At 39.4% G+C, this 57,671-nt stretch carries 33 protein-coding genes and 2 pseudogenes (1 of these 35 running past the window's edge); 26 read left to right on the top strand and 9 right to left on the bottom strand.

Going from position 1 to position 57,671, the window contains the following annotated elements; translation table 11 throughout:
* From HFE01_RS25015 to HFE01_RS24960, 12 genes and pseudogenes are all read left to right on the top strand, one after another.
* Window positions 1-973, top strand: partial view of a family 43 glycosylhydrolase gene (locus tag HFE01_RS25015; protein ID WP_107733610.1) — the 3' portion only. The gene continues 8 nt to the left of window position 1, outside the view; 973 of the gene's 981 nt are visible here — the last part of the coding sequence; the start codon falls outside the window, past its left edge; its stop codon occupies window positions 971-973.
* A 15-nt stretch (window positions 974-988) separates the two neighbouring features.
* On the top strand, window positions 989-2,371 hold the full coding sequence (locus tag HFE01_RS25010; RefSeq protein ID WP_107733609.1) for a PTS transporter subunit EIIC: 1,383 nt from the start codon (window positions 989-991) through the stop codon (window positions 2,369-2,371).
* Between the two features lie 16 nt (window positions 2,372-2,387).
* Window positions 2,388-4,811, top strand: coding sequence for a glycoside hydrolase family 3 N-terminal domain-containing protein (locus HFE01_RS25005; RefSeq protein WP_107733608.1), 2,424 nt, complete (start codon window positions 2,388-2,390; stop codon window positions 4,809-4,811).
* Between the two features lie 132 nt (window positions 4,812-4,943).
* Window positions 4,944-6,125, top strand: a complete 1,182-nt coding sequence (locus HFE01_RS25000) for a serine hydrolase domain-containing protein (protein ID WP_107733607.1) — start codon at window positions 4,944-4,946, stop codon at window positions 6,123-6,125.
* Between the two features lie 57 nt (window positions 6,126-6,182).
* Window positions 6,183-7,052 carry an SMP-30/gluconolactonase/LRE family protein gene (locus HFE01_RS24995; RefSeq protein ID WP_107733606.1) on the top strand — a complete coding sequence of 290 codons (870 nt, stop codon included), beginning with the start codon at window positions 6,183-6,185 and terminating at the stop codon, window positions 7,050-7,052.
* Window positions 7,053-7,684: 632 nt separating this feature from the next.
* Entirely contained in the window at window positions 7,685-10,351 is a 2,667-nt protein-coding gene (locus tag HFE01_RS24990) for a glycosyl hydrolase (RefSeq protein WP_107733605.1), read from the top strand.
* 86 nt (window positions 10,352-10,437) lie between these two features.
* The gene (locus HFE01_RS24985) at window positions 10,438-10,983 is read left to right on the top strand and encodes a PTS sugar transporter subunit IIA (protein ID WP_107733604.1); all 546 of its coding nucleotides are present in this window, start codon (window positions 10,438-10,440) and stop codon (window positions 10,981-10,983) included.
* 325 nt (window positions 10,984-11,308) lie between these two features.
* Entirely contained in the window at window positions 11,309-14,950 is a 3,642-nt protein-coding gene (locus HFE01_RS24980; RefSeq protein WP_107733603.1) for an S-layer homology domain-containing protein, read from the top strand.
* A 266-nt stretch (window positions 14,951-15,216) separates the two neighbouring features.
* Window positions 15,217-15,669, top strand: a complete 453-nt coding sequence (locus HFE01_RS24975) for an RrF2 family transcriptional regulator (protein WP_025364889.1) — start codon at window positions 15,217-15,219, stop codon at window positions 15,667-15,669.
* 331 nt (window positions 15,670-16,000) lie between these two features.
* A pseudogene (locus tag HFE01_RS24970) lies at window positions 16,001-16,891 on the top strand (NAD-dependent epimerase/dehydratase family protein); the annotation flags it as partial.
* 509 nt (window positions 16,892-17,400) lie between these two features.
* Window positions 17,401-18,102 carry an SDR family oxidoreductase gene (locus tag HFE01_RS24965; RefSeq protein ID WP_016820924.1) on the top strand — a complete coding sequence of 234 codons (702 nt, stop codon included), beginning with the start codon at window positions 17,401-17,403 and terminating at the stop codon, window positions 18,100-18,102.
* A 336-nt stretch (window positions 18,103-18,438) separates the two neighbouring features.
* Window positions 18,439-19,071, top strand: a complete 633-nt coding sequence (locus HFE01_RS24960; RefSeq protein WP_107733602.1) for a GNAT family N-acetyltransferase — start codon at window positions 18,439-18,441, stop codon at window positions 19,069-19,071.
* 22 nt (window positions 19,072-19,093) lie between these two features.
* Here HFE01_RS24960 and HFE01_RS24955 read toward each other — a convergent pair whose 3' ends face one another.
* Window positions 19,094-19,903: a MerR family transcriptional regulator gene (locus HFE01_RS24955; RefSeq protein ID WP_107733601.1), complete on the bottom strand. Its 810-nt coding sequence runs from the start codon at window positions 19,901-19,903 to the stop codon at window positions 19,094-19,096.
* 341 nt (window positions 19,904-20,244) lie between these two features.
* On the opposite strand from HFE01_RS24955, the gene HFE01_RS24950 reads away from it, so the two are divergent.
* The 6 genes from HFE01_RS24950 (at window position 20,245) to HFE01_RS24925 (ending at window position 28,912) form a co-directional block, all read left to right on the top strand.
* On the top strand, window positions 20,245-20,985 hold the full coding sequence (locus HFE01_RS24950) for a LytR/AlgR family response regulator transcription factor (protein WP_017426931.1): 741 nt from the start codon (window positions 20,245-20,247) through the stop codon (window positions 20,983-20,985).
* Between the two features lies 1 nt (window position 20,986).
* Entirely contained in the window at window positions 20,987-22,288 is a 1,302-nt protein-coding gene (locus HFE01_RS24945; protein WP_167438746.1) for an ATP-binding protein, read from the top strand.
* A gap of 123 nt (window positions 22,289-22,411) precedes the next feature.
* Window positions 22,412-24,454 carry a serine hydrolase domain-containing protein gene (locus tag HFE01_RS24940; protein ID WP_019687283.1) on the top strand — a complete coding sequence of 681 codons (2,043 nt, stop codon included), beginning with the start codon at window positions 22,412-22,414 and terminating at the stop codon, window positions 24,452-24,454.
* Window positions 24,455-25,000: 546 nt separating this feature from the next.
* Complete coding sequence (locus HFE01_RS24935) at window positions 25,001-25,984, top strand: LacI family DNA-binding transcriptional regulator (protein WP_029515032.1); 984 nt, start codon at window positions 25,001-25,003, stop codon at window positions 25,982-25,984.
* A 202-nt stretch (window positions 25,985-26,186) separates the two neighbouring features.
* Complete coding sequence (locus HFE01_RS24930) at window positions 26,187-27,422, top strand: MFS transporter (protein ID WP_025364897.1); 1,236 nt, start codon at window positions 26,187-26,189, stop codon at window positions 27,420-27,422.
* Window positions 27,423-27,433: 11 nt separating this feature from the next.
* Window positions 27,434-28,912, top strand: coding sequence for a glycoside hydrolase family 32 protein (locus tag HFE01_RS24925; protein ID WP_025364898.1), 1,479 nt, complete (start codon window positions 27,434-27,436; stop codon window positions 28,910-28,912).
* 312 nt (window positions 28,913-29,224) lie between these two features.
* Here the strand turns inward: HFE01_RS24925 and HFE01_RS24920 are convergent, their stop codons facing one another.
* On the bottom strand, window positions 29,225-30,238 hold the full coding sequence (locus HFE01_RS24920; RefSeq protein WP_107733598.1) for a LacI family DNA-binding transcriptional regulator: 1,014 nt from the start codon (window positions 30,236-30,238) through the stop codon (window positions 29,225-29,227).
* 318 nt (window positions 30,239-30,556) lie between these two features.
* Here HFE01_RS24920 and HFE01_RS24915 point away from each other — a divergent pair, with 318 nt between their 5' ends.
* Window positions 30,557-31,945 carry an MFS transporter gene (locus HFE01_RS24915; protein ID WP_107733597.1) on the top strand — a complete coding sequence of 463 codons (1,389 nt, stop codon included), beginning with the start codon at window positions 30,557-30,559 and terminating at the stop codon, window positions 31,943-31,945.
* 760 nt (window positions 31,946-32,705) lie between these two features.
* On the opposite strand, the gene HFE01_RS24910 is transcribed toward HFE01_RS24915, so the two are convergent.
* The 3 genes from HFE01_RS24910 to HFE01_RS27665 all read right to left on the bottom strand — a co-directional run bounded on the left by HFE01_RS24910 (window position 32,706) and on the right by HFE01_RS27665 (window position 35,172).
* The gene (locus HFE01_RS24910) at window positions 32,706-33,638 is read right to left on the bottom strand and encodes a poly(ethylene terephthalate) hydrolase family protein (RefSeq protein ID WP_207714786.1); all 933 of its coding nucleotides are present in this window, start codon (window positions 33,636-33,638) and stop codon (window positions 32,706-32,708) included.
* 431 nt (window positions 33,639-34,069) lie between these two features.
* Window positions 34,070-35,041, bottom strand: coding sequence for an alpha/beta hydrolase (locus tag HFE01_RS24905; RefSeq protein ID WP_107733596.1), 972 nt, complete (start codon window positions 35,039-35,041; stop codon window positions 34,070-34,072).
* Window positions 35,038-35,172, bottom strand: coding sequence for a hypothetical protein (locus tag HFE01_RS27665; protein WP_258196266.1), 135 nt, complete (start codon window positions 35,170-35,172; stop codon window positions 35,038-35,040). Before HFE01_RS27665 ends, HFE01_RS24905 begins: the two co-directional genes overlap by 4 nt.
* Window positions 35,173-35,511: 339 nt before the next feature.
* Here HFE01_RS27665 and HFE01_RS24900 point away from each other — a divergent pair, with 339 nt between their 5' ends.
* Window positions 35,512-36,027, top strand: coding sequence for a TetR/AcrR family transcriptional regulator (locus HFE01_RS24900; protein WP_016820902.1), 516 nt, complete (start codon window positions 35,512-35,514; stop codon window positions 36,025-36,027).
* A gap of 87 nt (window positions 36,028-36,114) precedes the next feature.
* Here the strand turns inward: HFE01_RS24900 and HFE01_RS24895 are convergent, their stop codons facing one another.
* The 3 genes from HFE01_RS24895 to HFE01_RS27660 form a co-directional block, all read right to left on the bottom strand.
* Window positions 36,115-37,002, bottom strand: a complete 888-nt coding sequence (locus HFE01_RS24895) for a HAMP domain-containing sensor histidine kinase (protein ID WP_243208256.1) — start codon at window positions 37,000-37,002, stop codon at window positions 36,115-36,117.
* A 187-nt stretch (window positions 37,003-37,189) separates the two neighbouring features.
* Window positions 37,190-37,867, bottom strand: a complete 678-nt coding sequence (locus HFE01_RS24890) for a response regulator transcription factor (RefSeq protein ID WP_016820900.1) — start codon at window positions 37,865-37,867, stop codon at window positions 37,190-37,192.
* Window positions 37,868-38,047: 180 nt separating this feature from the next.
* Complete coding sequence (locus HFE01_RS27660; protein WP_257127120.1) at window positions 38,048-38,179, bottom strand: hypothetical protein; 132 nt, start codon at window positions 38,177-38,179, stop codon at window positions 38,048-38,050.
* On the opposite strand from HFE01_RS27660, the gene HFE01_RS24885 reads away from it, so the two are divergent.
* The 3 genes from HFE01_RS24885 (at window position 38,136) to HFE01_RS24875 (ending at window position 41,682) form a co-directional block, all read left to right on the top strand.
* Entirely contained in the window at window positions 38,136-38,495 is a 360-nt protein-coding gene (locus tag HFE01_RS24885; protein ID WP_107733594.1) for a glycoside hydrolase family 3 N-terminal domain-containing protein, read from the top strand. The genes HFE01_RS27660 and HFE01_RS24885 overlap by 44 nt on opposite strands.
* Before the next feature lie 452 nt (window positions 38,496-38,947).
* Window positions 38,948-39,913 (top strand): poly(ethylene terephthalate) hydrolase family protein, encoded by a 966-nt coding sequence (locus HFE01_RS24880; protein ID WP_026065422.1) that lies wholly within the window; start codon window positions 38,948-38,950, stop codon window positions 39,911-39,913.
* Window positions 39,914-40,173: 260 nt separating this feature from the next.
* Window positions 40,174-41,682 (top strand): alpha/beta hydrolase family protein, encoded by a 1,509-nt coding sequence (locus HFE01_RS24875; protein WP_113050721.1) that lies wholly within the window; start codon window positions 40,174-40,176, stop codon window positions 41,680-41,682.
* 241 nt (window positions 41,683-41,923) lie between these two features.
* Here the strand turns inward: HFE01_RS24875 and HFE01_RS24870 are convergent, their stop codons facing one another.
* On the bottom strand, window positions 41,924-42,517 hold the full coding sequence (locus tag HFE01_RS24870) for an SDR family NAD(P)-dependent oxidoreductase (RefSeq protein ID WP_243208259.1): 594 nt from the start codon (window positions 42,515-42,517) through the stop codon (window positions 41,924-41,926).
* Window positions 42,518-42,524: 7 nt separating this feature from the next.
* Between HFE01_RS24870 and HFE01_RS24865 the strand changes: the two are divergent.
* The 3 genes and pseudogenes from HFE01_RS24865 to HFE01_RS24855 all read left to right on the top strand — a co-directional run.
* Window positions 42,525-42,803 (top strand): annotated as a pseudogene (locus tag HFE01_RS24865) (tyrosine-type recombinase/integrase); the annotation flags it as partial.
* A 790-nt stretch (window positions 42,804-43,593) separates the two neighbouring features.
* Window positions 43,594-52,233, top strand: a complete 8,640-nt coding sequence (locus HFE01_RS24860; RefSeq protein WP_167438745.1) for a non-ribosomal peptide synthetase/type I polyketide synthase — start codon at window positions 43,594-43,596, stop codon at window positions 52,231-52,233.
* A 42-nt stretch (window positions 52,234-52,275) separates the two neighbouring features.
* A partial coding sequence (locus tag HFE01_RS24855; protein ID WP_167442878.1) for a non-ribosomal peptide synthetase occupies window positions 52,276-57,671 on the top strand: 5,396 nt, incomplete at its 3' end.

Here is a 57,671-nt window from a genome sequence, read left to right as displayed (position 1 = left end):
TTCTATTCGACCAGGTCAGGTTTGGCTTGATACAAAAGGTAAGCGTATACAAGCTCATGGTAGTTCTGTAATGTATGTAGATGGTGTCTATTACTGGTATGGGGAAAATAAGGAAAATACAATTCCGGGTAGTGGCGTTTGGCATAATGGTGTTAATTGTTATTCATCTGAGGATTTAATAAATTGGAAATTTGAAAAAACTATTCTGAAGGCGCCTTCAGATGTTAATAACCTGTTACATCCTTCTAGAATTATGGATCGTCCCCATATCATTTATAACAAAAAAAATGAAGAATTTGTAATGTGGATGAAATTAGCAGGGACAGATGAGAATCCACGAGATTGGAATTATCAATATATGGGAATCGCAACATCGAAAAGTATTAATGAAGAGTTTAAGCTTATTGACACAATAGTTCCTTTAGATATGAGCAGTGGTGATTTTGATTTGTTTGTTGATGATAATGATCAGGCATACATTATCTTTGGAAAAGTTCATACAGAAATTGTAATTGCAGATTTAACTGACGATTATAAAAATTTAACAGGAAAATATTCAACGCATTTGCATTTTAGTTCACCTCCATTGGCACGTGAAGCGCCTGCTATCTTTAAAAGAGAAAATGAATACTTTATGTTTACGTCTGGGACAACTGGTTATTATCCTAATCAAACGCTTAGTGCCAAAGCAGATAATATACATGGACCTTGGTATATTATTGGAGATCCGTGTATAGAGGATACGGAAAAGAACACTTTCAATTCCCAAATAAGTAGTGTATTTAAAGTACCTAATCAAGATTTATTCATTGCGATTGGGGATCGGTGGGTTGTTGACTTAACAAGAAAAAAAGAGAAGAGCTCATGGAACATTAATACAAGTGAGTCTGATTATGTTTGGCTACCTGTAGAATTTAGAGATAACATCCCAGTCATTCAATGGAAGTCGGAATGGAATCCAAACAATTTTTAATAAGGGGAAGTTTGTATGAATTTAAAAGATTCAGCAAAAGCAATCGTTGAAAAAGTTGGAGGACCAGAGAATATTGTAAGTGTTACGCACTGTGTAACCAGATTGAGATTTGTTTTAGCTGATGAATCAATTCCCAATGAGAATGAAATCAAAGGTATTGATAAAGTATTGGGTGTTATGAAAGCTGGTGGGCAATATCAAGTAATTGTCGGTAATGTTGTTAAAGATGTTTATGCTGAAGTTGATTCTATATTAAAAGGCAATGCTAATGAAGATCATATCAAGGAAAAAATTGATAAAGTTAAAACAAAAAATAAAGCAAGTTTGATTAACAGGCTATCCAGATCACTTATGAAAATGATTTTTCCACTAGTGCCAACAATGGCCGCGGTAGGTATTATTAAAGGTTGTTTGGCTATATTTCTTATGGCAGGCGTATTGCAGACAACAGATGGTACTTTTATTATTTTGCAAAATATAAATGATGCTTTCTTATACTTCTTACCCATAATTGTAGCATTTTCAGTTGCGAAGACATTTGACTCCAACCCTTATGTTGCTGCTGCGATAGGAGCATCACTGGTATTCCCAGGTATTGTAAAATTACATGATGAGGGTACAGCTTTAACATTTCTGAAAATCCCGGTTATTTTAACTTCATACGGTAATTCGATTTTTCCTGTTATGTTTAGTACTTTTATTGCTGCAAAGTTAGAGAAGTATCTAGAGAGGTTCATACCACCATTTTTAGAATTCCTTAAAATTATGATATTACTTTTGGTAATGGTGCCTTTCACATTCATGGTGGTTGGTCCGATATTTGTAAAAGTAAGTGAGTTGTTAGCGAATGGTACTATGGGAGTTTATAATTTATTCCCTTTAGCTACTGGTGTAATATTCGGTGCCTTTTGGCAGCTTTGTGTGCTTTTTGGATTACATTATGCGTTTATTCCTATTTTGACCGATATCACCCTAAGAAATGGTTCTAATGCGTTGAGCCCGATTTTAGGTATGGGAGTTTGGGCATTAGCTGGAGCTGCACTTGGTTTTGCACTTAAGACTAAACGAAAAGAAAATAAAGCTACTGGTTATTCGGCCATGACTTCTGCACTGTTTGGTATTACTGAACCAGCCATATTCGGGATTGCTTTGCCATACAGGAAACCGTTTATTTGCGCAATGATTGCTGGAGGAATTGCTGGACCATTGAATACAATCTTAGGAACAAATCAATTTTCGCCAGCTGCTGTTGGAGGAATTTTAACATTTGGTGCCCAAATGGATCCGAGTGGTGATCCAGGCCCACTTATAGGATTTTTCATCTGCTTTTTCGTGAGCTTTACTCTCAGTGCAGTTTTAACATACTTTACAACGAAAGCGGACGAAGCACTGAAGTAAAAAGGGAGGATTTATCATGAATAAATTTAGATATAAAGATACAACATTGTCGGCAGAAGAGCGTGCTAAGGATTTAATTCATAGAATGAGCATAGAAGAAAAAGTTGCTCAGTTGCAATGCTATAACCCTAAGGATAAAAATGGTCCGAATTTAGAAAATTCTTTTCACAATGGGGTTGGTGCAATAGCTTTTTTGGCTGCTGCCTGGGATGATTCTAAGGAAATGGTAGCCGATAAGCTTAGAGACTATCAAAAAAAAGTAATGGAATGTAGTCGATTTGATATACCTGCTCTTTTTCATATTGAAGGATTAACTGGAGCATTGATGCCAGAAGCAACAAGTTTTCCTACAGGAATTGGTAGAGGCTCTGCCTGGGATCCAGAACTTGAGTATGAGGCAGGGAAAATAATAGGAAAAGAAATGAGTGCAGTTGGAATTAAACATGCTTTAGCTCCAGTTCTTGATGTTACTCGAGATGCACGTTTAGGTCGTCAAGGAGAAAGTTATGGAGAGGACCCTACTCTTGTTTCTGCACTAGGAACTTCATATGTTGTAGGTATCCAAAATTCTGGAGAAAATGATGAATATAATATTATGGCTACTAGCAAGCATTTTATTGGTTATCATGCTGGGCAAGGCGGAATACATGCTGCTGCGACTAATGTTCCTGAGAGGGAGTTGCAGGAGATTTTCGGAAAGCCGTTTCAATCTGCAATTAGTAAAGGAAATCTTCGCTCAGTCATGAATCAATACGGAAGTGTAAATGGTGAGCCAGTAGCTGCATCTAAATATTTATTGCAAGACCTATTGAGAAAAGAAATGGGCTTTGATGGACTACTTGTCGCAGACTATGCTTCTATTGAAGAGCTTTTTACACGAATGAAAGTCTGTGAAGGAAAGAATGAAGCTGCAGTAAAGGCATTGAATGCTGGATTTGATTTAGAATTACCAACACCAAGTGCTTATGGGGACAATTTAATTCAACTATTGGAAGAAGGTAAAATAAATATTCAGCTTCTAGATGAAACTGTATTAAGAGTTTTAACTGAGAAGTTTAGACTCGGAATTTTTGAAAATCCATTTCCTTCTTCATATGAAAAAATAAATGAAGTATTCAACAAGGAAGAATCAAAAAAGGTTAGTTTGAAATATGCCAGAGAATCATTAATTCTTCTTAAGAATAATGGGATTTTACCATTAGATGCAGCCGATAAAAAAATAGCTATAATTGGACATAATGCAAGATCTACAAGAAGCTTATTCGGTGGGTATTCATATGGTAGCGTATTAGAACTTGCTATGGGTGCTAGAAATACGATGGCAGGTATTGAAGTACAAACAGATGACGTGCTTTGGAGAAATAAAAAGAAAGACACATATCCTGGGAGTATTATTGATGTAGAAATTCCAAAGCTTGAACAAGTTGCAAGTAAAGCGTATAAGCATTGTAAAAATATTTTAGAACAGTTTAAGCAATCTTGTCCAAACTCTGATATTCAATATCAGTATGGTTATCCTTATGTAGGGAATGATGCTCGTCATCATGAAGATGCGTTAAAACTTGCGAAAGAATCTGATGTTACAATTGTTACGGTTGGCGGAAAATATGGATGGGGAACATCATGCTCAACAGGAGAAGGGATTGACTCAAGTAGTATTAATCTTCCTCAATGCCAAGAAGAGTTTTTAGTGAAATTAGGCGAGAGTGGAATTCCTTTTATAGTTGTTCATTTAGATGGAAGGCCTATATCTAGTGATGCTGCTGATAAATATGCTTCTGCAATTATTGAAGCTTGGAACCCTGGGGAGTTTGGTAGTCAAGCTATTGTAGAAACAATTCTTGGTACAAATAATCCAAGTGGTAAACTTCCAGTTTCTGTTGCATATAGTTCGGCTCAAGCGCCACTTTATTATAACCACAGTCAGGGATCAAGTTATCATGTTCAAACCGGTTCCCCATTTACTAGATATATCGATCTTCCCCATACTCCAAGATATTATTTTGGTTATGGTTTATCGTATACTACATTTGATTATCATAATCTACAAACAGAAAAATCAAAGATAAAACCATTTGAGAAGATTCATACTAGTTTTGAAGTAGAAAACTCAGGGGATACAGCTGGTGTTGAAATTGCCCAAATCTATGTATGTGATAAAGTGGCATCTTTAGTTAGACCAGCACAGGAATTGGTTGGATTTTGTAGAATACCTTTAGAAGCTAAACAAAAGAAAAAAGTAGATTTCTATATTGATCCTAGTCAACTTGCATTCCTAGATGAAGATATGAAATGGAAGATAGAAGCAGGGGAATTTGATGTGATGATAGGCTCTTCTTCGGAGGATATCCGGTTAAAAACGAATGTCTATATTTTAGAAGATGGCTATACGCAAAGTAAGAATAGGGAATATTACGCCTCTTATAAAATCAGTGAATAGGTTCCGACCAATTAATTAAATATGCAATTAGTAAGATATAGCAGGTTAGTATATAATCTGCTATATCTTATTTTCCAATTGTTTTATAAAAGCAAAGTAACAGTAAATAGTAGGAATATGGAGGGGTCCAAAATGATTAATGATACAGAAAACAGTCAGATAAAAAAAACTTTAAGAAATAGCATAGACAATGACTACATAGCCGGCGCAAATTTAATGATTATCAAAGATGGAAAAGAAATTTTCTACCATGAAGATGGTTGGGCAGATAAGGAAGCTGGAATTCCAATAAAAAGAGATTCCATTTTTAGACTGTATTCTATGACTAAACCTGTTACAGCTGCTGGTGTAATGATACTACTAGAGCGAGGCGATATAGATTTATATGATCCAGTAAGTAAGTATATTCCTAGTTTTAAAAATCAGATGGTTGATGAGGGAGGCAAGCTGGTTCCGGCGGTACGTGAAGTAAATTTAAAAGATTTGCTTTCAATGACCTCAGGCTTGGTTTACGGCGGGGATAACAGAGCTGGTCGGGATACTGAAGCATTATTCATAGAAATAAAGAATAGGCTATTAGGGGATTCTCCATTGAGTACTGTGGAAGCTATGAGCAGACTAGGAGAGTGCGCCCTTGCCTTTCAACCAGGAACTTCTTGGAATTACGGGACCTCTGCTGATGTACTCGGGGCTGTTATAGAAATAGCTAGTGGTATAAGCTATGGAGAATTTTTAAAGAAGGAATTATTTGAACCACTGGGAATGTGGGATACTGGTTTTTGGATACCATCAGAGAAAAGGCACCGTCTTGTAAGAGCATATGAAGACAATGGGCTAGGTAAATTACAGCCTTATACCGGAAATAATTTGGGTATTATTAATCAGATGGATATGGATCCGGCATTTGAATCTGGAGGAGCAGGACTTGCGTCTACAATAGATGATTACTCAAAATTTACTACAATGCTTATGAATGGAGGAAATCTTGACGACGTTCAGATTTTGCGACCTAAAACAGTGAAATATCTGACATCAGGAACTTTAAATGAGATACAGCAGAAAAGCTTTGATGAATGGCTAACGTTAAGCGGACACAGTTATGGAAACTTAATGCGTGTAATGACAGATTGCAGTAAAGCTGGAGATTTGGGATGCCTTGGGGAATATGGATGGGATGGTTGGCTTGGGGCATACTTTTGTAATTGTCCAGAGGACGATTTAACATTCCTATTCATGATGCAAAAAAAAGATGCGGGAACGACTACACTTACTAGAAAGCTGCGCAATATTATCCTAAGTTCATATTGTAAATAAATCCAAGTTAATCTTTTGTTTCTGGAAGTAATGTATATTGATAAGGAGATGTATATTATGAATTATGAAACTAAAATTCTTTTGGATGAACTGGTGTGGGGCGAAGGCCCGCGTTGGCATGCGCATAAACTCTGGTTTTCAGATATATTTGGTAAAAAAGTGATGAAAGTTGATATCAACGGCAAGGCTGAGATCGTTGTGGATGTGCCGACCTTGCCATCTGGACTAGGATGGCTTCCTGATGGTCGGTTGCTTATAGTTTCAGGAGATGGCCGAATATTGCGGCAGGACCCGAGTGGGCTGTCGGCAGTAACAGACCTTAGCAAGTTAGCAGTGGGTATTAATGACATGGTAGTAGATCATAAGGGACGTGCTTACGTTGGAAGTTATGGTTATGACGTACGGTCTTATAAGCCTGACCAAGAAGTAGAAGCATGGATAACACTGGTTACCCCAGAAGGGGATGTGCGTGTTGTAGCTGATAAAATGATTTGTCCTAATGGAATGGTCATTACTTCTGACGGAAATATGCTTATAGCGGCTGACACGTTTGCGAAACAGCTTGTTGCATTTAACATTGAAGAAGATGGATCACTAACAGGACGCCGTGTCTGGGCATATATGGAAGCTGGTCCTGATGGGATTTGTATTGACGCTGAAGGCGCTATCTGGGCTGCTACTCCGAATAGGGGTGAGGTGATTCGTTTACGTGAAGGTGGCGAAGTAACTCACCGCATAAAAGTATCAACTACACCTTTAGCATGCATGTTAGGAGGACCTGAGCGCAGGACATTATTCATTGTCACAGTAGATGCGCATAATGATTTAGATGTAGATACCTTAAGTAATCCTGAGGCTGCTCAGATTAAACGTGGCTCTCGAATTGAGGTTGTTGATGTCGAGGTTCCAGGTGCAGGTCTACCATAACTTTCTAACGTTATTTAAATATTAAAAAGCTAACATGTCTTTAATTCAGAACCTATTTATAAAAGCCTTAAAAGATATACTGGACAAACTCAAAACCTAAGCTATTGATACTACGAATTATGGTATCAGTGCTTAGGTTTTATTGTGCTAGTTTACAGGGAATTTAAATTATCGATTAAAAGAAGGAACTCATGGCTAATCAAAAGCAATATTATGCGCATAAAAAGCATACTACCCATAGATATATTTTATAGGGTTAGTTTTGTTTCAAGTTTAATGCGAGGAAAATATTAAGATAGGTCAGTGAATGCGTGATGATTTGATATTTTAGAGTATTTGAGAAGATGATATCCTTTATTTATAGAGATCATACGCATTTGGTGGTAAAAGGAGGATAGTATGCGTATTTGAATTAATTCAAATATATAAAGGCTCAATTTTCAATGTTAAAAACGAATAAGTTTATTGTATGTTAGATTTGGTTAGTTATTTTCTTTTATTTTGATATTTAAATGCCTAAAGTATGGATACTATATGAAATAATTTATTTTTAATTGATATAAAATGAACTGCTATTCTACTTACATAAAAAGGTGATTGGTAGATAGTATCAAGAAAGGAACGAATAATATATGAAGAAATTAGATGAAGTTTTAGAAAATAGGGAAAGTAATTATATAATGCCGTTCTTCTGGCAGCATGGTGAAGAAGAAGGTATATTACGCGAATATATGAAAAAAATTAATGAATCCGGAATAAAAGCTGTATGTGTGGAATCACGTCCTCATCCTGATTTTTTGGGGCCTAAATGGTGGGAAGATATGGATGTAATTATGGATGAAGCAAGAAAACGTAATATGAAAGTGTGGATTGTAGATGATTCTCATTTTCCAACAGGTTATGCCAATGGAAGAATTAAAAAAGAATACCCAAATCTACAAAAATTATTTTTAAAAATCCATCAGCAAGATTTTGCAGGTCCATATAAAGATGCAGGAATTATTGTAAAGTGGGCAGCCAATGGTTCAAGAGATGCTGTAATGAGCGTGGGAGTAGAAAAGTCTAAAAAGGAAACAAGCAAATTTAGCTTGGAAGATAAGATCATAGGAGTAATTGCAGCGAAGATAATTAACAGTGATGAAATAGATCCTGATACTTTATGCGATATATCAGACAACCTAATGAATGGCGTTGTTTACTTTGATATTCCAGAAGGGGACTGGAGAATTTTCACTATTGTACAAACCTTCAATGGTGGAGAAAAGTCTACAGAAGGTTATTTGAATCCAATTGATGCAAGAGGAACACAAGTATTAATTGAAACAGTTTATGAAGCACACTTAAGTAGATATAAAGAAGATTTCGGAACAACTATTGCTGGATTTTTTTCAGATGAACCACGTTTTGGAAATGTGAAAGGACCCCACGCTTCAATTGGAAGATTTGACATGGTATTGCCATGGAGAGAAGATCTGATAGACCTATTGCAAAAAAACACTTCAGAAGAGGTTGTTAAATATTTACCTTTGCTATGGGCGAATGGAAAGTCAAAAGAAAATAAAATTAGATATTTATATATGGATTTGATAACTAAGCTGTATTCTGAAAATTTCACCCAAAAGTTGGGGGAATGGTCCAGAGCCCATAATGTTGAATATATTGGGCATGTAATAGAGGATAATAATGCACATGCCAGATTAGGCTATGGAGCAGGTCATTTTTATAGAAGCTTGTGGGAACAAGATATGTCAGGGCTAGATGTAGTATTACATCAAATATTGCCCGGAATGGATAAAGGATATTTTAAATCATCTACATCATCAGGTTGGGATGGTGAGTTTTTTCACTATGCATTAGCTAAAATGGGAGCCTCTTTGGGCCATATGGATGAAAAGAAAAACGGACGCACAATGTGTGAAGTTTTTGGAGCGTATGGATGGGGCGAAGGATTAAAGCTAATGAAGTGGATAACGGATCACATGCTCGTTAGAGGAGTTAATTACTTTGTACCACATGCGTTTTCGCCAAAAGAATTTCCAGATTTAGATTGTCCACCTCACTTTTATGCTCATGGTAAAAATCCACAGTTTAGATACATGAAGATTTTAAATGATTATACGAATAAGATTAGCCATTTGCTGACTGATGGGATACATGTAGCACCCGTAGCTGTCTTATATCATGGTGAAGCAGAGTGGTCCGGTGAATATATGCTATTACAAAAACCGGCTAAAGAGTTAATGCAAAATCAAATTGATTTTGATATATTGCCCACTGATATATTAATTACGTCTGAAATTAAAGATAAGAAGCTTATTGTAAATAACGAATCGTTTTCAGTGCTAGTCATACCATATTCTGAATCTTTACCAAAAAAACTAATAGAAAAACTATTAGTTTACTTAGAGGCTGGGTTTAAAGTTTATTTTATAGATGATCTTCCAAAGGGTTCTAGTGAAGGTATTAATATTGATAAGGAACTTCGAAAATTACAAGAAGTTGAAAATTGTAAAGTAATAGGGCTTGATAATTTAGTAACTGATTTAAAAAATTCAGATATTTATGATATCCAAGTTTTTGATCAGCAACCATACTTAAGATATTATCACTATACCCATCAAGATGGAGATGTATTTATGTTCTTCAATGAACATCCGTATCATTCCATTAATACAGTGGTTGAGGTTCCTCTTCACTTAGATGCATATGTATATGATGCCTTTGAAAATAAAGTTCTTAATATAAATTTAGAGAGAACTCAAAAAGGCAGCAAGTTTAAATTAAACCTTGAAAAATATGAATCTAAAATAATTATTTTTAGTAAAAACATAACGGCGAGTATCGAATCCATAATAACGGATAAGCAGCAGATCGATATTCAGGAGATCAGTGGTGAGTGGAAAATTTCGTTATCTACCTCTGAAAAATATCCTGAATTTGAAACCACTACAGTATTAGATAAGCTGGTTAACTTAGCAGCACCGAATTTATACCCTGATTTTTCGGGTACGGTTAGATACGAAATAGACTTCAACGTAAGTAAAAACTTTGAAAATGCATTTATATTCATAAAAGATGCCTATGAAATTGTGAATATTTCCATGAATGGCTGCCATGTTGGAAGTAAAATATGCCCACCCTATAATTTTGAAGTGAGCAATTGCTTAAGAATGGGGAGTAATAATTTAGTAATTGAAGTGACGAATACTTTAGAAAAAGAGCAAAAGGACTTTTTTTCACAGTACCTTATACATGAACCAACTGGCATTACGGGTTCTGTTAATTTAGTGCTTTACTAACCGTATTATTGTAGCTTCGGTCTAAAGCGGTTTAAATGAGATATTATCCTAAATTTAATTATTAAAATTACAGAGGATGGGTTCTTATGAGTTTTTCAAATTTTATTAAGAACATGTTTAATATACAAGATAAAAAAGAAACAATTAAAAAAGATCCAGCACTTAATAATAAACAAAAATCAGAAATAATATACAGCCCATTAAGTGGTGAGGTTAAAAATCTTAGTGAAGTAAATGACATCACATTCTCCCAAGAATTAATGGGGAAAGGAATAGCAATTGAGCCGTCTATAGGTAAAGTGGTTTCGCCGGTTAATGGGGAAATTGCAGCGTTCTTTGTTACTAAGCATGCTATTGCATTGAAGACCGACGATGGAGTTGAGATTTTAATTCATATAGGCATTAATACAGTTGCTTTAAAGGGCAAATATTTTGTACCTCATGTAAATGAGGGGGATCGAGTTAATATCGGAGACCTATTAGTAGAATTTGATGTGGAAGCTATTAAAAAGGAGGGATATGAAGTTATAACTTCTATCGTTATTACTAATACAGATAACTATAGAGATATCAAGAAAACGGATAGCAATAAGGTATTAGCAAAAGATAGGCTGATGGAAGTTATATCATGATAGTAGTGTGAAAAGGTGGAAGAGTAAAATAAGGCAGCCACCAATATGAGCATTTTCAGTGGGACCAAACAACGTAGGAATATTGAGGTGTTACTTAATCCAATAGGAAAATGCCTCAATTTTCCGACGTGATTTGTACAGCTGTGCAATTTGTTCAACAACGGAACTAACAAATGGATGTACAGAGTCCAAATGGAGTCCTATGTTCGTTACAGTGTTCCTTTAAATATAGATATAAATGAAAACGATTACAACAGTATGGAAACGCTTACGTTAAGAGGTTTTGTTTATACCTGGTGTGTAGCTAAAGGAAGGGGAATAGTTAATGAAGAAAAGCAAAATCATCAGTGCAATTTTAGCGGCTCTATTATTTTTGGTAGCAAATACGACGCAAATCAGTGCAAATTCAAATTTTTCATTAGCTATACATGATCATGTGGCTAATACCTCAATTAGCGATTATAAAAGAATGGAAAACGCGGATCTGAGCGAACTGGTGTTATCGAGCGGGACGCTGACTCCTGCTTTTGCAGCTGGAACAACCGAATACAGTGTGAATGTTCCTTACGATGTAACCAGTATTTCGGTAACAGCCAGCGTCTATGACAGCAACGCCACAATGAAAGTAAACGGGAAACCTGTTGCAAGCAGTCAGGCAAGCGACCCAATGAGCTTGAGCGCTAATAATAACATCCTCACCATCGAAGTAACCGGACAAGAAGGAATGGTGACGAAACTATATAAGGTGACCGTGACGCGAGTATCAGGTTCACCTTCATCATCGGATTGCACACCGCAAGAAACGGGAGGGCCTCTTTGGGTCACAGCAGCGTGTATCGACTCACAGTATAATAATCCAGTTATTGATAGGGAGGTTGACCTAACATCTCCAGTTCCGCATCATAAAGTGTCAGGCCACTTTGAGGGTACTGAAGCGAAGTTCAACTTTTACTTGCCGCCGAAAGAACAGTGGAAGGGCCGCTTCTTCCAGAAAGTATATCCGCTTTATGATGAGAATGCCTTTGATAGTCATATTGCTTTCGGCGCAGCCAGCGGGGCTTATACGGTTCAGACGAATGCAAGTAGCGGATACCGAATTGATGCAGCCGCGGCAAAGTTCTCCAAGGTGTACGCGGCGGATTACTACGACACTGACGATTATATCTATGGATATATATACGGTGGAAGCGGAGGCTCTCTTCAGACGATTGGTGCAATTGAAAATACTAAGGGAGTGTGGGACGGAGCAGTGCCATTTGTCCCGGTTGTACCAACGTCCATTCCAAACAATGGATTCATATTGGCCTATGCGAACTTTGTGCTCAAAGACAAGGCTTTACAGCTAAAGGACGCATTGAGCCCGGGAGGTAGCGGTGACCCTTATTCCAGTTTGAATGACATGGAGAAGGCAGTACTGCAAGAGGTGACGAAGTTGGGAGTTCCTTTAAGAGGGTTGGAGGGGGCACTCAGCCAGAACGATCTTCAGAGTCTCCTCTTTGGTTTCGGAGACACGATTAAATCGATGGATAGCACCTATGTCGAAGATTTCTGGAACAAGCCAGGCTACCTAGGTACGGAACAATCGGATCTCGGAGATTTGTTCCGCAGCGCCAAGATCGATCAATGGGCCACCATTACTCAGGTTAGCCGGGACAAGCAGAATGCACCGACAAGCGTTTCTCTTGACAATGCGCCATCAACACTGCCTCGAACCGGTGCAGATTACACACTTTATACAGCTGACGGAACGACAAAGATCGGGACACTAAAAGGTTCGTTTGATCCGACTAAGAAAAACTTCACGATTGGGAGCGAAAACTCCAATAGCGTATTAAGCGCCCTAGAAAGCGGTGCCAAACTGCATATCGACAACCGATGGCATCTTGCGTTGCTATCGTACCATCGTCACCAGGTTCCGAGCGGACCCAACTTTTATTCCTGGGATCAATTTAAAGCAGCTGACGGAACTCCCATTTATCCTCAGCGTCCTATGGAGATTGGCCCCATGATCATGAGTGGTGTTGCAGGAGGTGGCTCACACAACGGGCATATTCAAGGAAAAGTCATCCTTATCTCCAACTTGCTCGATATGGGATCTTTTCCTTGGCATTCGGACTGGTATAGTGCAAGGGTGAAGCAGTATCTTGGTGAAAGCTTTGATGATCATTTCCGTGTCTGGTTCAACGACAATGCGGATCATTACGATAATGGGGCAAGCACTTATACTGTTGTACAATATGATGGCATTCTCGAACAGGCACTTCGTGACCTAAGCGCTTGGGTAGAACAAGGGGTGGCTCCTGCAGAGTCAACCCAATACAAGGTAGTCGATGGTCAGATCAAGTTGCCGGAGAGTGCTGCGGATCGTAAGGGGATACAGCCGGTCGTCGATTTACTTGTTAACGGCACGACTAAAATTCATGTTAAGACCGGCCAACGTGTCACCTTCCAGGGCAAAGCTGCGGTCCCTCCTGGTAACAGTAAGGTTGTGAAAACTGAATGGGACTTCGAAGGTACGGGGAACTACAAGAAGGTATCCTTCGGTACCCCTAAGGCCTCGGTAACGGAGTCGGTATACTTTATCTATACCAAGCCAGGAATCTACTACCCAGCTCTAAGAGTGACCGCACAGCGTGATGGTGACGAAGAATCACCCTTTACACGAATTGAGAATCTAGAACGTGTTCGTGTAGTTGTAGAAGAAGAACAGAAAAATTCAGGGAAAGGAAAATCAAGCGAAGAAGAGAGCTCCTTAGGAAGTATACAAGACAAGGCTGGAGAAGAGAGCTCTATAGGAAGCCTACAAGACAATGTTGAGGTGGATAATGGTACAATAAGAGTGAAACCAACGATCAATGCTAATGGAAAAGCAACTGTTCAACTGAACGCTGAAACTGTAAAGCGGGCACTCAAACAAACAGATGGAGACAAACTTGGAATTAAAGTAGAAGCAATTGAAAATATGAATGAAATTGAAATTGAATTTCCTGTTGATGTATTGTTAAGCAATGGAAAATATTTAATTAATAATTTCGAAATCGAGACAGGATTAGCTAAATTAAATGTATCTTCAAAGTTGATTTCTAGAAGTTCAGCAGAGGCGAAGAATGTGAAGGTTTCTGTGACTAAAGTAAACTCATCCAGCCTATCACAGAAGATAAAAATTCCATTGGGCGATAGACCAGTTTACAGTTTTAGTTTGGAAATTGATGATAAAAAGGTAAGTGAGCTTGATGGAAGAAACGACGTTCAAGTGACAATACCATACAAATTGAAATCAGATGAGCAACCCAATAAGATGGTCATCTACCAAATTAGGGATAATGGAGATTGTAAAATTGTAGTTAATGGAAGACTAAACAAAAAGACAGATGGCATAGAATTTAAGCCTAAGCGATTGGGTAAGTTTGCAGTAGCTTTTACGGAAGTTAACTTCCAGGATGTAACAAAAGAGTGGGCAAAGGAGCCGATTGAGGCTTTAGCTGCAAGGGGCGTTATCATCGGAACAGGGGATGGAAAGTTCAATCCGGACGATAAAGTGACGAGAGCCGAATTCATTGCGATGCTGATGAATGTTTTTGAACTCACCGATAGCAATGCGACAACGACCTTTTCAGATATCAAAACAGGCGCATGGTACTATGATGAGGTTGCTACAGCACAACGGTTAGGTATTGTTAAAGGCAGACCGAACGGTAGTTTTGGTGCACAAGATGAAATCACGAGACAAGATATGGTTGTAATGGCCTATCAAGCAACGACCTATGCCGGGCTGACCTCAGATAGTGAAGCCCCGCTAAGCTTTGTCGATGCAAACGGCATTTCTTCATATGCGTTAGAAGGCATTACTGCAATGCACAACGCTGGAATAATAAGCGGAATGGATAAAGGAGAATTTGCACCAAAGTCTAAATCAACCCGTGCGCAAGCTGCAGTTGTAATTAATAATATTCTCTTCTCATTATAACGTTTGTTTTACAGAGGCTTACCCACTATCATACGATGGTAGGTAAGCCTTACTTCTTATAAACGTGCGTTGCTAGATACAAGATAATGAAGATCCATGAGGGTTAGTCGTCTTATACATCTGAAAACCTGGTACGAGAAATACGGGAATTTTACTCAACGCAACAAGAACCAATGCTAAAATTTAAGCCCACTTGTATATAGATGTTTCATTGAGTATAATGTGCTTATGGAAGTTGCATTTTAAAATGAGAAGGTGGGAGAAAATTGAGTACAGCGTCTCGGGGTGTTCACATTGGTCCCCCTCGTCTAAAAATAGCGATTCATGCCATTGTTTGGCTAGCTAAAAGTGGCAGCATGATCAGCAGTGCGTTGATAGCGAGACAAGTCGATTCGCATGCCACCTTTATTCGCAGAGTTATGCAGTCATTGAACAATGCTGGCATTGTTGAATCAAAAGGCGGACGAGAGGGTGGATATTTTTTAAAAAAATCTGCAGCAGAGATTACAATAGGCGATATATACGAAGCAATAAATAGTATTTCCAATGATACTGAAATTAATGTGGATTGCGGAGAAGACGGAGAAAAGTTAGATGTTGAGCAGTTAGATGTTGAACTTGAAAAGATTCTCCAGGAAGCTGAATTAAAGACAATTGAGTATTTGCGAAGTTATACGATTGCTCAATTAATGGATCGAGTCCAATTTTTTAAAGAATAATAAAGCTGGATAGCTAACATTAAGTTGCAGAATCATATGCAACTTTTTATTAGAATAAATTGTGCTTAATAAAAGCACAGAAAAAGAAAGGCATCTTGCTTAGCATGAGTTTGGACATTGACGGTTGCAAATCTATGAAAACGCGAGTGAATGGAAGGAAACATTCATTATAGTGGGAGGAATTATTATGGAAAAGAAACGTGCTGTGGTGATTGGAGCAACGGGGCAGATTGGGCGAGCAGCGGTGAACGCGCTGGCACGGATGGCTGGGAGGTAACGGCGGTCTCCCGAAGCGGGGGGCGGGACGAAGGATGGCCTTGAGGTACGCGTCGCGCAGGCCGACCGGGCCGATGATGCAGCCCTGGCCGCCGCAATCGGCGACGGCTGCGACGTGGTGGTGGATGTCGTCTCATACGGTGCCGCACACGCACGGCAGTTGACTGCTTTGGCTGATCGTATCGGCTCGGCGGTGGTCCTTTCCACAACGTTAGTATACGAGGACGATAAGGGACGTAACTTTAATACGGTAGCGGAACCGGACGGCTTTCCCCACTTTGCGGTACCGATCCTAGAAAGCCAGCGGACGATCCAGCCTGGTGAGACTACCTATAGTACTGGCAAGGTGGCTATGGAGCAAGAACTACTTGCGGCGGGCGACCGGTTGCCAACAACGATACTGCGCGCGGGCGCTGTTTACGGCCCGTATAGCTCATTCCCTTATGAGTTGTACTTCATCAAGCGTAACCTTGACGGGCGGCGTCAACGAGTTCTTGAGTACCGTGGGACAGGTCTTTTCCATCGGGTGAGCGTTCACAATCTCGCGGAGTTGATCCGGCTGGCGGCAGCGAACCCAGGCTCTCGGGTGCTCAACGCCTGTGACCCTAAGGTGCCAACAGTGGCCGAGATCGGAGCGGCAATTGATGCCGTGATGGGTGTAGAGACTCCCGAGACGTTACTGCTGGACGGTCCGGCTCCATCGCTGTCCGTGGGAAAAACACCGTGGATGGTTGATCACCCCATAATTTGCGACATGACCGCCGCCGAACGGGAGTTGGGTTATCGGCCGATAGCAGCCGACGTCCAGATCCTGACAGAGACGGTCGAGTGGCTGGCGGGACAACTGGCGGGACGGGACTGGAGAGAAGTATTCCCGTTGTTAGCCCAAGCGCAGCCACACCTCTTTGACTACGCAGCTGAAGACGCTTGGCTGCTAAAATCCTGAGGTGATAAACGAAGGGAGCGGTCGGAACTCCCAGCTCGCCTTTTATCCATCAAGCCTGTTCGGCCTTTGGGTTCAACGATTTGGCGAGCGGGGCGCACTTCATGTTGCATTTCATGTCGATTTTGCCCACCTTGCAGGTGAGGAGATAGATGTCCAAGCGCCATGCGTCCATTAATTATTGGAGGGGGTGATAACGTCAAAATAAAATAGTTATAGTTACAGATGCCAGGTTTCAGGATAGCAGGTCCAAGTGAATGGCTTGTACGTGGATTTACCCGTTTAGTTTTGCGGAATCGCCTGTCGGCCAGAAAATGCTCAGCGTTTTAGAAAAAGGCATTATACCATGTTACTAAATAGAACGGATAAAGCTTTCAGATTAGCGGGAAAAAACTTATTACGACTTGGTCATTTTCGACTTGACTTAAAGCGACAAATGAAACGTTCCTGGTCATTAAGCATAAACGAATGGTTTGCATGTCTAAAGAAGTGAAAATGAGGAGGATATCCATATGGGAAGAAAAATTGCAATCATTACAGGGGCGAATCGGGGGATCGGGTTTGAAATTGCTAAACAGCTAGGCAAGCTTGGCGTCACCGTCATTATGACGGCTCGCAAAGAAGATCAAGGGATGGCGGCCTGCGACAAATTGAAGCAGGAAGGGCTTGACGTTCATTTTCACCAGCTTGATATGACTAACGAGTCCAGTATTCGTAAGTTGGCTTACGACATGCGGGAGCAATTTGGAGTCGTTGACATTCTGGTTAATAATGCAGGCATCTCTATCGATGGTAATAAGGATACAACAAATATCGATTTGGAAACGGTTCGAACTACAATGGAAACGAATGTCTACGGTCCACTTCTCTTATCGCAAGTGCTCATCCCTTTAATGCAAGAAAGTGCAGACGGCAGAATCGTCAATGTATCCAGCAGCATGGGAGCTTTAAATGATGGTATGGGCGGCGGGTATTTTGCATACAGTATGTCCAAAACTGCCCTGAACGCGCTTACGTTAAAACTGTCAGCAGACTTAAGTAGCAGCAAAATCACGGTAAATTCAATGTGTCCGGGATGGGTTCGTACCGATATGGGTACTGCCGATGCTCCGAGATCGGTTGAGCAAGGGGCTGATACGGCTGTTTGGCTGGCGACGGGCGATGTAGGAACGACCGGCAAGTTTTTTAGAGATCGCTCCGTGATCAGTTGGTAACATAATAGTCCCTTTTATACAGGTGATATCATAGATGAAAGCTTTAGTTCTGGATCAATCGGGGCATCCTTATTGTCTGTAAATAATAAAGTTTTAGACTGTACGGAATCGCTAAACTAAATGGCGATAGTTCAATGAGTTTCACCTGAAAATGCCGAACTCTTTGTGATAGAGTTCGGCATTTTTTGGTTCTCCCAGTCTAACATAATTATTAGCCGTCTATTCTTGTAAGTGAGCCCTGTTGAAAAAGACACTGCATTAAATACTTGACTCTCCCCATTAGGGGAGACATTAAACTCAATTTGTAAGTTAATCGATTAAAAGGAGGAAGTCAAAATGAACTTAGATATTAGAGACATTAGAAAAGAGGATATAGAACCTATTAAAGCGATTATCGCAGATACCTGGAACGCAAAGGATTTTATCGAGGATGAAGGCATAATAAATGCAACAGTTACAATGATGTTCATAAGTCCAATATTAAATAAAAGTACTTTTGGAAGAGTAGCTACATTAGATGGAGAAGTCATTGGTGTAATTTTTGGTTCAAGAGTTGGTGAAATAACATCTTATAGATTGTTACAAGAAGATTATACAAGTGAATTGCTACAACTCTTAAATCTAAATGACATCGAACGAAAAGTATTAGTTGAACTCACCTCTATGACTAATGAGGCATACAGCAAGTTAATTAGAGGAAAAGAAGATGAGTTTCAGGGGTGCTTAGAATTCTTTGCTGTTTCTGAAGAAGCTAGAGGAAAAAAGGTAGGGAAACAATTATTTAATGAGCTCATCTCTTACTTAAAAAATACAAAAACAAATAAAATTTATGTGTATACAGATACAATGAGTAACTATGGATTCTATGATCATAATGGATTTGTCCGTCTTGATGAAGAAGTAACTGTATTTAATCTACCTAACGGCAAACTCGAAAATACAAATTTTATTTATGAATACAAGCTATAAGCTAAAAGTCAGCCCACCTTATTTATAGGGTGGGCTTTAGACTAATTTGAAATTGAGAGAAATGATTATATTGATTAAAAACATCTGTCACTAGATAAAACATATAAACCTTATTACACGTCAAACTGTTTTTCTCCAAATATTCTTTTACTAATTGAAATGTTTCAATTTCAGTATCTCCCGTGCAATTAATAGTTAAATATTCTCCTTTTGATAATTTAGATACATTAAAGGTATTTTTAAGAAATATATAATCATCTGATGTTATTAGACGAAATACATCACTGATTTTCCAATTATCATGGTGACATGAATAAATTAATCCATACTGAAACGTTTGGACTGCCAATTCGCCTAATTTTTCATCTAACTTATCGAATGACTTTATCTCATTAAGTTCTCCATCTTGAGTAGGTAAACTTAAAAAGTATCTGTCTTTAAATGTTTGAATATTAAATCCATTGTTCATAAGTTCATCTTCAGATGAATGGATAGCTGTCTTTAATATTTCTATTTGTTTATTAAGTTGCTCTAATTTCTTTATTTCTTTATGAATTTCTTCATTTTTCTGTTCCAAGTAAAATTTAAGGTAATTAGTATCGGCTTTAGCAAATAAAGCTTTAATTTCTTTAACACTTACATTACTTTGCTTACAAATTTTTATAATATCCAGATAGATGAATTGATTAATTGTATAATAGCGATAACCGTTATCGGGATTAGTGTATGCAGGTATTAACAAACCAATATTATGATAATAACGTAAAGCTTTTATCGTAACATTTTTTAATCTAGAAACTTCTCCAATTGAAAAATACCTTTTATTATCCATAAATTCCTCCAATAAATCTTATGTATGAAAGTCGTTCTCCTGATACATCAATTCCTATCTTCCTAATAAATCACAAGTTGTGTTCTTATTCAACGGGTCAAAATAGTCAAAACAGCAGCAAACCTCATTCCAGCGACATCGTCCACAAACCGACCAACCTACGCAAGCCCTGATGGCAAAAAGGGAACGCCTAAGCATAGAGAACGAATAGCACACAATAAATCGCATTTAAGGGATTTGAATTTGCGTTTTATCCAAAAGCTATGTATAGAATATTAAGATATTGTATACTGTTCAGACTATACTTCCTTGCAACATGTAGTGGGAAAGAGGGGGCATTTATGTATAGAGTGGCTATTTGCGATGATGAGTACAAGCAAAGAGAGCTTGTTAAAAATATGCTGATCGCTTTATCAATCAAAACAAATATAGAATTTAAAGTTGAATTATTCGACTCAGGAGAACAACTAGTATCTCATTATCAAAACCATGAGTCTCCATTCCATATCTTAATATTGGATGTTGAAATGAATGGCATGAACGGAATTCAAACCGCCCGAAAAATAAGGAGTTTAAATCACCTAGATGAACAGATTGTTTTTTTAACGAGCTACCCTGAATATATGGTGGAAAGTTTTGACGTAGTTACATTTCAATATTTAATAAAACCGATTGCTCCCTATATCTTTGAGGAAAAAATAATAAAGCTGTGTCAATATTTTCAAGCTCTCGATAAAAAATTCGTTATCATCAAGTCAGCTTATGAGGAAGTGCTTTTAAAATATGATGATATCATTAGTATTGAAGTGGCCAAAAGCTTGACCATAAAAAACAAGCTGCATTTTGTAACCTCTACACAAACCTATGATAGCAAAGGGATTCTTTCTGATTATGCATCAGCATTAAAGGAACATAATTTTTTGCAAATTCATCGTTCGATTATTATAAATTTAATTCATGTCAAAAAATTTGCTGGCGGTGATGTTCTGATGTCAAATGATGTAAAGTTGCCTATTGGACGTTCTAAAATAAAAGAAGTTAAAGATTTGTATACCAAATTTATGATTATGAAGATGCATTAATATGATGGTATATAACTACCTGTTTCTTAACCTATGTGTCGTACTGGTGATGTGCTTTCAGGTTAATTTTTATTTCAACTCGGTTTTTGATAAGTCCAGTCGAAAGCCGAACAGAACGATGTATTTCATTATTTTCGGGTTGTTGAACTTCTTATATTTAAGTGTCTATCTGACCCCTACGTTTTCCTCTATTTTAGCGTTATTTGTCATATTTAGCTTGGCTCAGTCTTATACCGTGGAAATAAAGACAAAGATCATTTTTTCCATTCTTTATGCTGTGTTGATCACCATCGTTAATCTTTTATCCCTGTATATTTTATATGCTGTAGACTCCGTTAAGATTAGCAACTTTAGTCATTTGAGCGGACAGGATCATTTGATATTTTCTAAGGTTATGCTACTCAGCTGTATTATCATGTTTGCTGTCATTCAGATTATACGGCTATTCGCCAAACGCAGAACCTTCCCTTTGCAGCATCGTTACTATTTTTTATTTTTAATCGTTCCCATCATAAGTATATACCAGGTTAATGTTTTATCTGTTTATAGTGAAAAGAATATGTATTATTTTGGCTCTATTATTGGCTTTATTTCTTTAAATGTTTTTATTATATACATCTTCGATAATGTTATTGAAAAATTCCAGTTAATGCATGAAAATGCTCAACTACAACATCAGATGGACTACCAAGATGCTAACTACGAAAAAACGGTTCACAGCTTCAAAAATATAAAAAGAATCATTCATGATACACATCAACAGTTTTTGTATATTGACGAATGTATCAAGAGAAATGAATTAGCTGAGGCGAGTGAACATATTAAGATCACATTAAATAAAATCGAAGGAGCATATCAAAGGGTTAATACCGGTAATCTGGTTATAGATGCCCTTGTCACGAATAGTCTTAATATTGGACAAGCTAATGGCATAAAGGTAGATACCCAACTTAACTTATATTCACAGAAAGTAAATATTGAACGTTATGATTTATGTGTTGCTCTAGGGAATATGCTGGATAATGCCATAGAAGCATCTAAAAAGGTCAAGATTGCTGAGGACAGGTTCATTCTTATTAAAATACATTCCAATGAGTCCGCGCTTTTCATTCACATTCTGAATCATGTGGAGAATGAAGTGGCTCATTTGCATAGTCAAAAATCAAACCCGGATGTTCATGGCATTGGCTTAACCAATATATCTAGAATATGTGATAAATACGGTGGGAATATGACCATTGAAACGAAAAATAAAGTATTCGATAATATGGTTTTATTACCATTTTATAAGGACATTCCTTAGACATCTTGTTGTTTAGGGATTATTTTTTACGTTTAAGGGTGTTTTTTTATATAGAATCCTCGTTCGTTGTATGATCAGGTCAGTAATAAAGTCTGATGAAGCTATAAGAGGAGGAAATATGGAATGAAGAAAATAATAGCTGTGTTCGTTTCTGCTATGCTTTTTGTGCTGCCAATGACGAATACTTTTGCTCAAGGCACTCCTGAACCCATCAAGGAAAAGGCTCGCAGTCTGGCCTCAGAGCTGGTATCCAAATACGGTGCTAGCGGTGTGCAGTATGCCATTATGGACCATGGAAACATCGTATTATCGGATAGCGTGGGTGTAAAGAATAAAGCAACCAACGAGCCGATCACCAAAGATACGATGTTTGGTATAGGCTCTACAAGCAAAATGTATGTAGCTGCTGCAACGATGATGCTGGTGGATGCCCATAAGGTAGATATTGATCAGCCGCTCACAACATACATTAAGGACTTTACAATGGCCGATGAAAGGTACAAAAAAATTACACCGCGTATGCTGTTAAATCATTCGTCAGGCCTTTACGGTGCCCACTTAAAAAATAGTATGTTATTTAATGACAATGATACAAAAAATCATGATGAGCTCTTGCTAAGGTTGCAATCAGAAACTTTAAAATCAAACCCTGGCGAATATTCCGTATATACCAATGATGGATTTCAATTGCTCGAAATATTGGTTGAGCGGGTGAGCGGTCTAAGTTACACCGATTTCCTGGCAAAGCATATAAATACCCCTTTGGGTTTGAAATCTACCAAAACACCTCTCGATCAATTTGATAGACAACAGCTGTCCAAAACTTATTTTCCTGCGATTGAGGGGGCCTTACCGGTTGAAAATGCCAATGTCATCGGGACAGGGGGCTTATACTCCACCGCGGAAGAGGTGGTTATGTTTTCAGAAGTATTAACGGGGAACAAACCCGATATTTTATCTAAGCAATCAGCCAAGTCCATGCAAAGTCATGAATATCGAAATGGAGTATGGGTACCTGAAGAGACAAACAGCTTTAATTATGGACTTGGTTGGGATGCGGTTCAGTTGGCACCGTTTAGTGATTACGGAATAACTGCGTTATCTAAGGGTGGCGATACTGTTTTGTATCACTCTACTTTGATCACCATACCAGAGCATCATATTTCTATGGCTGTGCTTTCATCTGGAGGTTCTTCCATCCTGGATAGTATTTTTGCTTCTAATGTTTTATTGGAGCTTCTAAAAGACAAGGGCATCATTAAAGGCATTCTACCAGGTAAAACCTTTGAACCTCCTGTAAAAGTGGAAATGCCATCTGATTTACTTACTTATTCTGGATTATATGGAACTGTGGGTACAACCATCAATGTAGAAATTAAAAACGGAGAGCTTGAATTACCAGCTTTTCTGGATGGAATAGTCCCGGCGCAAAAATATGTGTATACAGGCAATGGAGAATTCAAAAGCAGTGATGGCAGTGTAGCCATAGGCTTTGACAAACAAAAAAATGGGAAAACGTATATTAAGGCTAACTTCTACGTAAACTTTCCGGGATTAGGTCAAATGGTTATGGTGACTTATGAATATCAAAAGCTGGATGCCAATCCTCTAAATACTACTGTTAAAAAGGCATGGGAACATAGAAACGGGAAAAATTATTACGCCCTGGATGAAAAGATATCTTCTATTTTTTATTTGGCCCCATCATTTATAACAAAAAAAATATCCGTTGATCATAATGGATACGCAAGTGGTACTAAAATTGTGGATGAGAATAAAGCCGTTAATGCTGTTGAGATTCCTGTTATGAGAGGAAGAGATGCATTTGATTTGAATTTTACTACTAAGGATGGTTCAGAGTATTTAACCATAGATGGACAGTCCTACATCAGTGAGGATGCTATTAAACCTGTCCTGGGCGGGAAATCAGTGTACACCATACCATCGAATGGTCAAGCCACATGGTTTAAAATAGATAAAAACGTAGCCCATAAAACGATGACCGTTGATGTTCCAACAAGTGGAGGGTTCGCTGTCTATGATGAAAACGGAACGGTTGTAGATTTTTCAACTGCCAGCCATAACAATTCGGTTGTGCTGCCCAAAGGTGGCTTGATCGTTTTGGGTGGCAATGCAGGGGATAGATTTATAATCAATTTGAATTAAGCGTGTAGCCGCTCCTGAAAAATTTAGGAGCGGCTATTATGATAGGATGAGTTCTTTATTTTGGATTGTGTTTTTTTTGTCCCTTTTGCAGTAACACTTACCCCCTCAAGGAAATTACTATATTATGTGATATACTTCATTCCAGGATTTCTGAGGGTTTTTTTTTTGTTTACTAATGTCCTGCGACAACGACTTTTACGAAATCACATGTGAGATTCTTTTCACTACGGTAAATTCACATATTAGTCCATATAAAATGAGAAAAATATCGGGGTGTATACACTTTAATAGATACATTTATCCATAAGTTTCTAGATGATATTTCAACCAAGTTTATTCACTACCTCATACATACTACATAGTGTATACAATATTCTCGAGGAGAGACAGGAACATATATTATTGAAATATGATGAATAATAATGGTTAAAATGATGTCATTGCATATACAGCGCGGAATGATGAAGACATGTTTTTTCACGTTTAACAATGTTAAAATAATAGAATAATTGGAGACTTGGCATGAAGAGAAGGCAGGTTGAATCAATGAAACCAAAACTTAACGATGTTGCACAATTAGCTGGAGTTTCACCGACTACGGTTTCTCGCGTACTTAATAATCGTGGCTATATCAGTCAAGAAACGAAGGATCAAGTTCATAAAGCGATGCAGGAGCTAAATTATTTTCCTAATGATGTAGCTCGGTCATTATTTACTAAACGGACAAATCTGATTGGATTAATCATTCCAACTACGAGCAACCCATTTTTCGGAGAGCTGACTTTCCATATAGAGAATATTTGTGCGTCATTAGGCTATAAGCTGTTGCTATGTAACAGCTTAAATCAGCTGGATAAAGAAGAGTCTTATGTAGATATGCTTATGCGAAATCAAGTTGACGGTATTATCGTCGGTACACACAACCGAGGTATCGTAAATTATGAACAGAAGAATATTGCAGTCATTGCGATCGACCGTTTCCTATCCGATTCAATCCCAGTTGTAGGATCGGATAATTATATGGGTGGAAAACTGGCATCAGAGCTGCTTATTGAAAAGGGGTGCAAGCATATCTTACACATAAATGGCCCTGTTGAATTGGAAACACCAGCAAGTTTAAGAAGAAAAGCATATGAAGATGTGATGGAGCAGTATAGTCGAGAGGCAATTACCTATGAAGTACATGATCCCTTTCACCAACAGAATCACGATGAACCGATTAAACGCTTGCTCGATGAACATCCTGAAGTAGATGGATTGTTCGCGAGTAATGACATGGTGGCAGCGTCTTTTATTGCTGAAGCAAGAAGAAGAGGAAAACGGGTTCCTGAAGATATCCGTGTAGTTGGATATGACGGAACAGAAACAACCCGCAATCTTCTCCCTGAATTGACAACCATTCAGCAACCAATACAGGAGATCGCGAGATCTTCCATAGAGTTACTTATTAAAGAAATTGAAGGTGGCTTCAGTGATGTCCCGCGAGAAACCTATCTACCCGTGAAACTCATTGAAGCTAGTACAGCTTAATACAATTCCCATAGTTTTCAGCATTGTGATATAAGATGGAGCTATCCTTATTAGAGTAATTGAAATCAAAGAGGAGAGCTCTTTTTTCTTTCGAAAATATGTCAAGCGGTTGACATATGAAAGCGGTTGACATATAATCGATCTGTAAATACGAAAGTGCTTTCATTTACATCCAAATGTTCAACTTAGAGGAGCGTTCGATATGAGAAAGTCAAAGAGCATGTACTGGAAACTAAGTGCCTATTTCTTCTTTTTCTTCTTTACTTGGTCAGCAAGTTATTCATTGTTCTCCATCTGGCTAGGACAAGAAATCAGTCTAAATGGTGCTGAAACAGGTGTTATCTTTACTGTAAACGCTATCTTTGCGCTATGTATGCAACCGCTTTATGGCTATATATCTGATAAAATCGGATTGAAGAAGCATATTTTATTTCTCATCAGTTCTTTGCTCTTATTTGTTGGTCCTTTCTATATCTTTATCTATGGGCCGTTACTTCAATACAATGTATTTCTCGGCGCCATTGTAGGTGGATTATACCTGGGTATTTCTTTTTTGGCAGGGATCGGAGCCATCGAGTCTTATGTCGAGAAAATCAGCCGAAAATATGAATTTGAATACGGGAAATCTCGTATGTGGGGCTCGCTAGGTTGGGCAGCAGCAACATTTTTCGCTGGTCAGCTCTTCAATATCAACCCTAACATTAACTTCTGGATTGCATCAGTATCTGCTGTCATTCTGTTTATCATTATGATGACAATTAAAGTTGAGATGACAGATTCCGAGGTGGAGCAAGCAGAATCTGTTAACTTTAAGCAAATCGGATATTTGTTTGCAAATAAGAATTTATGGTTCTTCATTTTATATGTTCTTGGTGTTACCTGTGTTTACAATGTGTATGACCAGCAGTTCCCGAATTACTTTTCATCAACGTTCTCAACGGTTGCATTAGGCAATCAAGTTTACGGTTACTTAAATTCCCTACAAGTGTTCTTGGAAGCAGGCATGATGTTCTTAGCGCCTTTCATTGTCAACAAAATTGGAGCAAAAAAGGGTCTGATATTGGCAGGGTTCTTGATGGCGTTCCGGATCATGGGTTCAGGCTTAGTTATTGGACCTTATGGTATCTCAGCTATGAAATTGATTCACGCATTGGAACTGCCAATCATGCTGATTGCCGTATTTAAGTACTTGGCTGCTAATTTCGATACGCGTCTGTCTTCGATCTTGTATCTGGTGGGATTCCAGTTTATGAGTCAGGTAGGAGCTTCGATCTTCTCGCCAATCGCCGGTATGTCTTATGACATTAGAGGTTTTGCAAATACGTACGTGATTATGGGTGTATTCGTATTTGTCTTTACAACAATCTCAATCTTTACCTTAAAGAAAGAACCGAAAAATCTGGATCCCAAGCCTAACAAGCATATTGAAACAGCATAGGAGGAAGACAAATGAACACATATAATAACAATACGAAGCAAGCTGAGGAAGCATTGAAACAGGCAGAAGCAAAAATGAACAAGCGGTACCGGTTAGGTTATCATATTATGGCACCAGCAAACTGGATTAACGACCCCAATGGATTAATCCAATTTAAAGGTGAATATCACGCCTTCTATCAGCATCATCCTTATGATGAGAACTGGGGTCCAATGCATTGGGGTCACGTGAAGAGTAAAGACCTTGTACATTGGGAGCATTGTCCGATTGCATTAGCGCCTGGAGATGCGTGTGATCTTGATGGCTGCTTCTCAGGAAGCGCAGTAGATAATAACGGCGAACTGACATTGATCTATACTGGCCATCACTATATTGATCAACCAAACAATATCTTTTTCCAAAATCAAAATGTGGCAGTAAGCACAGATGGCATTCATTTTACAAAACTAGGGCAGAATCCCGTAATCGCTGAACCTCCAACAGATAGCTCACAGCATTTCCGTGATCCGAAGGTATGGAAGCATGAGGATACATGGTACATGATCCTAGGTAACAGCACGAAAGAAGATCTGCCGCGTGTTATTCTATATACATCTCCTGATCTTAGAACTTGGACCTATCATGGTGTGCTTCTGCAGGGAGATAAGAATATGGGCTTCATGTGGGAGTGCCCTGATTTTTTTGAACTGAACGGTAAGCATATATTTATGTTCTCCCCGCAAGGTATTGATGCGCAAGGAGATAAGTACAATAATTTGTTCCAGACGGGATATTATGTTGGCGAATATAATTATGATAGTAATGAATATAAACATGGAGAGTTCATCGAGTTGGATAATGGTCATGACTTCTATGCGGTTCAAACTTTTCTAGATGATCAAGGTCGCCGCATTGCGATTGGTTGGATGGATATGTGGGAATCGGATATGCCGACGAAAGCAGACGGCTGGTCCGGAGCATTGACGATCCCACGTGTAATTACGCTGGGTGCCAATAATAAATTGCTGATGAACCCAGTAGAGGAAATGAAGTTGCTTCGTCAAAGCGAACATGTTTTGCACCAATATTGCGCTATTTCTGGAAGTTACTTGACGGAAGTTGAAGCGGATCTGCTTGAAGTGAAGGTCGTGTTCGACCTGACGAAGTCAAGTGCAGATCTGGTAGGCTTGAAGCTTCGCGGTACAGGTGAGGAGGAAACGGTTATCACTTATTCTATCCCGGGTCAGAAACTTATGCTTGATTGTTCTAAATCAGGCAAAAAGACGGATGGAGTACGTCAAACAGCCTTAAGTGCAGAGGGGCAGATGACGTTACATGTATATCTGGATCGCTCATCCATTGAAATATTTGCTAATGAAGGGCAAGCTACGATGACAAGTCGCATCTATTCGAGTGAAAAACTGCTAGGCATAGAACTCGTAACGGAGGGCGGAGAGGCTCTAGTAAATGAGTTGACATACTGGAAATTGAAAGATATTTGGCAAGCTTAATAACTCGAAGAAAAGGTTGCTTTCTGAGTCCTTGTATTGACTTAGAAAGCAACCTTTTCTTATTGATAGTTAATCTGACTGCTATCGAAAAGAAAATTGAATACGAGCGAGTCTGGCAATAGCGACTTTCCCCGGAAATGCTCATCTACATGATAGCCAATTTTAAACCGAGCCTGGTTTCTGCGTATCCCCAATCATGCCCTTTTGCGAAAAAGTCTGCAAGAGAACGTTTCCATTATTCGGCGTTGGATTCGCTGAAAAGACCACCCCTGCCGGTTAAGCATTTCCCGCAACCCGTAGGAGCATCAAAGGTTAGGATACTCCAAGTTTTGTACTGCTGTCCCGAATTTCTAACTGATGAGATATGGACCAGTGGACAGCCGCCAATTCTTCTCCTCTAATAAGCTTAATGAGATTGCGGGCGGCGACCATGCCAAGTTCGGATGCTGAATATCGGACAGTTGACAATTTAGGCCGGATTATTGTAGCCATGTCAATGTCGTCAAATCCGAAGAAAGAGACCTGTTCAGGTATTTTCACCCCATTTTCGGCCAGAAAGTTCATAGCGCCTATGGCAACTCGGTCCGTTGCGCAGAACACCGCACTAGGCAGTGGGCCTGAATGATAAAGTTTTCTCATAGAGGTTATGCCATCTTCAACTGAAAAGCCGCTTTCCAACACACGTTCGGGGCGTACTGGCAGGTGAGCGGCCTTCAATGCCTGTTCATAGCCCAAAAAACGCTGATTGCTCACTGAAATATCCCCCGCTGGTCCCTGCAGCATCGCGATATCCTGATGACCCTGCTGTATTAGATAAGTTACCGCTTCAAAAGCAGCCGTTATGTTGTCAACATGCACGGAAGGAATGGTTTGGTCTCGGAAATCCCGTCCGACAAGGATGCAGGGAATTCCCGCCGCTTTAATGAGCGCGAATAGCGCATCCCGGATTCCGCTTACCGATATAATAATTCCGCTCGCCTGCATTTCACGGAACATATTGTAATAGTGTAATTCAGAGTCCGCGTCTCCCCCTGACAAGGCGATTATGACATCGAAGCCGTATAGATGCGCTACTTGATTGATGCCTTCAACCATGTCATCAAAAACGTTGTTTTTAATCGCGGGCAGAAGTACCCCAATCAAAGATGTATTATTCTTTACCAATGTCCGTGCTATGGCATTTGGACGGAATTGAGTGGCTTCAAGAACATCCAGAACTCGTTTGCGTATTTCGCTGTTGACCGTCTGGCTATTATTGATCACTCTGGAAACTGTAGAAATGGAGACGTTGGCCATTCGAGCCACATCTTTTATAGTCATTTTCATTGTACACACCGACTTTCAAGCAAGTATTTATTTAGAAAATAGGTTCTCAAAGTGGATTGAATTTATTATATCAGTTTATTGAATTGTTTATTGAGTTTAACAAAGATTCTAGAGCAAAGAAAGCGCTTGACCTTGGTTTATAAGGAGAGTATAATCAACTCCGGAAAACGTTTTCTAGTATTTTTTGGACGAACATAGTTGTTTTTACCAATAACCGACTGGATTCAGGGTATTTCAGCTTGTTTTTTTGATAATTAAGAAAACGTTTTCTTGGTAACCTTGAATTGTAGAGAATAACAAGGGAAAAGGAGCATGAGCATGAGAAGTTCAAGCGATATTGTTGTAAGGGGAAATGAGGCTTCAGTGCAAACCGGTTCAATTATTACGCTGAAAGAAAAAATTGGTTATGGATTCGGTGATTTTGCCAGCCAGTTGCTGTTTGCCGCCGCAATGACTTTTCTGTCCTACTTTTACACAGATGTAATCGGGATCAGCGCTGGGGTCATTGGTACTTTAATGCTAGTTGCACGCGTACTGGATGCGTTTATTGATGTCGCGATTGGGGCTTTGATCGATAAAACAAAGAGCAGACACGGGAAGGCACGTCCTTGGTTACTGTGGATGTCCGGGCCATTTGCATTGTCTGGAATTCTCTTGTTCACGGTTCCAAGTGGAAATATGACGATCACTATTCTATACATTTACGTTACCTATCTGCTGATGAACTTTATTTATTCCAGCATTAATGTCCCTTATGGTGTGCTTAATTCCATGATAACGCAGGATTCTTACCAGCGTTCTCTGCTTAATATTTTTCGTATGAGTCTGGCGAATATTGGTGCCTTGCTAATTAATTATTTCACCCTCCCGTTAGTGAAGTCATTCGGCGGCGGTCAAAAAGGGTGGATTTTCACCTTTATTATATTTGGCTTGCTCGGAACCTTTTTATTTCTTGTTACCTTCTTCAGTACCAAAGAAAGGGTTACTCCATCTGTTGTACAAAAGCCAATTCCGTTTGGACGCGCTTTTGGAGCGCTGATGCGTAATAAGTATTGGAAATTGATCCTTGGGTTTGCTGTGGTCTATTTTATAAATAACGCACTGGGCACAGGTATGAATATTTACTACGCACGTTATGTGTTAAAAGACGCCAATCTGATTGGAGTGCTCGGCATATCCTTACTGCTTCCTTCCCTGCTTGGTTATATGCTATTGCCCCCCATCGTCAAGCGGATCGATAAACGAAATTCCTCCATTATCGGAAGTATCCTCCTTATTGTCGGGTCGCTTGTTATTGCCGTCAGTCCCACAAGTCTGATGGCGGTCTGTCTGGGACTCGTTATTAAAGCGCTTGGACATGCCGCTATTCTCGGAACCTTCTTTGCCATGTTGGCAGATACCATTGAGTATGGCGAATGGAAGACAGGGATGCGCACCGAAGGACTGGTGTACAGTGCGGGTAGTTTCGGCACAAAAGCGGGAGGCGGTTTGGGAGCGGCACTTATCGGTTGGGGACTGGCATTGGGAGGATATGCTGGTGGACAAGCTACAATCAGTGCTACTGCGTTAGCGTCTATTCATTTCATGTTTATCTACGTTCCAATTATCTTGGCTCTCCTGCAAATTTTATTGCTGGCATTTTACAATCTAGATAAATTATTTCCGGGTATTGTCAAAGAGCTTGAATTCTTAAAAAACGCTGAATAGCTACTGGGTAAATAAGGTAGCCCATGAATGAACTCACCCTATTGTTGAAGTGACTAGCAGTAGGGCAGTTCAAGAGGGGCTGCTTTTTTCATTGAAGTAATGGGCAGTATTATTCAGTGGGAGACAATTTAAAACGGCTATTCCCCAATCGGGCAAGAAAATAAGAATATTCGTAAGATGATTAATATTTATAAAAGATCTTTGAATAGAAATTCAGTCGAAACTATCAAATGTGTGCTGTGGCATAACCCTTGGATCATAATAAAGAGTTATCCCTGTATGTAATGGAGAATATGAGTTAGTAAATCCTATAACCATTCGGCAGAGGAAGCATCTAATATAAAGTTTAGAAAACGACAGATTATTCAGAGGTTAAAAACAAAGCCTTTAAAGGGTCAATAAACAAACTACCCTACATCATATTCCGAATAAAACGCTTTAAACCTATCTACAAATAACCATTAGAGCAGCGATGTTTCCCATGAGTGAAGTATCGCTGCTTTGCTTTGTTGATTGATGGCATATGCGGATAATCAGTAGGCTGGAATCGTTAATGCGAATGAGTAAATTTCGTAATCTCCAGCATCTGGTCGGTCATATGCGATGCAGAAAATTGAGAGTTAGACTGTACCGTTCTTTCCTAAAGGCACAGACTTTGCCCAAGTATCCGATGTGGCTTTGGAGCGTTCGCTTGATTTAATCAACCATTGCCCGAAAATGTAAGGGGTGGAAAACCGCTCACGAATCTTTCACAAATCCCTTAATGGTTTTTTTTAATATCCTGCAAGTTTGCATTAGATAGAATTTCAGCATTCACTCCGAAGAATGCGTTTCCTGCTTCGGTATCGCCATTAAGATAGTACATAAACCATGCGGTTACATATCCGTCTGCATAGTAAAGCATTTGCCCATGATCGGCATCATTTCTTCTTGCCATCACTTTTGTGACATTATTGGGGATGTCGTTATAAAGTTTTTGCAGGCTTTCCAGAGGTGCAATCTGCTCATCTGTGTTGCCAGTGGAACCAATAATCATAGTTGGTGCTTTGATGAGCGTAGGATTAGATGTCCATTGCAGAGCTTCGCTCATCACAGTCTTCGCGGAACTTAACATTACAGCAGCTTTATAGATGTCAGAATGCTTCTGATCTGTAATAGCGTTTATTACACCGATGCCGCCCTGTGAATGTCCGGTAATACCAATATGGTCGAGGTCTATCTTCTTATAAAAAACATTATCCCCACCATTGATTTTATCTTTGTATTCATTCAAAAGCTCAAGATACCGAACAGACATTTCAGCGGAAAACCCATTCCATGCATACTCTTCTTCTGTGGCAATTGTGATAAATCCCCAAGAGGCAAGATGTTTTTGCAGTGCTTGATATTTAGAGCCTGTGATCCCTGTTCCGTTGACAAATACAACAACGGGGAGCGATCTATTCATTTCGGATATATCCGCTGGATAAAAAATCTCATATTTCTTAAATGACATCATAGCGGCACTTTCAAAATAACTTACCTCGTGCTCACCCATAGCTATATACTTTGCTTCCAACTCGCCGCCTGTTTTGACTGTTTCCGTATAATTATTCGGTACGGCAGGATTATTTGCTAAGTAAATCAACAAAGCGGCAATCAGTACTGCAATGATAAAAATAATACAACCAGTAATTTTCAACATCTTTTTCATGCACGTAAATCTCCTTAACTCTCAATAAATTATAAATTTAGCGTAGGTCTTGTGGATTGTCTGCCTTGTTTCCTTGAAGTAGTATACCGATCTGAATAAATTGAAAATAAACTGATGTAAGCATAGACCGATTACCGATTAGTTTAGTTATATATCTAAATAAAAAGCATATGTAGTTAACTTGAATAGGTAGCATAATGAAGTACGATTTCTCATTTCATATGACAAAAGACTCAAGAAGAGATAAACACGGGCGGAAAAGCCTGCTCAGACATATGTTGAAGCCGTATAATCTGAAAGAGCTGATTGACGGTTATTCTTAAGTTTTTCGTTTTCACTTTGGATAGTAGAGAAGGTAGTTTTTAAAAATAGTACCTTCTCTAAATCTGCACATTTTGTTGTCTCAAACAGAACAGCGGATCTAATCTGTCTTATTCACTCCCCATATATCGTTCCAGGTACTCATTCAACTTTTCTATATATTTTAAATATAGCTTATTGTCATTTTGCAGACCGTGCCCCGAATGAGGAAACTCGAAATAATCATGGGGAACATTGTTTTCTTCCAATGCGTTGATCAGATATTTTACTGTTCCGAACGGAGCAACCTTATCGTATTTTCCATAGGCAGCTAGCGTTGGTACAGAATTTTTATCAATCCACATAAATGGTGAAATATCTTTGACTGCTTCATCATAGCTTGCTTTTCCTATCATATCTGTTGTAATCGTGTTACCAGACATAACGCTGAATAAATTTGCTGCTGCCTCTGGATTCTGATCCAAACCGTAGGTAGCCCAGTCCTCTGGATAAAAGCTCGGTGGTCCTACCATCTCAAATACCATTTTTACAGGAATAGGAGAGGTGTCCGCATCACGGTAAGCATACAATAGCGCCAAAGTTCCACCTGCCGAGCCACCGGATATCGCCATTCTATCGAGATCGTAGCCTAACTTTTCCGCTTCCGCTTTTACAACTGGAATACTTTTTTTGATTTCCTGTGACATAGTATATACACTGGCTTCGGGATTATTTTCATTACGCAGCGTATAATTAATACCAGCGGCGACATAACCTTTTGAAGTAAGCCATTTCAGCATATTGGCGTCATCACTTTTGTCACCAGTTGAGAAACCTCCTGCATGGAGATATACGACAAGACCATAGCTTTTCTTTGTATTATCTGCTGGAACATAGAGATCAAATTTATTTTGCTCCTTATCGTCATAGGCGATATCTGAATATACATGCCCAACGGTGTCATTCCAATGAACCTGCATCTCTCCAGACAGTGGATTGTATGTCATTTTGATGATTGCTGAAGCCGCGAACACAAGAATAAAAACACCAACATAAATAAATCCCCACAACATTTTTTTTCTGCCTTTTCTCTCATTTTTCATAAGAAGTTACCTCCAAACAGTGTACCGCCGAGCAAAAAATTCATAAATGCCCGCACCGCAAGACGGCCCAAAAGGGCAGCTACGATGATAACTAAAATCAGAATAACCATGCGTTTTTGTGAAAGTGTCATCTCTTAATCTCCTTATCAATTTCTTCGTGATGTTACCCCTTGAGTTGTTTTATCCTAATGTTCGAACTTTTTTCCGTGCCGGAATTTGGGCCTTTTTACAACATACCGAACTATAAGCTAGGGAGCTGATATCGATTGGTCACTTAATAGGCTCAACTACAATTTTAACAAGAGTGATCAGAGGTCTTTTGTTATCATATTTTCTCCTTTATCTGGAATACATCCGTTGTATGAACTCCATAAAATAGACGTATCATTTTTTGTGTAACAAATGTATCATTGGTTAAAATCAGAATCAATGAATCGATAGAAAATGATACAGAAAGGAAAAAATGTAACGTGGAAGATAAAAGATTGAAAAACACACATGTGAAGCTTCAAATTACAAAATCACTTCTTGATTTGTTGAAAATGAAAGAACTTAAGGCGATTTCAATCAGTGATCTTACCTCAACAGCACAAGTAAGTCGCGTTTCGTTTTACAGGAATTATGATGAAAAAGAAGATGTGCTGAAAGAATATCTTTATAAATTAATAGACAGTTGGTATAAGGAATATCAAGATAGTGGTGGTACATCGGAAGATGAACTTTTGGGGAGTTTGTTTGGACACTTTAGTAAAAATAGAGATTTTTATCTGCTTCTTAGCCAAAGGAAATTGTTCTATCTGCTGAAGGAAATACTCAAAGAACTATTCGGACCAAAACCAGAATATCCAAACTTCGGTGCTTATGTAGCAGCTTATTTTTCATACGGATTGTTCGGATGGATTGAAGAATGGTTTGCTAGAGGTATGCAGGAAACTTCAGAAGAGATGACTTTACTTCTGAAAAATCGTGATTTAAATAAAAATTAATCTCCTGAGGTTGTTGGGATTTGGACATTTTCCAGAAGTGAATAATCCCATTTTCTCAATTTAGATGCTGAGAAAATGGGATTATTTCTAGGGTGAAGGAAGAATCACTTCAAAAGTTGTACCTGTGTCATCTGAGCTTACAACCCGGATCGCCCCACCATGCAGCATAACAATCTTTTGCGCAATACTTAAACCCAATCCATTGCCAGGGGAGGCGTGAGAAGGATCTCCTTGATAGAATTTATCAAATATGTGTTTTTGCTGATAGGCATCAATCCCTGGACCGTTGTTGTGAATAGATATACTAACATGTTGAATCTTCGTATTCATATCGATTGTGATCTCGGAATTCGAAGGCGAATACTTAATGGCATTGTCCAGAAGATTGATCCAAACTTGACTAAGCATATCTTCATTTGCAGTAACCATCAGTTCAGACGAATCAAACTGAAAGCTTATATTTTTCGCCGACCATTTCGGCTCCAACAATACAATAACCGTTCGGATGTGTTCGGTTAAGTTAAAAGTCGTTTTCTCAGTGATGATGGCTTGGCTTTCGATCTTGGATAACTGAAGCACATTTGTGGCAAGTTCTGCCAAACGTTCCGATTCATTGATGATGATATCCAAATACTCATTGCGTTCCTCATCTGATAAGTTTTTTCTTTTCAAAACTTTCGCGTACCCTCGTAAGGAAACGATCGGTGTTTTAAATTCATGCGAAAAATTATTAATAAAATCGGACCGCAGCATTTCAAGACTACCGAGTTCTTCAGCCATGTGATTAAAACTTCTGTTCAACTTTCTTAACTCTTTTGGCCCCTTAAGGTGAATACGGACGGAAAAATTCCCTTTGGCCAGCTCTTCAGAAGCATGTATGACTTTTCGAATGGGAGAGAGCGGGATTCGGCTAAATATCAACGATGCAAGGATACTGACCAGAATACTCACTGTTACAAAATATGTAACAAGCACTAAGCCACCTCCTGAATTTGGATCTTCGGCTGGAGGGGAAGTGTAGAGTCCGATATACACGAAAAACACGACAATGACCAACGAAAGAAAAATGGATATGAGCAAAATAAACAACACAATGAACGTAAACATAAAAGTTAGTCCAAATCCACGTAAAGATCTCTCTCTGATAAAGTTTATTATCCTTCTACTCACTATGTTTTACCGCCTTATAGCCAATTCCTCGGATGGATATGATTTCAAATTCCGGATAATCGCCAAATCGCTTTCTTAAACGGTTGATGTGAACATTTAACGTGATATCACTTGTTTCAGAGTCCATGCCCCAAATTTCATCCATTAGCTGAATGCGGGTGAAAATTTTATCTGGGTACGACAGCAATTTGTACAATAAATAAAATTCCTTCTGCGGCAGTGTCTGCACTTCATTCTCTCTTGACACCGATAATTCATCGTATTGCAACGTGATTTTTCCTATTTGAAGCTTCCGTTCATTCTGGATCTTGGCTCGCCGAAGCAAAGCCTTAATCCGAAGTAGCATTTCGTCTTCGTCCACAGGTTTGACCATGTAATCGTCTGTTCCTGCCATAAAGCCTTTACGTTTGTCTGCCGGTAAATGTTTGGCACTAACCATCAGAATAGGAATATCATTTTTGCTCTCGCGGATCGTTTGAGTCAACTCGAATCCATCCATTTGAGGCATCATGATATCAAGAACAATTAAATCAATATGCTGCTTGTCTAATAATTCTAATGCCACGATGCCATTCTCCGTCAAAAACACCTCGTATCCTGCAGACCCAATGATAGTTTTCATTAATTTGGCCGTATTTTTATCGTCTTCTACAACGAGAATTTGAAACATTCCCCTCAATCCTTTCCGTTACTCTTTAGTAACTGAACTGGCATTCTATCACAATGTACTGCTTGAAGTGAACAACGAGCACGACGCTTTTGTTTATTTTCAGTTTATATACTCATGGTAATATATGTCCAGCGAAGTACAATTCATCAAACCCCCGGATGTTCTGAATATCTAATATTTTCATTTGATTGTAAAATTAGGTGTTTGCCGGAGGCGCTGCTGAATATTCTGCTGGGCATCTACCCCGCTGCGGCAGGCCAGAATCGCAATGGTGAGATCCGCGAGCAGAAGTACGGCCATTCCCGTAGGCACGGCCCTTGCCCAGAGCTGGAACCCGGCGGTTTGCCAGGAGTGCGGCGACATTGTGGGGGAGGAGATGAAACGGTTAGGCGTGCACCTGTGGCTGGCACCGGCGATGAACATCCATCGCAATCCACTCTGTGGCAGGAACTTTGAGTATTTCTCGGAGGATCCTCTTATCAGCGGCAAATTGGCGGTTGGTATCATCTTGGGAGCCCAGAAACATCCGGGCTGCGGTGCCACGGTCAAGCATTTTGTCTGCAACAACCAGGAAACCAACCGCTTCAATTCCAATAGCGTGGTCAGCGAACGGGCAATGACATCATGATGCCTGGCGGCAGGAAAACCATGAAGGTTTGATGAACGCTTTGAACAATGAGACGGCAGCCTATCCGCTGACCCGCGCAAATCTGGAGAAGTGTCTTCGAGAGAGGCGCAGAACCCTCTATGTTTGTTATAATGACATATTTTATATTGTTTCTTCTAAGACATTAAGGGGATGAATACTGAAGATAATGCCGTATTTGAAGGCAAAACGATTGCCAGATAATTTGCCGGTATATAATTATGCACCCGATGTTGTATAGTTTATTTCATATTAGCTTAATGTTAGTAAAGGTGTAAAACAGCAGACATTAATTAATGGTGTTTGCTGTTTTTTTTATCAGCATGTTACATTTAATGCTTTATGTATCGTTTTGTCTTGGTTTATTGATTCAACTATTATCTGATGATACATTTGTTACACGAAAAAACTATCATCATACTCAGGAGGAAATAGTGAAAATATTAAAAAGGATATTGTTAGTTGTGTTTATCATAGTTATTGTAATTATTCTGGCAGTTATAGCGTTGTTTGCATTTCAGTCATACCGCTTTGATAATTATTATAAGTTTGTAAAGACTGATAAGCCAATAGAGGCACAATATACAGCTCTTGGACCAAATGAGGTTTCTTCTGTAGAATTCGATGCAGAAAATGATACCTATAAAAAATATGAAATTTGGTATCCGTCCGAAATGAAAGATCGTTCATCTGCATATCCTCTCGTTGTATTGGCAAACGGGACGGGAACCCCGGCATCAAAATATAAATCTGTTTTTAAACATCTTGCATCATGGGGGTTTATTGTTGTTGGCAATGAGGACTTGAATTCTCGAACGGGAGCTTCATCGTCTGCAAGCCTTGACTTTATGCTAAAGCTGAATGAGGATAGGGAGAGCGATTTTTATGGGAAAATTGATGTTGATAACATTGGGATCGGCGGACATTCGCAGGGAGGCGTGGGAACAATAAATGCCGTAACCAATCAGGAGAACGGTGATTTCTACAAAGCTATGTTTACGGCAAGCGCCACTTCAAGCTTCTGGGGACAGCAAAGCCAATTGGGAACCGATTGGAGTTACGACGTATCCAAGATCAAAATCCCTTACTTCATGGTTGCTGGTACGGGAGATTTTGATGCGGGAACTGCAGAAGACATAACGGCTACAGAAGGGCAAGGAATTACTCCGCTTTGGTCACTTAATACGAATTATTCCAATATTCCCGATACGGTAACCAAAGTTATGGCTAGGCGCGTAAACACTGACCACAGCGATATGGTGAACCATGCAGACGGATATATGACAGCCTGGTTTATGTATTGGCTGAAAGGTGATGTACAAGCGGGTAACGCATTCTTTGGTGACGATGCAGAGTTACTTGAAAATGCGAACTGGCAGGATGTTATTAGAAGTCAATGAATTATTTTTATATACAATTACAACAATGTTATATACCTGATAAAGGACTGGATTCCAGTCCTTTTTTAGTTGAGTTGGAATTACTTCGTAAGATTGCTACAGAACAGAAATATTAAGTTAAAAATATCCGTTTGTGTTTTATTTGGTTATAGGCATCATCATATCAGTTTATTTTCAGTTTATTCAGATCAGGTATATTACTTCAAGGAAAATAAGACACAAGACAGTAGACATCCTCAACAAATATCAAGGAGAATTCAATGAGAAAAATGATTAAAATAATAGGCATGTGTATATTGATATTCATTCTTTTGATCGTGGGACTGAGAATTAAAAATATGTTATTCCCTCCAAAAGTTGATAGCAGTGAACTAGATATTGATAAGATATTTGCACAACAGGCGCAATCCCAAGAAGGACTTCATCCTCTTGAAAATATTGAGCAGAGAACCATTGATATAAAATACATCAGCAAGGACAATATAGTGGACACCCGACAAATGAGGCTCTATATTCCGAAGGATGCGGAGCAGCCGATCCCCGTCATCTATATTCCTCACTATGAAATGACCGAGGATGCTGTGGAATTGCGCAAGTATCTAGCTGAAGGGTGGATGGTTGCTTCACCGACGAAATTTGATAATAAATACAACGGTCAGCTGACCGATGATGATCTGGTTTTCAATAATGCCGCCTTATATACGCTTCGTCATATGGAAGAAGTCGATCATCAAAGAATCGCCCTCGTTGGGGGCAGCGCAGGTGGATACACGACACTGATGCTTAACGCTTTGCAAATGGGGATTAATGCTTCGATCGCGAATTCACCGATTGCTAATGTGTACTTTAATTTTTATCAGTATTTTCCCGAAGGAAACCAATTGAACAACAACAAGATGGGCTGGGTTATGCTTAAAGGATTGTTTAAAATGATCACTGCGGAGATAACGGCGAAAGAAATGCTGAAAACGATGATGGACTTACCGATTCCGTTTCTAGGTATGGTATCTGGTATGTTTGAGCCGATCTTAGATAATTTTCCGGATAAAGAAGACATCGCAAGATGGGAAGCATTCTCCCCGGTTGCACTGGCAAATCATTTTAGTAGTCCTCTGGTCATCAATCATGTTACGTCTGATGTTTTGGTTCCAGTCGATCAGATTTCAAGACGATTCACCTATGAAGAAAACGGAAGTTCAATGCCGGAGGGGTTTTCGACAAGACTGAATAACAGCTATCCGGGAGTTCTCGGACATACTTTGGAAGAAGAACTGCCTTCAGACCTCACAAGAACAGTGCACATTATTATTACTGACCCGGATAAAGACAGCATACTTCCTTATGACAGTAAGAAACCGTTCAACCTGAACATTTACGACGATGGAACTGTAGAATCTTACGGGAGCCACCGAGCGACATCCGGAACAGGTGTAACCGATGATATTCCGTATCTCAGAGATATGCTCTCCCGTAGCTTGGCAGAAACAGAAATGCTGCTACCTGGAAAGCTTCTTCTGCTTTTGGATCGTTTTCAGGGAGAGAGTACACAATTACCTGCTCATCAAGGAATTGATGATACTGTTTATGGCTCCCTTGTCATTTATCAGCAGGAAGTCGTAGAGGAATTAAATCAATGGGCAGAAAATCATTCTCTGGATGGATTGAATCATTTTATTAAGGGATCAATCACAAATATCGATGATACCGTGTTAAAGAACCAGTACACAGCCACATGGAAAGAGATAAAGGAAAAATTATCACGAATGTAAATTAGTTACTGCAGCATCTTGTTAAAAATTTAACAGGATGCTGCAAACTTGATTTATTTAGCTGGCTCTAAATGAAGGATGAGATGTGGATATACAGAAAAGGGCAGCAGAAACAATACATTAGCTATCCTGCCAATATGTGATTTTATTATTTGTAATCTGCGTTTATCGTTGTTTCTTTCCATTGTTCTATGCTGGCAAGCATGTTGTTAAATTTATAGGTTGCCGCATCATAGGCTTGTTAACCAAGCAACAAACGAAGTGGAGGTTCCGTTGTTTCCACGACTTTAATAACCGCTTCAGCAGCCTTTACAGGATCTCCAGCTTCTTGACCAGCACCAAGTTGAATACCTTGCAGCATATGGCCGACAATAGATTCTTTAAGCTCAGGTATGCTTGTCTCAGTCTTGGCAGAAGAACGGCCACCCCAATCTGTACGAAAACTGCTTGGCTCCATTAAAGTCACATAAATATTAAAAGGAGCCAGTTCTTGCGCAAGACTTTCGGAAATACCTTCAACGGCGTATTTTGTTGCGTGATAATACCCGAGAGTTGGGAAGGAAGTTAGACCGCCAATGGACGAGAAGTTTATAATGTGACCACTTTTTTGTGAGCGCATGTAGGGAAGTACAGTATTCGTAATATGCATGAGTCCCCAGAAGTTAATTTCGAACATCTTACGCGTTTCTTCTTCTACGCTTTCCTCAACAGAGCTAAAATATCCGATACCTGCATTGTTCACGAGCACATCAATACGTTTAAACTTCTCAATCGTATGGTCAACCGCATTTCGGATCTGTTCTGGATTAGTGACGTCGAGTGGGAGAGCGAGCACATGATCTTCATGCCCGGCTGGAAGAAAAGGAGGCACACGAAGACTTACTCAAAGATCCATAGAAAAGTTAATTCAAAAATATGCTAATCTTTATGGTAAACAGTCTTTAAATGTGCATGCTTTGAGACTTGCAACTAGATATCATAAGGCTAACAATGATGTTCCAAAACTGAAGGATCAACTAGGTCATTTATCAGTACAGACAACGATGATATATACACATTTATCAGATGACGATCTGAAGACAGCGGTTAATAAAATGGATTTAGATTTTTTTATGCATTAACTCTAAGTTCAATTGTAATTCAGTAGATGATTATTGAAGATAAAGTTATTGCATAAAGGATGGATGATATGATTTATGCCACAACTTTATCTTCATTTTTACTTATGCAATAATCTTAAGTTCACTAATGCAATAAAGTTAACTTCAACGGACAACTGTACATCGACACAAAGTTACCTACCAAAGAAACCCTTATTTTATAAGGATTTTTCTGTTTTTAGTAGGCAACTTTGTGTCATTATTTCGTGACACAAAGTTGCCTACTTGACTGGGAAATGACACTAAGTTACCTACTTGACTGGAGAAGTAAAAGTTTTATGCAATAGCATTACTGATACAGCTATGCTTATCTGTTCAGAAACAAACTTTAGAAGATGAATAACGCTTTTCCAACAAACGTTTACATGAAAAAATCCGTTCGATACTTTTTTAGAATTCGACAGAAAAGGTGTTTTTTCAACAAAGGAGTGTTTAATCAAAGATCGAATATATAGAACTATGTCAAACTCTACAAAATATTGGAGGAAATGCATATTATGTACTCACCAGTCCGAAAGATAGAGAATGAGATGGGGAGAAATAGATTTTATGTTTTTAGTAAGAGGCTTGGTAGGGAGGTCAGACTTTATAATTCCCTTCAATATGATCATTGGGTATTAACTGAAACTGACCTTTCTGTCTTGGATTACTGTGAGAGGCCACATAAAATCACAGTTTCTGTGGCTGGTAAAGTTGATTATCAGACAAGCTATTCAAGAGAATATAAATAAAGTATTGGAGGTCGAAAGTTATGGATAAAATCGCCATTATAGGAATAGGATGCCGTTTGCCAGGAGGAATAAGGGGGCCTGAGGAGTTCTGGGAAGCATTGACTGCGGGAAAAGATATGACTTCCGATTTACCCGAAGGCCGCTGGGATTTAGAAAAGTTTTATGATCCTGACAAATCAAAGCCAGGCAAGCATTACACCTGTCATGGTGGATTTTTAGATAAAATAGATGAGTTTGACCCTTTGTTTTTTGGTATTTCTCCAAGGGAAGCGGCCTTTCTTGATCCACAGCAAAGACTGATGCTGGAGACATCATGGGAAGCAATGGAAGATGGAGGCTTGGATCCGGCCAAGCTAGCAGGAACCAATACCGGTGTCTTTGTAGCGGGCTTCACCCTTGACTATCAAGCAATACAATTTAAAAACGAATCGGTTGAAAGTTTAGATACACATTCGGCAACGGGTATGATGATGACAATGTTGTCCAACAGGATTTCATATATATATGATTTCAGAGGTCCAAGTTTGTCTGTAGATACAGCGTGTTCGGGCTCTTTGGTTGCAACACACCTTGCATGCGGGAGTTTATTGAATAATGAATGTAATCTCGCAATAGCAGGCGGAGTAAGTGTTATAGCTACACCTGAGTATACCATAGCGGAAAGTAAGGGTGGTTTTTTATCTCCCGATGGACGGTGCAAAACTTTCGATTCCAGTGCAAACGGTTATGCAAGAGGGGAAGGAGCCGGCGTTGTGGTTTTAAAACGCCTGTCAGATGCTATCGAAGACGGAGATAGGATTTATGCCGTAATAAGTGGATCGGGTGTAAACCAGGACGGCCACACAGACGGGATTACTGTTCCAAACGGGCAGGCTCAGGAAAACTTAATGAAGGAGGTATACAAAAAGGCAGGAATATCACCTTCAGATATAACATATATTGAAGCTCACGGCACCGGCACTCCGGTTGGAGACCCTATTGAGGCTAATGCAATAGCACGAGTGGTTTCAACAGACAGGCCAAAAGATAAAAAGTGTATTGTCGGATCTGTTAAGACAAACATTGCCCACCTTGAGGCCGCTGCAGGAGTTGCCGCACTGATAAAAGCTTCACTAATCATAAAGCATAAGCAAATACCTCCACATCTGCACTTTAAGAATCCAAACCCTAAAATTCCCTTTGACGATTTATGTATACGAATTCCTCAGACCCTGGAGCCTTTGCCGCAACCCGCATTGGTTGGCATAAATTCATTCGGTTTTGGAGGAACAAATGCCCATATCCTCTTGGAGGAAGCTACAGATCTCCAAAAAGAGGGTACTCCTGAAGTTAATGTAAATACCGGATGGCCATATATGATTCCCATATCTGCGCGCTCAGAAAAGGCGCTAAAAAACTATGCGCAAAAGTATGTTGATTTTATTAATGGAAGTGGAGAAAGTATTTCTTTATATGATATTGGAAGCATGATGAGCAAAAAGCGCACCCATCATGACTATAGACTAGCGGTTTCGGCATCTTCAAAGGAAGAACTTGCAGGAAACCTGGAAGCGTATATTAAAGGACAAGCACGCCAGGGGATGTCTGCGGGAAATGTTGAGGCAGGAAAGTACAATAAAGCTGTTTTTGTATATACAGGTATGGGGCCCATATGGTGGGCTATGGGCAGACAGCTCCTTGAAAAAGACCCTGTGTTTAGAAATATGATAGAAAAATGCGATAAACTTACACGTCAGTATGCTGGATGGTCTCTACTGGAGGAACTTCTCGCCGATGAGGAGAATTCACGTCTGGACCAGCCCCAGTTTGCTCAACCTGCCAATTTTGCTGTTCAGGTGGGTTTGACTGAAGTATGGAAATCCTTGGGTATTATACCCCATGCGGTGGTAGGACACAGTGTTGGAGAAGTGGCTTCTACATATGTTGCAGGAATTTACAGCCTTGAAGATGCCATGTTGGTAAGTATTCACAGAAGCCGTGCACAGCAAAAAGCAGTAAACAAGGGCACAATGCTGGCGGTAGGTTTACCAGAAAAAGAAGTTGTGGCCCTGCTGGATGAGAACATAAAAGGTGTTTCAATGGCAGCAGTCAATAGCCCAAATTTGGTAACTTTGTCAGGTGATCCTGATGCCCTTGAGCAGATCCAAAAACAGTTGCAGGATAAGGGGGTTTTTGCGCGGCTTTTAAAGGTCAATGTAGCGTATCACAGTTACCAAATGGAACCATATGAGCAGGAGCTATTGGAGGCATTAAAAGGAATAAAGTCCCAGCCTGCCGGGATACCGATATATTCCACGGTTACAGGGAAAATGCTGACGGGTACAGAGTGTGATGGACATTACTGGTATAAAAATGTAAGAGAGCCGGTACGTTTTGAAGCAGCAATGTATGAAATGATTTCGTTGAATTATAACTTATTTATTGAGGTGGGCCCTCACCCTGTTTTAGCAGCTTCTATTTCTGATTGTCTGTCAGCTAAAAACGTTGAAGGTAAGAAGTTGTTCTCTATAAAAAGAAATGAAAACGAACAGGTTTCAATACTGGAGAACTTAGGGAATCTATATGCACTGGGATACCCTATAGATTGGAACAAGATTTACCGGTACCAAGGTGAGTTTGTAAGTCTCCCTCTTTATCCATGGCAATGGGATAAATACTGGATGGAAACGCAGGAATCAAGTGAATTTAGGCAGGGAAAAAATAAGCACAAGTTTTTAGGACGCCGTTTGAAAACTTCCAGCCCTATATGGGAGATTGAACTTAATACTACCTATATGACGTATCTTTCTGATCATAAAATACAAGGTATAGAAGTTTTCCCCGGAGCAGGGTATGTAGAGCTGGGAATGGCTTGTGCCAGAAGCTATTTTGGAGAGGGTTTTTATACAGTTGAAGATATAAAGTTTGAAAATGCTTTATTTTTAAATCAAGGAGTATCACCTGTGGTGCAGGTGGTTTTGGATCCAAAAACCGCAAAATTCGAGATTTCAAGCAGGATACCGGGACAAGATAAGACTTGGACATGCAATGCATCCGGCACAATAAGAAAACGGCAAAACATAAAGATCACTGCTAAAGATGAGTTGATTCAAATACTTGGCAATTGTACCAAAGAATACGGAAAAGAAGTATGTTATAAAACCTTCTATCAAATGGGTTTCCATTATGGTCCTTATTTCCAAGGTATAGACAAGATATGGAAAGGTGATAACGAAGCTCTTGGCAGGATCGAGATCCCTAAAATACTGGAGATTGATAGCTCTATCTACGGTCTTCACCCGGCGGTATTGGACGCCTGTTTCCAGGTTACCATTGCGGCAGTTGCACCACTTAATGAAGATGAAAATAACGAAGGCCAATCATTCCTACCTGTAGGAATAGACAGGGTGCAGCTTTATGGAAGGCCGGAGCCTGTCATGCTTTGTCATACGCAGATGGTAGATAGGAAAGATAATAATTTTAACGCCAACATCCGTCTATATAGTGAGGACGGAAATCTAATCGCCGAAATACTGGGCATAAGAACTAAGGAACTTGGAAATAGTGGAGGGTCTGATGCTGGAAGAGTTAAGGATTATCTTTATGAGATAAACTGGGAGCTTCTAAAAAGTGAAGAAGTTGATACCCGCACAGCTGCTGCTAACTCTGGAGCATGGCTTATTTTTGTGGATCATAAAGCAGCAGGAAAAGAACTGGCAAATCTCCTTGAAAAAAGGGGAGAAGAATGCTTTATGGTATATCCTGGTGAGAATTTTGGTTGGCAGTATGAAGAGCGTGAGATATATATAAACCCTCGAAGCATTGAGGATCTTAGAGCGTTGTTTGATGAATTCTCAAAAATTAAAACGAAGCTAACAGGTATTGTATATATGTGGAGCCTCAATATCCTTGAGATCCAGGAAGTTAGCAATACAGCTATAGAAAAAGCTTGTTTTGAAAACCTGTTTGTATTAAAACACCTGGTACAAGCAACCACAAATCTGGGATTAAATTTTAAGCTGTGGGTTATTACAAGAGGAGCCCAAATGATCAACAGGGCTACTCCAAATTCTGCATTCTTACAGTCGTTGGTATGGGGCCTTGGCACCGTCATAGGTTACCATGAGTTGCCTTCAAATTGGGGAGGCCTTGTAGACCTTGACATAGAGGCCAATGCGGGTGAAATGGAAATGCTGTTAAAAGAAGTCTTAGGTAATGGAGAGAACCAAATTGCTTTCCGTAATGGGAATAGACTTGCAGCAAGAATCGATAAACTGCGGATTGATATGCAGCATCAAGTACCCGTACATCTTCGCCCCGATGGAAGTTATGTTATTACAGGTGCTTTTGGTGGCATAGGTATGATTACAGCCCAGTGGATGGTTGCCAAGGGAGCAAGACATCTGGTACTGCTTGGACGCGGAGAATTTCCAAAACGTTCTGAATGGAACAATGTAGAGCCAGGCATCAGCCTTGCAGAGAGGATTGAGTTTGTTCGTAAGCTGGAGTCCCAGGGGGCAACAGTATATATTGGATCAGTGGATGTAACTGATGAGGAAAAGCTTGCTGGATTTTTTAAAGATTTTGATAAGGAAGAAAGGCCTCCTATTCGAGGTGTTGTACATTCTGCTGGTATTACGGATGATCAATTTCTTGAGGTTAGTAAAGATGAGACTTTTTATAGGGTCCTTTCGCCTAAGGTAAATGGTGCATGGAACCTTCACCGTATGACAGAGGGGCGGCCTATTGACTTCTTTATTTTATTTTCTTCAGTTGCTTCTGTATTTGGTTCACCAGGCCAGGGAGCATATGCAACTGGGAATGCCTTTTTGGACTCACTTGCACATTACCGTTTATCGAGAGGACTTCCTGCACTGAGTATCAATTGGGGACCATGGTCAGAGGTTGGAATGGCTGCAAGGTTTATGGAACGTGATCCGGAGTATTATATACAAAAATCCATAGAATCTGTAACGGTAGAAAAGGGAATTAGGGCTATGGAGCACCTTGTTGGAGAAGCTGTTGCACAGTCTGTGGTTCTACCTATACTCTCGTGGCAAACGTTTGGGGAAAAATGGTTCTCACCCATGAGTTCTCCACATGTGCTTAAAACTCTTTTGCAAGATGAGTCAGGACAACAAGAGAATATAAATAAATCAAAGGTGGATGTTGATATCCTGGAGGATATTATTTCATCTCCAATACAGAGCAGGCAGAATATCGTTGAAATGCATATTAAAACAATAGTAGCGAAGGTTTTGCGTTATAATCCTGAGGATCTAAGTACCAAACAACCACTAACTGTTTTTGGGATGGATTCATTAATGGCCACCGAAATAAAAAACAGGATGGAGGTTGCCTTTAAAACGCCTGTTTCCATAGTAGAACTTCTTAAGGGTTCCAGCATATACGATCTTTCCGAGCAAATGATATCAAAGCTATACGGATCGGGAAAGATTTCAGAACAGGATTCCCTAAATATGGGTAAGGCTGAGCTTGAAAGAATACCTAAAGTTTCTGAAAAAGAGTACTATGAAACCTCATCTGCACAAAAGATGATGTATATCATTAATAATCTTGAGGGTAACAACATTGGGTATAACATACCTGTGGGAATTTTATTTGAAGGTGGGATTGAAAGGGTTGCCCTTGGGGAAGCATTAAAAACATTGATACAAAGGCATGAAGCATTTAGGACATCCTTTGAGATGATTGATGGGGAGCTTGTGCAAAGGATACAAGATGAAGTTGATTTTACTATAGAATATTTTGAGTCTGAGGAAGACGGAGTAGAGAAAATAATCGATGAATTTGTAAGACCGTTCGATTTAAGCAAAGCACCCTTAATAAGAGTAGGTCTTATAGAAATCCATGCTAGCAGGCAAATACTTTTGCTTGATGTACACCATATAGTCTCGGATGGAACTTCAATAATCAGGACTTTTGATGAAATAGTTTCTATATTAAGTGGTGAAAGCCTTCCGGCAATGGAGGTGCAATATAAGGATTTTGCCCAGTGGCAGAATGGCTTGTTTAGCACTGAGGTTTACAAAAAGCAGGAAGAATACTGGCTTAATAGGTTCAAGGGTGAAATTCCTATCCTTGATATGCCTACAGATTATCCTAGGCCTGTCCTTCAAAGCTTTGAAGGAAATAGGTTGCTATTTGATTTAGACAGTCATTTGATGGATAAATTAAATGTACTTTCCTCCCAAACAGGAGCCACCGTGTATATGATACTTCTTGCGGCATTAAATACACTAATGTATAAATACTCAGGACAGGAAGACATAATTATTGGTACTCCTATAGCGGCAAGAACTCATTTTGATACTGAAAGAATACTGGGGATGTTTATAAATACCCTGGCATTAAGGAATTTCCCAGAGGGAAATAAGGCCTTTACTGAGTTCTTGGAAGAAGTAAAAGAAAGCTCCTTAGAAGCATATGAAAATCAGGAATACAGGTTTGATCAGTTTGTGACAAAACTTAACGTAAAGAGAGATTCAAGCAGAAATCCTTTATTTACTGTTATGTTTAATATTGTTCCTTCTGATGAGCATATTATGGAACATCGTGGTGAATTAAAGTATTCCAAATATCCGGTTGAAAGTAAAACATCAAAATTTGACCTAACATTCCAGTTGATACCAGATGGTCATAATATAATATTATGGATGGAATATGCTACACGTCTGTTTAAGAAGGAGACGGTAGAAAGGCTTGTTCAGCATTACTTTAATATCCTTGAAGAGATAACCTCAAACCCTGAAAAAAAACTATCAGAAATCAATATGTTATCCCAAGAAGAAAAGGAGCGAATAATATACGGCTTTAACGATACGAAGGTTGAATTTGAACATCACCTGACGGTACACCACCTGTTTGAGCAGCAGACGAAAGTACGTCCAGACAATATAGCAGTAGCGTATGAAGGCCGTAGATTTACATATGGCCAGATCAACCAAAGGGCAAACAGGATAGCAAGGTACATGCTAAAGGCTGGCACTGGTAGAGAAGAAGCCGTAGTTGTCATGCTGGAGAGGGGACCCTTATTTGTAGAATCGGTACTTGGTATATGGAAAGCAGGGGGGGCTTACATACCTGTAAATCCAAAATACCCTACACAAAGGGTGCTTGATATATTTAAGGAATCTAAAGCTGCCTATGTGTTGACCTTATCAGATTATGTGACCCAGCAGCTTAGTGAGAACTATAAAGGCCGAATTATATACCTTGACCAGTGTGAAAAAGAGATTGAGGCTGAAAGTGGCGAAAACCTAGATCTAGATATAGACATAAATAGTTTGGCCTATGTTATATATACATCTGGTTCAACTGGTGTACCAAAGGGAGCTATGATAGAGCATCTTGGCATGATAAACCACATCCATGCGGAAATAAAGGAACTTTGTATAACTAACAACAGCATAATATCCCAGAACTCGCCTCAATACTTTGATGTATCTGTATGGCAGTTCTTTGCAGCCCTAACCATAGGAGCTCAAATTATCATCTATCCAGATGAAATAGTAAAGGATGTTGCAAGGTTTACGAATCGGATCATAGAAGATGGCATAACGGTCCTTGAGGTGGTACCTTCATACCTTGCTTTAATGCTTGAGTATGTGGAAAATACAGGGAATAAACCGGAAAAACTTCATTACTTGCTGATAACGGGAGAAACCGTAAAATCCGGCATAGTAAGGAAATGGTTTGACCTATGTCCAAATACTAAAGTAGTTAATGCCTACGGACCTGCAGAGGCAGCGGACGATATTACTCTATATACTATGGAAGCTGCTCATGAAGGAGAGAACATTCCTGTAGGCAAGCCTATACAAAATATGAATCTATATATAACAGATAAAAACATGAACCTGTGCCCTATCGGAGTAAAAGGAGAGATCTGCGTCTCTGGAACAGGTGTAGGAAGGGGTTATTTAAATGACCCTGAAAAAACAGCCCATGTATTCCTTGAAGATCCTTTCAGAGAAGAAAAGGGGATAAGGCTGTACAAAACAGGAGACCTGGGAAGATGGCTGCCTGACGGGAATATCGAATTCCTGGGCAGAATAGACCATCAGGTTAAGATCCGCGGATACCGAATAGAGCTTGGAGAAATAGAAGCTCAGCTTCTAAAACATTCTTCAATAAAAGAAGTTGTGGCAGCAACAAGGGAAGACCCCCAAGGGAACAAGTACATCTGTGCATATATAGTTGGAGAAAGTGAATTGACAATACCGGAATTAAGGGAGTATCTCTCCAAAGATCTGCCAGACTACATGATCCCTTCATATTTTGTACAGTTGGAAAAACTGCCTTTATCAGCGAATGGCAAGGTAGATAGAAATGCCCTGCCTGCCCCTGATGGAAATATTAATACAGGGGTAGACTATGCTGCACCATTCGGTGAAATTGAGGAGAAGCTTGTACTGATATGGAGCCAAATCCTTGGAGTCCAGAAGATTGGAGTAAATGATAACTTCTTTGAATTAGGAGGAGACTCATTAAAGGCAACCAATCTTGTATCAAGGGTTCATAAAGAATTTGACATAGAATTTGCATTAAAAGAAGTGTTTATGGGTCCTACAATTTCGGCAATAGCAAAAAGTATTAAAAATAGACTTAACGATACAGTGGAAATCGAAGAAATTTTAAGCATGATTGAAAATCTATAAATAGGAATTAAAAGAGATGAAATAGAGAAGAGGGACGAAGTTATGGATAATTTGATGAAAAGAATAGAATCTCTTTCTCCAGAAAAAAGAAAGCTATTTGAGACGATGCTAAAAGAAAAAGGAAAAGATGTTTCAAAATATACGCCAAATGCCTTTTCTGGAATACCTTCTGCCAGAGAGCAGGAATTTTACCCTATGTCATCTGCCCAGAAAAGGCTGTATATACTAAACGAGCTTGAAGGAGCAGGTACTGCATATAACATGCCAGGCGTCGTACTGCTGGAAGGAAACATTGATGCAGTACGCTTCGAACAGGCATTCAAGGAGCTAGTAAAAAGACATGAGGCTCTGCGCACATCATTTCATATGGTTGAGGGTGAACCAGTACAAAAGGTTCATGATTACGTGGATTTCAGTATTACGTACCTGGAACTGGATGAAGAAAAAGCAGCAGAAATAGTCAAAGAATTCATAACGCCCTTTGATCTTAGCCAAGTTCCATTACTGAGAGTAGGACTTGTAAAAACGAACGAAGACAGGCGTGTTATGATGTTTGACATGCACCACATAGTATCAGATGGTATATCAGTCAATATACTTATGAGTGAGTTTTTGGATTTGTACCAAGGGAAGACCCTTTTGCCACTACGGATACAGTACAAGGATTTTTCTGTATGGCAGAAGGAGATGTTTGCCGGAGACTCAATAAAGAAGCAGGAAGAATACTGGCTCCAGACATTTAAGGGTGATATACCGGTACTGGATATGCCTACTGACTATCCAAGACCGGCGGTACAAAGTTTTGAAGGAGATGCTGTAAGCTTTGAAATAAACCCTGAACTTTCAGTCAAACTAAATAAGCTTGCAACAGATAATGGAGCTACCTTATACATGGTACTGATGGCTGCATATAACGTACTCCTGTCCAGATACACTGGACAGGAAGACATCATAGTTGGAAGTCCTGTAGCCGGAAGGCCCCATGCTGACCTGCAGGGTATCATTGGTATGTTTATAAATACCTTGGCCATAAGGAACTATCCTGAGGGAGAAAAGACCTTCGTCCAATTCTTGCAGGAAGTAAGGGGAAATGCGTTTTTGGCTTTTGAAAATCAGAACTACCAGTTTGAAGAACTTGTAGAAAAACTTAATCTCATGAGGGACATGAGCAGGAATCCTCTTTTTGACACTATGTTTGCACTGCGCACTTCAAACAAGACAGAATTTGCAGCATCGGGTATAAACTTCAAACAATACAACAACTGGCTGGAAGGCAGAAAGGCAAAATTTGACCTTATGCTTGAAGTGGTAGAGGGTCAAGAAGGTATAACATTTAACCTTGAATATTGTACCAGGCTGTTTAAGAAGGAGACAATAAAAAGGTTTGGAACCCATTACATTACCGTTCTTGAAGAGATAACTGCATGCCCTGAAAAAAGGTTGTGGGAAATTGATGTACTGTTACAGGAAGAAAAACAGCAAATTCTATATACCTTTAACGCTACAGAGGCACAGTATCCTAAAAACAAGACTATCCATCAGCTTTTTGAAGAGCAGGCAGAGAAGAACCCTGATCATGTAGCTGTGGTATTTGAGGGTAAAAAGCTTACATTTAGTGAACTCAATAAAAAATCAAATGGGTTGGCCCATGTATTAAGGGCTAAAGGAGTCAAACCGGACAGTATCGTAGGTATTCTGGCAGAACGCTCACTTGAGATGATAGTAGCAATCCTAGGGGTATTAAAAGCAGGAGGGGCATATCTTCCCATAGATCCAGATTATCCTGAGGAAAGAATAAGTCATATGCTGGAAGACAGCCGGGCAGTGATCCTGTTGACCCAATCACATTTTATAGACAAATATACATCAATAGGTACAGTAATAAATTTAGAAGATGAGCAGGAATATTCAGATGAACAATATAACTTATCGGAGGTAAATAAACCTTCCGATCTAGCTTACTTAATATATACCTCAGGCTCTACAGGTAAACCCAAAGGGGCAATGATAGAGCATAGAAACATAGTAAGGCTGTTATTTAACAGTAAAATGCAGTTTGATTTTAACGAAAATGATGTATGGACTATGTTTCATTCTATGAGTTTCGATTTTTCCGTATGGGAGATGTACGGGGCGTTGTTATATGGGGGCAGATTGGTGGTAGTTCCTAAAATGACAGCACGCAGCAATGTAGAGTATCTGAGACTTCTAAGGAATGAGAAGGTGACCGTATTAAATCAGACACCTTCAGCCTTCTATAATATAGCCAATGAAGAAGTATCATATGAAGAAAAAGAACTTAAGATAAGATATGTCATATTCGGAGGGGAAGCATTAAAGCCTGCATTGTTGAAGGAATGGAGAAAGAAGTACCCGCAGACTAGACTCATCAATATGTATGGAATAACCGAGACAACAGTGCATGTCACATATAAAGAGATAGAAGAGGAAGAAATTAGATCTAATGTGAGCAGCATAGGAAGGCCTATACCAACCCTTACAACATATGTAATGGATAAGAACATGAAAGTTGTTCCCATTGGAGTAGCCGGAGAGCTTTGTGTAGGAGGAGACGGAGTTTGCAGAGGATATCTTGGAAGACCGGAGCTTACAAAGGAAAAGTTCGTTCAAAATCCGTACAAGCCGGAAGAGAGGTTATATAGATCTGGAGACCTGGTCCGGTTATTATCTGATGGAGAAATGGAATACCTGGGTAGAATAGACCACCAGGTAAAGATAAGAGGCTTTAGGATAGAGCTTGGTGAAATAGAAGCACAACTGCTAAAGCATCCTTCAATTGAGGAATCTTTAGTGATTGCAAAGGAAGACCATCAGGGCAGTAAATACCTGTGTGCATATATAGCGGGAGAAAATGAGCTGACAATATCAGAACTAAGGGAGCATCTCTTAAAAGAACTGCCCGAATACATGGTACCATCATACTTTGTGCAGCTTGAAAAAATGCCATTGACAGCTAATGGCAAGATAGACAGGAAGGCATTGCCTGAACCCGAAGGTAATATAAATACGGGAATAGAGTATGAAGCGCCTATAGGCGAATTTGAAGAGAAGCTTGCACTGATTTGGCAAGACATCCTTGGAATTAAGAAGATAGGAAGAAATGACAACTTCTTTATGTTAGGTGGACACTCTTTAAAGGCTACAAGCCTTGTAGCGAGAATTCACAAAGAGTTCAATATAGACATGCCTCTTAAGGAAATATTTAAGGCTCCAATTATAGCGGAAATAGCAAGGTATATGAAGGAAGCAAAGGAGAGTATATATCAATCCATCCAAACTGCTAAAGAGATGGAATACTACCCTATGTCATCAGCCCAAAGAAGGCTGTATATATTAAATCAGTTTGAAGGAGCAGGGACAGCATACAATATGCCAGGCAGCTTGCTGGTTGAAGGCAGTATTGATCTGGAGCTTTTTCAGAAGACCTTCCAACAGCTTATAAATAGGCATGAGACCCTTCGAACATCTTTCCATTTCATAGAGGGTGAACCCCTCCAGAAGATCAATGATCCTGTGGGTTTTAGTGTAGTGTATCTAGAATCTGACGAAGAAAAAGTGGGGGAAATCGTAAAAGAATTTATAAAGCCGTTTGATCTTGGAATTGCTCCGCTGCTAAGAGTAGGCCTTGTGAAAACGGGAAAAGACAAGCATGTCATGATGTTTGACATGCACCATATCATATCTGACGGTACGTCCATGGATATACTGGTACATGAGTTCATGGATATGTATGGAGGAAATAACCCTTCTTCCCTCCGTATACAGTACAAGGACTATTCTGTTTGGCAGAAGGAACTATTTGCTGGGGACAAAATAAAGAAGCAGGAGGAATACTGGCTCCAGGAATTTAATGGAGAAATTCCTGTGCTGAATATGCCAGTAGATTACCAAAGGCCTGCGGTTCAAAGCTTTGACGGAGGTTTTATCCGTTTTGAAGCAGGCAGTGAGCTTACGGGAAAACTTATTAAGCTTGCAAGGGATAATGGGGCTACTCTTTACATGACATTGCTTGCTTCATACAACATACTGCTGTCTAAGTATACGGGGCAGGAAGATATTATAGTGGGAAGCCCTATAGCTGGAAGACCTCATACAGATTTACAAGACATAATAGGTATGTTTGTAAATACTTTAGCCATGAGGAACTATCCCCAGGGAGAAAAGACCTTTGCTGAGTTTCTAAGGGAAGTAAGGGAAAACTCTATAAGGGCTTATGAAAATCAGGACTACCAGTTTGAAGAACTGGTGGAAAAGCTTAATGTAAAGAGGGATATGAGCAGGAATCCTCTTTTTGATACTATGTTTGTATTGCAAAATACCGGCTCATCAGAATTGAAGATAGATAGGCTTAAGTTTATACCCTATACAAATGAATTTAGAATATCCAAATTTGACTTGACATTAAATGCTCGGGAAACCCAGGAAGGTATTGCATTTGATTTGGAATATGCCACAAGGCTGTTCAAGAAAGAGACTGTAGAAAGGTTTGCAGCCCATTACCTTAATGTTCTGGAAGAGATAACGGTTTATCCTGGAAAAAGGTTGTCAGAAATTGATATGCTTTCACAGGAAGAAAAGCAGAAAATACTATATGACTTTAACGATACAAAGGTCCGGTATCCTAAGGATAAGACTATACATCAACTGTTTGAAGAGCAGGTAGAAAAGACACCCAATAATATTGCTGTAGTGTTTGAAGATAAACAGCTGACTTATAAGGAAGTAAACGAAAAGGCAAACCAACTGGCCAGAAAATTAAGAGAAAAGGGAATAAAACCTGATAGTGTAGTGGGAATTATGGTAGAACGTTCCCCGGAAATGATCATAGGGATCATGGCTGTCCTAAAAGCTGGGGGGGCTTATTTACCCATAGCTCCTGAATACCCTGAAGACAGGATCCAGTTTATGCTTGATGACAGTGGCAGCCAAATTATTCTGATACAGGATAAATTTATAAATGCTAAAGGTAGTTACAGAAATGCTGAATTTATTAGCATAGAAAATCAGGAACTATTTACTGGGGATGTATCAAATCCAAAGTTAATTAGTAAACCTGAAAACTTGGCTTATGTAATATATACATCCGGTTCTACCGGCAAACCCAAAGGGGTAATGATAGAGAACTACTCCGTAATCAACCGGATCAACTGGATGCAGAAGCAATACCCGATAGCTGAAGGTGATGTGATCCTGCAGAAAACTCCCTATACCTTTGACGTATCGGTATGGGAATTATTGTGGTGGAGCTTTACGGGGGCCAAAGTCTGCCTGCTGATACCGGGAGGAGAAAAAAATCCGGAAGAAATCGTGAAGGCAATCGAAAAAAATAAAGTTACCACAATGCACTTTGTACCATCCATGTTGAGTGTATTTTTAGAGTATGTAGAGGAAAAGGGGATAATAGAGGAAATAGCAAG

Origin of the sequence: Paenibacillus sp. EKM10P (genome assembly GCF_011800655.1) — a bacterium.
Lineage (GTDB): Bacteria > Bacillota > Bacilli > Paenibacillales > Paenibacillaceae > Paenibacillus > Paenibacillus polymyxa.
This window is presented reverse-complemented; position numbering and strand designations above follow the sequence as displayed.

Coding starts and splice junctions, on each gene's coding strand:
- HFE01_RS25010 (WP_107733609.1), top strand. CDS start 989: ATGAATTTAAAAGATTCAGCAAAAGCAATCGTTGAAAAAGTTGGAGGA.
- HFE01_RS25005 (WP_107733608.1), top strand. CDS start 2,388: ATGAATAAATTTAGATATAAAGATACAACATTGTCGGCAGAAGAGCGT.
- HFE01_RS25000 (WP_107733607.1), top strand. CDS start 4,944: ATGATTAATGATACAGAAAACAGTCAGATAAAAAAAACTTTAAGAAAT.
- HFE01_RS24995 (WP_107733606.1), top strand. CDS start 6,183: ATGAATTATGAAACTAAAATTCTTTTGGATGAACTGGTGTGGGGCGAA.
- HFE01_RS24990 (WP_107733605.1), top strand. CDS start 7,685: ATGAAGAAATTAGATGAAGTTTTAGAAAATAGGGAAAGTAATTATATA.
- HFE01_RS24985 (WP_107733604.1), top strand. CDS start 10,438: ATGAGTTTTTCAAATTTTATTAAGAACATGTTTAATATACAAGATAAA.
- HFE01_RS24980 (WP_107733603.1), top strand. CDS start 11,309: ATGAAGAAAAGCAAAATCATCAGTGCAATTTTAGCGGCTCTATTATTT.
- HFE01_RS24965 (WP_016820924.1), top strand. CDS start 17,401: ATGGGAAGAAAAATTGCAATCATTACAGGGGCGAATCGGGGGATCGGG.
- HFE01_RS24960 (WP_107733602.1), top strand. CDS start 18,439: ATGAACTTAGATATTAGAGACATTAGAAAAGAGGATATAGAACCTATT.
- HFE01_RS24955 (WP_107733601.1), bottom strand. CDS start 19,903: ATGGATAATAAAAGGTATTTTTCAATTGGAGAAGTTTCTAGATTAAAA.
- HFE01_RS24950 (WP_017426931.1), top strand. CDS start 20,245: ATGTATAGAGTGGCTATTTGCGATGATGAGTACAAGCAAAGAGAGCTT.
- HFE01_RS24945 (WP_167438746.1), top strand. CDS start 20,987: ATGATGGTATATAACTACCTGTTTCTTAACCTATGTGTCGTACTGGTG.
- HFE01_RS24940 (WP_019687283.1), top strand. CDS start 22,412: ATGAAGAAAATAATAGCTGTGTTCGTTTCTGCTATGCTTTTTGTGCTG.
- HFE01_RS24935 (WP_029515032.1), top strand. CDS start 25,001: ATGAAACCAAAACTTAACGATGTTGCACAATTAGCTGGAGTTTCACCG.
- HFE01_RS24930 (WP_025364897.1), top strand. CDS start 26,187: ATGAGAAAGTCAAAGAGCATGTACTGGAAACTAAGTGCCTATTTCTTC.
- HFE01_RS24925 (WP_025364898.1), top strand. CDS start 27,434: ATGAACACATATAATAACAATACGAAGCAAGCTGAGGAAGCATTGAAA.
- HFE01_RS24920 (WP_107733598.1), bottom strand. CDS start 30,238: ATGAAAATGACTATAAAAGATGTGGCTCGAATGGCCAACGTCTCCATT.
- HFE01_RS24915 (WP_107733597.1), top strand. CDS start 30,557: ATGAGAAGTTCAAGCGATATTGTTGTAAGGGGAAATGAGGCTTCAGTG.
- HFE01_RS24910 (WP_207714786.1), bottom strand. CDS start 33,638: ATGAAAAAGATGTTGAAAATTACTGGTTGTATTATTTTTATCATTGCA.
- HFE01_RS24905 (WP_107733596.1), bottom strand. CDS start 35,041: ATGAAAAATGAGAGAAAAGGCAGAAAAAAAATGTTGTGGGGATTTATT.
- HFE01_RS27665 (WP_258196266.1), bottom strand. CDS start 35,172: ATGACACTTTCACAAAAACGCATGGTTATTCTGATTTTAGTTATCATC.
- HFE01_RS24890 (WP_016820900.1), bottom strand. CDS start 37,867: ATGTTTCAAATTCTCGTTGTAGAAGACGATAAAAATACGGCCAAATTA.
- HFE01_RS24885 (WP_107733594.1), top strand. CDS start 38,136: ATGGTGAGATCCGCGAGCAGAAGTACGGCCATTCCCGTAGGCACGGCC.
- HFE01_RS24875 (WP_113050721.1), top strand. CDS start 40,174: ATGAGAAAAATGATTAAAATAATAGGCATGTGTATATTGATATTCATT.
- HFE01_RS24860 (WP_167438745.1), top strand. CDS start 43,594: ATGGATAAAATCGCCATTATAGGAATAGGATGCCGTTTGCCAGGAGGA.